The organism is Clostridium uliginosum (genome assembly GCF_900112485.1).
GTDB lineage: Bacteria > Bacillota > Clostridia > Clostridiales > Clostridiaceae > Clostridium > Clostridium uliginosum.
In genome coordinates, this window is sequence record NZ_FOMG01000008.1 from 1 (window position 1) to 57,671 (window position 57,671).

The 57,671-nt window shown below is 28.9% G+C and carries 55 protein-coding genes, 1 riboswitch and 1 other annotated feature (1 of these 57 running past the window's edge); all 55 genes read left to right on the forward strand.

Features of this window, described 5'->3' with window-relative positions; translation table 11 throughout:
* Positions 1-184 precede the first annotated feature (184 nt).
* Positions 185-1,429 carry a replication-associated recombination protein A gene (locus BM027_RS07015; RefSeq protein WP_090090085.1) on the forward strand — a complete coding sequence of 415 codons (1,245 nt, stop codon included), beginning with the start codon at positions 185-187 and terminating at the stop codon, positions 1,427-1,429.
* An 84-nt stretch (positions 1,430-1,513) separates the two neighbouring features.
* On the forward strand, positions 1,514-1,957 hold the full coding sequence (locus BM027_RS07020; protein ID WP_090090088.1) for an RrF2 family transcriptional regulator: 444 nt from the start codon (positions 1,514-1,516) through the stop codon (positions 1,955-1,957).
* A 3-nt stretch (positions 1,958-1,960) separates the two neighbouring features.
* Positions 1,961-3,142: a cysteine desulfurase NifS gene (nifS, locus tag BM027_RS07025; protein ID WP_090090091.1), complete on the forward strand. Its 1,182-nt coding sequence runs from the start codon at positions 1,961-1,963 to the stop codon at positions 3,140-3,142.
* Between the two features lies 1 nt (position 3,143).
* Positions 3,144-3,578, forward strand: coding sequence for a Fe-S cluster assembly scaffold protein NifU (nifU, locus tag BM027_RS07030; RefSeq protein WP_090090094.1), 435 nt, complete (start codon positions 3,144-3,146; stop codon positions 3,576-3,578).
* Positions 3,579-4,664: a tRNA 2-thiouridine(34) synthase MnmA gene (gene mnmA / locus BM027_RS07035; RefSeq protein WP_175559952.1), complete on the forward strand. Its 1,086-nt coding sequence runs from the start codon at positions 3,579-3,581 to the stop codon at positions 4,662-4,664.
* A 287-nt stretch (positions 4,665-4,951) separates the two neighbouring features.
* Complete coding sequence (locus tag BM027_RS07040) at positions 4,952-5,443, forward strand: PRC-barrel domain-containing protein (RefSeq protein ID WP_090090096.1); 492 nt, start codon at positions 4,952-4,954, stop codon at positions 5,441-5,443.
* Positions 5,430-6,461 (forward strand): AI-2E family transporter, encoded by a 1,032-nt coding sequence (locus tag BM027_RS07045; RefSeq protein ID WP_090090098.1) that lies wholly within the window; start codon positions 5,430-5,432, stop codon positions 6,459-6,461. The genes BM027_RS07040 and BM027_RS07045 overlap by 14 nt, the downstream gene beginning before the upstream one ends.
* Before the next feature lie 91 nt (positions 6,462-6,552).
* Positions 6,553-6,727: a binding site (T-box leader), on the forward strand.
* A gap of 87 nt (positions 6,728-6,814) precedes the next feature.
* Complete coding sequence (gene alaS / locus BM027_RS07050) at positions 6,815-9,454, forward strand: alanine--tRNA ligase (protein WP_090090101.1); 2,640 nt, start codon at positions 6,815-6,817, stop codon at positions 9,452-9,454.
* Between the two features lie 192 nt (positions 9,455-9,646).
* Positions 9,647-9,904, forward strand: a complete 258-nt coding sequence (locus BM027_RS07055; protein WP_090090104.1) for an IreB family regulatory phosphoprotein — start codon at positions 9,647-9,649, stop codon at positions 9,902-9,904.
* Positions 9,905-9,952: 48 nt separating this feature from the next.
* Positions 9,953-10,381 (forward strand): Holliday junction resolvase RuvX, encoded by a 429-nt coding sequence (gene ruvX / locus BM027_RS07060; RefSeq protein WP_090090106.1) that lies wholly within the window; start codon positions 9,953-9,955, stop codon positions 10,379-10,381.
* A 68-nt stretch (positions 10,382-10,449) separates the two neighbouring features.
* Positions 10,450-10,713, forward strand: a complete 264-nt coding sequence (locus tag BM027_RS07065) for a DUF1292 domain-containing protein (RefSeq protein WP_090090438.1) — start codon at positions 10,450-10,452, stop codon at positions 10,711-10,713.
* Between the two features lie 34 nt (positions 10,714-10,747).
* The gene (locus tag BM027_RS07070) at positions 10,748-11,212 is read left to right on the forward strand and encodes a Fur family transcriptional regulator (protein ID WP_090090109.1); all 465 of its coding nucleotides are present in this window, start codon (positions 10,748-10,750) and stop codon (positions 11,210-11,212) included.
* Between the two features lie 66 nt (positions 11,213-11,278).
* Positions 11,279-12,946, forward strand: coding sequence for a ribonuclease J (locus tag BM027_RS07075; RefSeq protein WP_090090111.1), 1,668 nt, complete (start codon positions 11,279-11,281; stop codon positions 12,944-12,946).
* A gap of 191 nt (positions 12,947-13,137) precedes the next feature.
* On the forward strand, positions 13,138-14,964 hold the full coding sequence (typA, locus tag BM027_RS07080) for a translational GTPase TypA (protein WP_090090113.1): 1,827 nt from the start codon (positions 13,138-13,140) through the stop codon (positions 14,962-14,964).
* A 95-nt stretch (positions 14,965-15,059) separates the two neighbouring features.
* On the forward strand, positions 15,060-16,088 hold the full coding sequence (gene mltG, locus BM027_RS07085; protein WP_090090115.1) for an endolytic transglycosylase MltG: 1,029 nt from the start codon (positions 15,060-15,062) through the stop codon (positions 16,086-16,088).
* 182 nt (positions 16,089-16,270) lie between these two features.
* Positions 16,271-16,915, forward strand: a complete 645-nt coding sequence (locus tag BM027_RS07090) for an O-methyltransferase (RefSeq protein WP_090090118.1) — start codon at positions 16,271-16,273, stop codon at positions 16,913-16,915.
* A 9-nt stretch (positions 16,916-16,924) separates the two neighbouring features.
* Positions 16,925-18,145, forward strand: a complete 1,221-nt coding sequence (locus BM027_RS07095) for a peptidase U32 family protein (protein WP_090090120.1) — start codon at positions 16,925-16,927, stop codon at positions 18,143-18,145.
* Positions 18,146-18,199: 54 nt separating this feature from the next.
* A complete protein-coding gene (locus BM027_RS07100) occupies positions 18,200-19,816 on the forward strand; it encodes a penicillin-binding transpeptidase domain-containing protein (RefSeq protein ID WP_175559953.1) in 1,617 nt (538 codons plus the stop codon).
* A 95-nt stretch (positions 19,817-19,911) separates the two neighbouring features.
* On the forward strand, positions 19,912-20,610 hold the full coding sequence (gene sigK / locus BM027_RS07105; protein WP_090090123.1) for an RNA polymerase sporulation sigma factor SigK: 699 nt from the start codon (positions 19,912-19,914) through the stop codon (positions 20,608-20,610).
* Positions 20,611-20,773: 163 nt separating this feature from the next.
* Positions 20,774-21,805, forward strand: a complete 1,032-nt coding sequence (locus tag BM027_RS07110) for a type IV pilus twitching motility protein PilT (protein WP_090090126.1) — start codon at positions 20,774-20,776, stop codon at positions 21,803-21,805.
* A gap of 164 nt (positions 21,806-21,969) precedes the next feature.
* A complete protein-coding gene (gene ftsA / locus BM027_RS07115) occupies positions 21,970-23,241 on the forward strand; it encodes a cell division protein FtsA (RefSeq protein WP_090090130.1) in 1,272 nt (423 codons plus the stop codon).
* Between the two features lie 13 nt (positions 23,242-23,254).
* A complete protein-coding gene (gene ftsZ / locus BM027_RS07120; RefSeq protein ID WP_090090132.1) occupies positions 23,255-24,397 on the forward strand; it encodes a cell division protein FtsZ in 1,143 nt (380 codons plus the stop codon).
* A 238-nt stretch (positions 24,398-24,635) separates the two neighbouring features.
* Positions 24,636-25,439, forward strand: a complete 804-nt coding sequence (locus BM027_RS07125; protein ID WP_090090135.1) for a sigma-E processing peptidase SpoIIGA — start codon at positions 24,636-24,638, stop codon at positions 25,437-25,439.
* Positions 25,440-25,450: 11 nt separating this feature from the next.
* Entirely contained in the window at positions 25,451-26,158 is a 708-nt protein-coding gene (gene sigE, locus BM027_RS07130; protein WP_090090444.1) for an RNA polymerase sporulation sigma factor SigE, read from the forward strand.
* Between the two features lie 81 nt (positions 26,159-26,239).
* Complete coding sequence (sigG, locus tag BM027_RS07135; RefSeq protein ID WP_090090138.1) at positions 26,240-27,013, forward strand: RNA polymerase sporulation sigma factor SigG; 774 nt, start codon at positions 26,240-26,242, stop codon at positions 27,011-27,013.
* Positions 27,014-27,217: 204 nt separating this feature from the next.
* Positions 27,218-27,487 (forward strand): YlmC/YmxH family sporulation protein, encoded by a 270-nt coding sequence (locus BM027_RS07140; RefSeq protein ID WP_090090140.1) that lies wholly within the window; start codon positions 27,218-27,220, stop codon positions 27,485-27,487.
* Between the two features lie 74 nt (positions 27,488-27,561).
* Positions 27,562-28,011 (forward strand): transcriptional regulator NrdR, encoded by a 450-nt coding sequence (nrdR, locus tag BM027_RS07145; protein WP_090090143.1) that lies wholly within the window; start codon positions 27,562-27,564, stop codon positions 28,009-28,011.
* A 637-nt stretch (positions 28,012-28,648) separates the two neighbouring features.
* Positions 28,649-29,392: a peptidoglycan editing factor PgeF gene (pgeF, locus tag BM027_RS07150; protein ID WP_090090145.1), complete on the forward strand. Its 744-nt coding sequence runs from the start codon at positions 28,649-28,651 to the stop codon at positions 29,390-29,392.
* An 11-nt stretch (positions 29,393-29,403) separates the two neighbouring features.
* On the forward strand, positions 29,404-30,108 hold the full coding sequence (locus tag BM027_RS07155; protein ID WP_090090148.1) for a response regulator transcription factor: 705 nt from the start codon (positions 29,404-29,406) through the stop codon (positions 30,106-30,108).
* The gene (locus BM027_RS07160; protein WP_090090150.1) at positions 30,105-31,775 is read left to right on the forward strand and encodes a sensor histidine kinase; all 1,671 of its coding nucleotides are present in this window, start codon (positions 30,105-30,107) and stop codon (positions 31,773-31,775) included. Before BM027_RS07155 ends, BM027_RS07160 begins: the two co-directional genes overlap by 4 nt.
* Positions 31,776-32,097: 322 nt before the next feature.
* Complete coding sequence (locus BM027_RS07165) at positions 32,098-33,006, forward strand: phosphate ABC transporter substrate-binding protein (RefSeq protein ID WP_090090153.1); 909 nt, start codon at positions 32,098-32,100, stop codon at positions 33,004-33,006.
* 24 nt (positions 33,007-33,030) lie between these two features.
* Positions 33,031-33,921 (forward strand): phosphate ABC transporter permease subunit PstC, encoded by an 891-nt coding sequence (gene pstC, locus BM027_RS07170; RefSeq protein ID WP_090090157.1) that lies wholly within the window; start codon positions 33,031-33,033, stop codon positions 33,919-33,921.
* Positions 33,921-34,805 carry a phosphate ABC transporter permease PstA gene (gene pstA, locus BM027_RS07175; protein ID WP_090090160.1) on the forward strand — a complete coding sequence of 295 codons (885 nt, stop codon included), beginning with the start codon at positions 33,921-33,923 and terminating at the stop codon, positions 34,803-34,805. The genes pstC and pstA overlap by 1 nt, the downstream gene beginning before the upstream one ends.
* Before the next feature lie 14 nt (positions 34,806-34,819).
* Positions 34,820-35,569: a phosphate ABC transporter ATP-binding protein PstB gene (gene pstB / locus BM027_RS07180; protein ID WP_090090163.1), complete on the forward strand. Its 750-nt coding sequence runs from the start codon at positions 34,820-34,822 to the stop codon at positions 35,567-35,569.
* An 18-nt stretch (positions 35,570-35,587) separates the two neighbouring features.
* On the forward strand, positions 35,588-36,244 hold the full coding sequence (gene phoU, locus BM027_RS07185; RefSeq protein WP_090090166.1) for a phosphate signaling complex protein PhoU: 657 nt from the start codon (positions 35,588-35,590) through the stop codon (positions 36,242-36,244).
* Between the two features lie 352 nt (positions 36,245-36,596).
* On the forward strand, positions 36,597-37,931 hold the full coding sequence (locus tag BM027_RS07190; RefSeq protein WP_090090169.1) for a DUF512 domain-containing protein: 1,335 nt from the start codon (positions 36,597-36,599) through the stop codon (positions 37,929-37,931).
* On the forward strand, positions 37,931-39,247 hold the full coding sequence (gene der, locus BM027_RS07195; protein WP_090090172.1) for a ribosome biogenesis GTPase Der: 1,317 nt from the start codon (positions 37,931-37,933) through the stop codon (positions 39,245-39,247). Before BM027_RS07190 ends, der begins: the two co-directional genes overlap by 1 nt.
* Before the next feature lie 2 nt (positions 39,248-39,249).
* Entirely contained in the window at positions 39,250-40,242 is a 993-nt protein-coding gene (locus BM027_RS07200) for an NAD(P)H-dependent glycerol-3-phosphate dehydrogenase (protein ID WP_090090175.1), read from the forward strand.
* Between the two features lie 320 nt (positions 40,243-40,562).
* Positions 40,563-42,041, forward strand: coding sequence for a stage IV sporulation protein A (gene spoIVA, locus BM027_RS07205; RefSeq protein ID WP_090090178.1), 1,479 nt, complete (start codon positions 40,563-40,565; stop codon positions 42,039-42,041).
* 317 nt (positions 42,042-42,358) lie between these two features.
* Positions 42,359-42,763, forward strand: a complete 405-nt coding sequence (locus BM027_RS07210) for a PBECR3 domain-containing polyvalent protein (protein ID WP_090090181.1) — start codon at positions 42,359-42,361, stop codon at positions 42,761-42,763.
* Positions 42,764-43,244: 481 nt separating this feature from the next.
* Positions 43,245-44,246: an asparaginase gene (locus BM027_RS07215; RefSeq protein WP_090090184.1), complete on the forward strand. Its 1,002-nt coding sequence runs from the start codon at positions 43,245-43,247 to the stop codon at positions 44,244-44,246.
* Positions 44,247-44,332: 86 nt separating this feature from the next.
* A riboswitch (purine riboswitch) is annotated at positions 44,333-44,433 on the forward strand.
* Positions 44,434-44,507: 74 nt separating this feature from the next.
* The gene (locus BM027_RS07220; RefSeq protein ID WP_090090186.1) at positions 44,508-45,881 is read left to right on the forward strand and encodes an NCS2 family permease; all 1,374 of its coding nucleotides are present in this window, start codon (positions 44,508-44,510) and stop codon (positions 45,879-45,881) included.
* Positions 45,882-46,154: 273 nt separating this feature from the next.
* On the forward strand, positions 46,155-47,036 hold the full coding sequence (locus BM027_RS07225) for a YicC/YloC family endoribonuclease (protein WP_090090189.1): 882 nt from the start codon (positions 46,155-46,157) through the stop codon (positions 47,034-47,036).
* 14 nt (positions 47,037-47,050) lie between these two features.
* Positions 47,051-47,320, forward strand: coding sequence for an extracellular matrix/biofilm regulator RemA (gene remA, locus BM027_RS07230; RefSeq protein WP_090090191.1), 270 nt, complete (start codon positions 47,051-47,053; stop codon positions 47,318-47,320).
* Positions 47,320-47,958: a guanylate kinase gene (gene gmk, locus BM027_RS07235; protein ID WP_090090192.1), complete on the forward strand. Its 639-nt coding sequence runs from the start codon at positions 47,320-47,322 to the stop codon at positions 47,956-47,958. Before remA ends, gmk begins: the two co-directional genes overlap by 1 nt.
* Positions 47,939-48,154 (forward strand): DNA-directed RNA polymerase subunit omega, encoded by a 216-nt coding sequence (gene rpoZ / locus BM027_RS07240; RefSeq protein ID WP_090090195.1) that lies wholly within the window; start codon positions 47,939-47,941, stop codon positions 48,152-48,154. Before gmk ends, rpoZ begins: the two co-directional genes overlap by 20 nt.
* Positions 48,155-48,159: 5 nt before the next feature.
* The gene (coaBC, locus tag BM027_RS07245; protein ID WP_090090198.1) at positions 48,160-49,341 is read left to right on the forward strand and encodes a bifunctional phosphopantothenoylcysteine decarboxylase/phosphopantothenate--cysteine ligase CoaBC; all 1,182 of its coding nucleotides are present in this window, start codon (positions 48,160-48,162) and stop codon (positions 49,339-49,341) included.
* A 218-nt stretch (positions 49,342-49,559) separates the two neighbouring features.
* Positions 49,560-51,761 carry a primosomal protein N' gene (gene priA, locus BM027_RS07250; protein WP_090090201.1) on the forward strand — a complete coding sequence of 734 codons (2,202 nt, stop codon included), beginning with the start codon at positions 49,560-49,562 and terminating at the stop codon, positions 51,759-51,761.
* A gap of 14 nt (positions 51,762-51,775) precedes the next feature.
* A complete protein-coding gene (gene def / locus BM027_RS07255) occupies positions 51,776-52,228 on the forward strand; it encodes a peptide deformylase (protein WP_090090204.1) in 453 nt (150 codons plus the stop codon).
* Between the two features lie 3 nt (positions 52,229-52,231).
* The gene (fmt, locus tag BM027_RS07260) at positions 52,232-53,161 is read left to right on the forward strand and encodes a methionyl-tRNA formyltransferase (protein WP_090090206.1); all 930 of its coding nucleotides are present in this window, start codon (positions 52,232-52,234) and stop codon (positions 53,159-53,161) included.
* A 12-nt stretch (positions 53,162-53,173) separates the two neighbouring features.
* Positions 53,174-53,848 carry a zinc metallopeptidase gene (locus tag BM027_RS07265; RefSeq protein WP_175559954.1) on the forward strand — a complete coding sequence of 225 codons (675 nt, stop codon included), beginning with the start codon at positions 53,174-53,176 and terminating at the stop codon, positions 53,846-53,848.
* 33 nt (positions 53,849-53,881) lie between these two features.
* Complete coding sequence (gene rsmB / locus BM027_RS07270; protein WP_090090212.1) at positions 53,882-55,198, forward strand: 16S rRNA (cytosine(967)-C(5))-methyltransferase RsmB; 1,317 nt, start codon at positions 53,882-53,884, stop codon at positions 55,196-55,198.
* A 14-nt stretch (positions 55,199-55,212) separates the two neighbouring features.
* A complete protein-coding gene (gene rlmN, locus BM027_RS07275; RefSeq protein WP_090090215.1) occupies positions 55,213-56,256 on the forward strand; it encodes a dual-specificity RNA methyltransferase RlmN in 1,044 nt (347 codons plus the stop codon).
* Between the two features lies 1 nt (position 56,257).
* A complete protein-coding gene (locus tag BM027_RS07280; RefSeq protein ID WP_090090217.1) occupies positions 56,258-56,977 on the forward strand; it encodes a Stp1/IreP family PP2C-type Ser/Thr phosphatase in 720 nt (239 codons plus the stop codon).
* Position 56,978: 1 nt separating this feature from the next.
* On the forward strand, positions 56,979-57,671 hold the start of the coding sequence (gene pknB, locus BM027_RS07285) for a Stk1 family PASTA domain-containing Ser/Thr kinase (RefSeq protein ID WP_090090220.1). Its footprint extends 1,224 nt past the window's final position; the window shows 693 of its 1,917 coding nt (coding positions 1-693); the start codon lies at positions 56,979-56,981; its stop codon lies beyond the right edge, outside the window.

The window sequence follows — 57,671 nt, forward strand, 5'->3', positions numbered from 1 at the left end:
TTGTGTGAGAACTCAATTATAACAAGGATTTATCATAAATGTTTTTTTATTTTATTCAATTGTAAAATTATTCAAGCATTTTTGCACTATTATAGTATATATTAAAATTATGCAGTAATTGTAATTTGTAGTACATGAATAATACAATAGTTTTGTATTACAATTTATATAAAGAGGTGAAGTAATGAGACCATTAGCCGATTTGATGAGACCTACTAAGCTAGAAGATTTTGTAGGACAACAACATATATTAAGTCAAGGAAAGCCATTATACAATCTAATAAAAAGTAAAAATATATGTAACTGTATATTTTATGGACCACCTGGAACTGGTAAGACAACATTGGCTAATATAATGGCTAATTATGTAGATAAAAAGTTTTATAAATTAAATGCTACAACAGCATCAGTAAAAGACATTCAAGAAATAACTAAAAGCTTAGATAACTTATTAAATTATGGTGGGGTTGTTTTGTATATAGATGAATTACAGCATTTTAATAAGAAGCAACAGCAAGCTTTGTTGGAATTTATAGAAGATGGAAGAATAACTTTAATCGCAAGTACTACAGAAAATCCATACTTTGTTATACATAAAGCTATAATAAGTAGATGTAATATATTTTCATTTGAACCTTTAAAAGCTTCTGATATTATAGTTGGATTGCAGAAATCTTTAAATAATTTAATTACTGAAGGAATAGAAATTAAATATTCAGAGAAAGCTTTAGAGTATATTGGAGAAATATCTCAAGGAGATTATAGAAAAGCATATAATATTTTAGAATTAGCCATAAATTCTCAAGTTAGATTAGTTAAAGAAATCTCAGTAGAATACATAGAAAGTTTAGGTCAATCGAACATGAGATCTGATAGTGATGGAGATGAGTTCTATAATTTGTTAAGCGCGCTCCAAAAAAGTATTAGGGGAAGCAATCCAGATGCAGCAATTCACTATTTAGCTAGGCTTATACAAGGTGGAAATATAGCAGGAATTATAAGAAGGATATCTGTAATAGCAGCTGAAGATATTGGGCTTGCGCATCCAAGTGCTTTAACAGTAGTAAACTCTGGAATTGAATTAGCTTTAAAAGTAGGGTTTCCAGAAGCTAGGATAATTCTATCAGAACTAGTAATATACTTAGCAACATTACCTAAATCAAATAGTGCTTATTTAGCTATAAATTTTGCAATTAATGATTTGGAAACAATGCATTATGGGGATATTCCTATACATTTAAAAGATGGGCATTATCAAGGCGCTGATAAACTTGGAGTTAAGGGGTATAAGTATCCTCATGACTATGAAAATCATTATGTTAAACAAGAATATCTGCCGTTAGAACTAGAAAATAAGAGATACTATATTGAACAAAATAACAAGTATGAAGAAAGTATAAAAAAATACTGGAGTGCTGTAAAAAAATAGTCTTAATCAATTGACAAAAACCGAGTATTTTGATAAGATATAAACGAAAATTATAATTAATAAATAATTAAGGGGGTGAAGCAAATGAAACTTTCTACAAAAGGTAGGTATGGAGTAAGAGCCATGGTTGATTTAGCATTTAATTATGGAAGTCCCCCAATATCAATAAAAACAATATCAAAAAGACAAGATCTTTCAGAATATTATTTAGAACAATTGTTTAGTCCACTTAGAAAGGCTAACATCATTAGAAGTATCAGAGGTGCTCAAGGAGGATATGTTTTATGTAGACCACCATCAGAAATAACTGTTGGGGACATTATGCGTGTTTTAGAAGGCCCTATAGAGATAGCTGATTGTATTGATGGTGTAGAGTGTTCAAATGTGGATAGTTGTGCAACAAAACTATTGTGGCAAAAAATAAAAGATAGTATAGATGATGTTATGAATTCAATTACTTTAAAAGATATAATAGATGATTATGAGAATAAGAAAAGTTCGATTAAGATTCTCGATAGGAGTGAATAGATAATGAAAAATGTATATATGGATTACTCAGCTACAACTTATGTTAAGCCTGAGGTATTAGAAGAGATGATGCCATATTTTACAGAAAAGTTTGGTAATCCATCTTCATTTTATGGAATATCAAGAATAACAAAGATGGCAATAGATGAAGCTAGAGAAAGAGTAGCAAAGGCATTAAACTGTGGAATGGATGAAGTGTATTTTACAGGAGGAGGCTCTGAAGCTGATAATTGGGCAATAAAAGGTATTGCTTCTGCTCATAAAAATAAAGGAAATCATATTATAACAACTAAAATAGAACATCATGCAGTACTTCATACTTGCATGTATTTAGAGAAAAATGGTTATGATGTTACATATTTAGATGTTAATGATGAAGGATTTATTAATTTAGAAGATTTAAAGAATGCTATAACAGATAAAACAATATTAGTTTCAATCATGTTTGCTAACAATGAAATAGGAACAATACAACCAATTAAAGAAATAGGCGAAATCTGTAAAGAAAGAAACGTATATTTTCACACAGATGCAGTTCAAGCAGTTGGTAATGTTCCAGTAGATGTTAAAGAAATGAATATAGATATGTTATCTTTAGCAGGACATAAGATATATGGTCCTAAAGGAATAGGTGTTTTATATATAAAAAAAGGAATTAAGATTGATAATTTAATTCATGGTGGAGCACAAGAAAAATCAAGAAGAGCAGGAACTGAAAATATTGCAGGAATAGTTGGTCTTGGTAAAGCGATTGAATTAGCATGTGATAATTTAGATGAACATATGAAAAATATGACTTATTTAAGAGATAAGTTAATAGATGGACTTTTAAAAGTCCCATATACGAAATTAAATGGACCAAGAGGAGATGAAAGATTACCAGGAAATTCCAATATATGTTTCAGATTTATTGAAGGAGAATCTATTCTTTTATCTTTAGATTTTGAAGGAATATGTGCATCTAGTGGAAGCGCTTGTACATCAGGATCATTAGATCCATCTCATGTATTATTAGCAATTGGTTTACCACATGAAATAGCACATGGATCATTAAGATTAACATTAGGTGCAGGTTCTACAGTAGAAGATGTAGATTATGTCCTTGATACTGTACCACCAATTATTGAAAGATTAAGAAATATGTCACCATTATGGGATGACTTTTTAAAGAAGGGAGAAAAATAATATGATATATAGTGATAAGGTAATGGAACATTTTAGAAACCCAAAAAATGTTGGAGAAATTGAGGATGCAAATGGTGTAGGTGAAGTTGGAAATGCTAAATGCGGAGATATAATGAAAATATATTTAAAGGTTGAAGATGATATAATTAAGGATGTTAAGTTTAAAACTTTTGGCTGTGGGTCAGCTATTGCATCATCATCAATGGCAACTGAACTAATTAAAGGAAAGAGCTTAGATGAAGCTTGGGATTTAACTAATAAAGCAGTAGCAGAAGCTTTAGATGGACTTCCACCAGTAAAAATGCATTGCTCAGTACTTGCAGAAGAAGCAATTCATAAAGCTATAAATGACTATAGAGTAAAATCAGGATTAGAAGCAAAAGATATGGTGGAACATGGTGAAGATTTACATGATATGGTTCATGGAGAAGAATAGGTGAGTTCTATGAAAAAAAAAGTTTTAATTGGTATGAGCGGTGGAGTAGATAGTTCTGTGGCAGCATATTTATTGAAAGAACAAGGCTATGAAGTTATTGGTGCCACAATGCAAATTTGGCAAGAAGATAATGAGTATGCAGAAAAAGAGGGCGGATGTTGCTCACTTTCAGCTGTTGACGATGCTAGAAGAGTATGTGACAAATTAGATATACCTTTTTATGTCCTGAATTTTAGGGACTATTTTAAGGAAAAGGTTATAGATTATTTTGTGCAAGAATATATTGATGGGAAAACACCTAACCCTTGTATAGAATGTAATAAGCACTTAAAGTTTGATGAACTTTTAAGAAGGGCAAGAGGAATAGGGGCAGATTATGTAGCTACAGGTCATTATGCAAAGATAGAGGAAAGAGATGGTAGGCATCTACTTATAAGATCTGATGACGATAGAAAAGATCAAACATATGCTTTGTATAACTTCACGCAAGATCAATTGGCACATACACTTATGCCTTGTGGAGAATATACAAAAGATAGGATCAGGGAGATAGCCAAAGAAATCGGATTATCTGTTCATAACAAAAAAGATAGTGAAGAAATATGCTTTATTCCAGATAATGACCATGGAAAATATATATTAAATGCAAAACCAGGTGTTATAAAACCAGGTAATTTTGTTGATAAGAATGGAACTATACTTGGAAGACATAAGGGAATTGTATATTATACTATTGGTCAAAGAAAAGGACTTGGAATTGCACTCGGAAGACCTGTATTTGTAACAAATATTAATCCGAAAACAAATGAAGTTGTACTAGGCGCAGAAGAAGATATTTTTAAAACAGAATTAATAGCTAAAGATTTAAATTTTATTTCTTTTGAAAGTTTAGGAAAAACTATTGAAATTGAAGCAAAGATTAGGTATTCTGCAAGACCAGCTAAAGCTATTATTTCTCCTTTAAGAGATGGAAGAGTTAAGGTTTGCTTTAAAGAAAAGCAAAGAGCTATAACTAAAGGACAATCAGTTGTATTTTATGATGGAGAAATTGTAGTTGGTGGAGGAATAATTGAAGTAATTCTTTAATTATTAACTTAAGGCTTATAAAAGAAAAAATAAAGCAATGAGAAAAAGTAAATTTTACTGGATCTCATTGCTTTTTTTATTATTCTACAATAAGGATCTTTAGAAAAAATAGTATTGATTTAAAAAAATGAATACAATTAATAAAGAAAGATATATAACTCATATTTGGTCTATTATTTTCTTTCATGTGCCTAATACCTAAAATTTAAGAATTTATTTTCTATCATATGGATATACTACCAATTATAAAGTGAAAAGTTTTTAGATAAGGAGTAGAAGTATAATATATGTTTAAGACTAGAGATTTCTATTTAAAGAAGGTATATGATATAACAGGTAAAAAAATAGGCGTTATACAAGATATATATATTGATTTTTATTGTGAGAAAGTAGTTGGTTTTGAGGTGTCTAATTTTTTATTATTTTCAAAAAAAAATTACCTTGCAATTGAAGATGTTATAGATATAGGAAAAGATATAGTTGCAAGCAAAACAAAACAAGGGGATGGATTAAGATTTAAACAAATCAAAGATATGGATATTATTGATACATTTAGTGTTGTAAAAGGAGTAGTAGAAGATTTATTAATAGATGTGAAAGACTACTCTATAAAGGCTATTGTAGTGACATCTGGGTTAATTGATAAGATGATAAGAGGAAAAGAAATTATTCTTTTAAATGAATGTATATTAGGAGAAAGTTATGTTTTATATACCGGAAGAAAAGATGTTTCTTTTAAGTCTATGCCACATAACATGAATAATTATGAATCTATTTAAAAAATATAAAAGCAAACTTGTAATAGTATTATCTATAATATTCTTATCAGTATTAATATTGGCTTACTTATTAAATGATTCAATAAAAGGAATTATAAACATACTAGTAATTTCATTTATGTTATCTTATAGTGTATCTCCAATTCGAGATTCAATTGAATCAAGATTTAAAATTAAGAAGAGCATAGCATCGTTGTTAATAATATTTATAATTTTAGGAGCTTGTGTTACATGTACAATTGTTATAATTCCAGCATTGATTAAAGAGGTATCAAATATTGGAATTATATTTGATAATATTGGTAGCTTTTTAGAAAAATTGTCTGTAAAATTAAAAATAAGTAGTTTTCCAGCTATTAATGTTATTTATAATGAAGTGTTAGAAAGAGGAAATACAATATTTTTAAATTTATCTAAAAGTTTAGTAAATAATTTCTTGCTAATTGCTGAAAATCTTATTTCTTGTGCAGTAATTCCTATTATTGTATATTATTTTTTATGTGATGGAGAAAAAATTTATAATAATATATTATTACTATTACCAACTGAAAAAAGAGCTTTAACTAAAAAAATTTTAAAGGATATAGATAATGTTCTTGGAAGATATATAGTAAGTCAACTTGTGCTTTCAGCAATAATAGGAGGTTTGACTTTTATTTTATTGATTGTTTTTAAGGTTAAGTTTCCAATATGGATTTCTATATTAAATGCAATATTCAATATAATACCTTATTTTGGACCTATTTTTGGCGGAATACCAGCTATTATAGTCGCTCTTTTAGATTCACCTATAAAAGCTATTTGGATAACTATTGGAATATTTTTAATTCAACAAATAGAAGGAAATATTTTATCCCCTAAAATAACAGGTGATAGTACTGATATGCATCCGATTGTAATAATTATTTTACTTCTTATTGGCGATAAGTTTGGAGGTTTTTTGGGAATGATAATAGCTGTACCCATAGGAGTAATAATAAAAGTTTTATATGATGACATAAATTATTATTTGTTTTAAGACTTTTAAAATAAAAATTTGTAAGTTGGCGTATTCCCTAGATATTGACATAGTTATGCATATGAAATATAATTTTTGTTGAATAATTAAATATTAAGTGATGAAGAGGAAAAGTAGATTTAATATAGATATTCAGAGAGGAAGTGGTTGCTGTGAACTTCTTTCTATATATTTCGAAGCTACCTTAGAGCTATATTTACTAAGTGATGTATTTTATTTGTGCATAATTAGGGTGGTACCGCGGAAGGATAGCTTTCGTCCCTTTATAGGGATGGGGCTTTTTTTATTTTTTAGAAATAATTAAGGAAGCATAATATTTTGAATTCCTTATATATTATATGGAGGTTGATTTTATGAATTTTATGAAAACAAATGACTTGAGGGAAGCTTATTTAAAGTTTTTTGAAAGCAAAGAACATTTAAGATTAGATAGTTTTTCTTTAGTTCCACAAAATGATAAAAGTTTATTATTAATAAACGCAGGGATGGCTCCACTTAAACCTTATTTTACAGGCTTACAAGAACCACCAAAAACAAGAATTACAACTTGTCAGAAATGTGTTAGAACAGGAGATATAGAAAACGTAGGGATTACAAGCAGACATGGTACATTCTTTGAAATGCTTGGAAACTTTTCTTTTGGCGATTATTTTAAAAAAGAAATAATTCCATGGGCTTGGGAGTTTATCACAGAAGTTTTAGAACTTGAAAAGGATAAATTATATGTAACTATATATTTAGATGATAATGAAGCTTATGATTACTGGACTACTCTTACAGATGTAGATCCAACTCATATATTTAGATTAGGTAAAGAAGAAAATTTCTGGGAACATGGTTCAGGTCCTTGTGGTCCTTGTACAGAAATTCATTTTAATAAAACAGATAAAAAACCAACAACAGCAGAAGAATTTTTAACAGCTTCAGATGCAGATGAAATTGTAGAATTCTGGAACCTTGTATTTACTCAATTTGATGGGGATGGAAAAGGAAACTATGAAAGACTTGCAAACCCTAATATAGATACAGGAATGGGTCTTGAAAGACTTGCAACTATCATGCAAGTAAAAAATAGTATTTTTGAAATTGATACAATTGAAAATATATTAAAAGAAATATGTAAAGTTGCAAATGTAGAATATGGAAAAAATAATAAAACAGATGTTTCTTTAAGGATTATAACTGACCATATTAGATCTATCACATTCTTAATATCTGATGAAGTTATGCCATCAAATGAAGGAAGAGGATATGTTCTTAGAAGACTTCTTAGAAGAGCAGCAAGACATGGAAAAACTTTAGGTGTTAAAGATGCTTTCTTATGTGATTTATGCGATATAGTTATTAGAGATGCAAAAGAGGCTTATCCAGAATTAGAAAATAAAAAAGATTATATTAAAAAAGTAATAAAGATAGAAGAAGATAAGTTTAGAGAAACATTAGATGGTGGAATGGATATACTTAATACATTTATTGGTGAATTAAAAGAAAAAAATAAAAAAATATTAAAGGGAACAGATGGATTTAAGTTATATGATACTTTTGGATTTCCCATGGAACTTACAAAAGAAATTTTAGAAGATTCAGGCTTTTTACTTGACAAAGAAGGCTTTAATAAAGAAATGAAAGAACAAAGAGAAAGAGCTAGAAGTGCAAGGAAAACTTCAAATTATATGGGAGCAGATGTTAAAACTTTAGATATAATATCATCAGATATTGAAACTAATTTTGACGGATATGACAATGATAAATTAAATGCAGAAGTTAAAAGCTTGATTAATGGAGAAGATTTTGTACAAAGCGTAAAAGAAGGAGATAATGCAGTAATAATAACAGATAGTACACCATTTTATGCAGAAATGGGAGGACAAATAGGAGATACAGGTATTATTTTCAATGATAAATTCGAAGGTAAAGTACTTGATACAAAGAAGAATATTGGTGGTAAAATAGTCCATTTTGTAGAAATTTTAAGTGGAGAGCTTAAAACTGGAGATAAGGTTACATTAGAAGTAGATAATTTAAGAAGAGAAAATATAAAAAGAAATCATACAGCAACTCATCTTTTAGATAATGCTTTAGTTAAGGTACTAGGATCTCATGTTCATCAAGCTGGTTCATATGTTAGCGCAGATAGGTTAAGATTTGATTTTTCTCACTTTGAAGGATTAAAAGAAGAAGAAATACTCAAGGTAGAAGAATTAGTTAATAAGGCTATTATGAGTATAACACCAGTTATTACAGAAGTAATGGGCTTACAAGACGCAAAGAAAACTGGTGCTATTGGTATATTTGATGATAAGTATGCTGATAAAGTTAGAGTTGTATGTGCAGGAGATTATTCAAAAGAATTATGTGGAGGTACTCATATAGACAATACTGGTAAGATAGGGTTGTTTAAAATCATATCTGAAAGTGGAATTGCAGCAGGTACGAGAAGAATAGAAGCTGTAACAGGAATAGAAGCTTATAAATTAGTGAATGAAAAGGCAGAGTTATTAAAGCAAGTTTCAAATAAACTTAAGTGTTCTGAAAAAGAAATAATAACTAAGCTTGATCAACAAACTAAAGAAATTAAAGAAAAAGAAAAAGAAATATCAACATTAAAATCCAAGTTTGTATCAATGGGAATTGATGATATAATTAATTCATCAAAATTGGTTAAAAATATAAATGTTATTGCTTATGGATTAAAAGATGTTGATGGTGAATCATTAAGAAATCTTTGTGAAAAAGTAAGAGACAAGGTAGAAGTATCATTAGTATTGCTTACAAGTGAAGTTGAAGGTAAAGTGCTAATTTGTGCAATGGCTACTAAAGATGCAGTTGCTAAAGGTGCACACTGTGGCAAGGTAATTAAAGAGGTATCATCTATCCTTGGCGGTGGTGGAGGTGGAAGGCCAGATATGGCTCAAGCTGGAGGAAAGTTGCCAGAAAAAATAGAAGAAGCACTTAATGAAGTTTGCAAAATAGTTGAAACTTTAGCAAAGTAGTATACTTTTTAGACAATATAGGGTATAATCTATGTATAGATTATTATAAAGTTAGGTAAAGATATATTTTAAATATAGCATTTATATGCACATAATTATGAATAAATTTTAAATATTAAGTTAATAATAAATATGGATATCGTTTCCTTAGACAATTGGTAAGGGGGGTGAGCTGCTTAAGGGTGGCGTACTATGAGTAACAATATTGAACATACAATGCAATTTGATTTAACTAAAAATAAAGAAGCTCTCACAAAAGCTATTTTAACAGAGGTTTATGATTCGCTACAACAAAAGGGTTATAATCCTATAAATCAGTTAGTTGGATATTTAATTTCAGGAGACCCTACTTACATTACTAATTATAACGGAGCAAGAGCTTTAGTAAGAAAGCTTGAAAGAGATGAGATACTTGAAGAAGTTATAAAGTCTTATTTAGAGATAAAGTAAAGAGTGCCCGTATTTAACGGGCACTCTTAATTTTTTTAAGAGGTGTTTATGTTAAGAATACTAGGTTTGGATGTAGGACAAAAAAACATTGGGGTGGCGATATCAGATCCATTAGGATTTACCGCACAAGGTATAACTACAATAAGAAGAAGTAATAAAGAAAAAGATATAGATGATATTAAAAAAATTTGTGACGAATATAAGGTTGAAATTATAGTTGTAGGGCTTCCTAAAAATATGAATGGAACAATAGGACCTTCAGGAGAAGTAACAATGCAATTAGGTAAACTTATTGAAGAAAAGTTGCAAATAAAAGTAGAATTTTGGGATGAACGATTAACAACCGTTGCAGCAAACAGAGCTATGCTAGAAGCAGATCTTTCAAGAAATAAAAGAAAGAAAATTGTAGATAAAGTGGCGTCAACTTACATACTTCAAGGGTATTTAGATAAACTTTCAAAACAAAACTTGAGATAGTAGTAAATTGAATGATTGTTAATAATGAAAATATAAAAAATCCATATATATTAAAAGGAGAAAAGTTAATGGAAAAAGATGTAGAATTTATAGAATTATTAGATGAACAAGGAGAACAAGTTAAATTTAAGGTTGTTACTTATTTTCAAATAGATGAGATAAATGGAGAATATGTAGTCGTAACACCAGTATCAGAAGATAGTGATGAAGCTTTTGTTTTAAAGATTGTTAAGGACGAAAATGGAAACGAAAATCTTATCTCTATAGAAGATGAAAAAGAATTTGATTTGGTTGAAGAAGCGTATAACCTTGTTATGGAAGAACAAAATTAGTATTGTATGAGAATTTGTAAAGTGAGGTGTTATTATGGAGCAATCAACTTCAATAGATATGGATGCCTTGAAAGAAGATTTAAAAAAGAAGGGCTATAAATTAACTGCACAAAGAAGGTCTATTGTTAATGCAATTATTGAAACTGAAGGAAGACATTTGACTGCAGAAGAGATATATGATGAAGTTAGGAAAAATTGCCCTGAAATAGGATTAGCTACTGTATATAGAACTATTATTTTGCTAGAAGAATTAGGAGTAATATGCAGATTAGAATTGAATGATGGATGCAGTAGATATGAGTTAGTACATTCTAATGAAACTCATAGACATCATCATTTAGTATGTAATGTATGTAATAAAGTTTTAGAAGTTCAAGATGATTTATTAGAGGATTTAGAGACACAAATTGAAAGCCAGTATAACTTCAAGATATCAGATCATAGCGTAAAGTTTTACGGCGTATGTGATGAATGTCAAAAGAAACTTAAAGACGAATAAAAGGACTTTTCATTTTAAAGAAGAGAATCTTTATTTATAAATATTATAAAGAAAAGGAGGGGAAACATGAAGAACGAAAGAGCTAAGGTTAAAATTATTCCTTTAGGTGGTATAAACGAAATCGGTAAAAATATTACAGCTATTGAATATAAAGATGATATTGTAGTAATAGATTGTGGTCTTAAATTTCCAGACGATGATATGTTTGGAATAGATATTGTGATACCAGATATTTCATATCTTATGAAAAATGCAGACAAAGTTAGGGGAATATTTTTAACTCACGGACATGAAGACCATATAGGCGCATTACCATATGTTTTAAAACAATTAAATGTTCCTGTTTATGGCACTAAACTTACTCTTGGTATTGTTGAAACAAAACTAAAAGAGCACGGTTTACTCAGTTCAACAGAATTAATAAGAGTGAAACCAAAAGATACAATAAAATTAAACAGTGTTTCAGTAGAATTTATAAAAACAAATCACTCAATTGCGGATTCGGTAGCTATTGCTATCCACACACCACTTGGAGCGGTGCTTCATACTGGTGATTTTAAGATTGATTATACCCCAATTGATGGAGAAATTATGGATTTTGCAAGATTTGCTGAATTGGGAAAAAAAGGCGTTTTAGTCATGATGGCAGATTCAACAAATGTTGAAAGACCAGGATATACAATGTCAGAAAAAACAGTGGGGGAAAGTTTTGTACGACTTTTTGACAGTGCAAAAGGCAGGATTATAGTTGCTACATTTGCTTCCAATGTTCATAGAATTCAGCAAATAATAACAGCAGCACAAATATATGGGAAAAAAGTAGCTGTTTCTGGAAGAAGTATGGAAAACATAGTTCAAGTTGCAATAGAATTAGGATATTTAACAATTGAAAAAGATCTTCTTATTTCTGTAGATCAAATTTCGAAATATCCAAATGAGAAGGTTGTTATTATAACAACTGGAAGCCAAGGTGAACCAATGTCAGCCTTAGCTAGAATGGCAGCGTCAGAACATAGAAAGATTAATATATTAGAGGGTGATACAGTAATTATTTCTGCAACACCAATTCCGGGAAATGAAAAACTTGTTTCAAAGGTTATTAATCAATTGTTCAAAAAAGGTGCAGAAGTAATATATGAATCTTTAGAGAAGGTTCACGTATCTGGGCATGCTTGTCAAGAAGAATTAAAATTAATGCAAAGATTAGTTAAACCAAGATTTTTTATTCCTGTACATGGCGAATATAGACATTTAAAACAACATGGAGAACTTGCAATAGGTCTTGGACTTTCTGAAAAAAATCTTTTAATACCAGATAATGGAGATGTAATAGAAGTTACAAGAAATTACATTAAAAAGAATGGTACTGTTGCATCAGGTCAAGTATTTGTTGATGGTCTTGGAGTTGGAGATGTTGGGAATATAGTATTAAGAGATAGAAGACATTTATCTCAAGATGGTATATTAACAGTTGTTGTTACATTGGAGAAACGAAGTGCTGTAGTAGCAGCAGGTCCAGATATTATTTCAAGAGGATTCGTATATGTGAGAGAATCAGAAGGACTTATGGATGAAGCTAAAGAACTTGTCAGAGCAGTCTTGAGAGAGTGCCAAGAAAAGAATATTACTGATTGGGCTACCTTAAAGTCTAAAATGAGAGATGAACTTAGAGAATTTCTTTATGAAAAAACAAAGAGAAAACCTATGATTTTACCAATAATTATGGAAACTTAAATTTATTGGTAAAAGGCATATTGTATAATAAGGTTGACTTTTGTAGAATAAAAGGTTAGAATTAAAAAATAGTTGTTTGGAGATTGGATACTTTTGTATCCAATTTTCTTTTGGGAAAAAAAAGTTATAGGTTTACATAGAGTAAAAATTAGACTTTCCATAGATTAAATATTTACTTTGGAGGAATGGAAATGGAATTAATAAAAAGAGAAGATATAAGAAATATTGCAATTATTGCTCACGTTGACCATGGTAAGACAACTTTAGTAGATGCGCTACTAAAACAAAGCCATGTTTATAGAACTAATGAAAAGATACAAGAAAGAGTTATGGATTCAAATGATCTTGAAAAAGAAAGAGGAATTACAATTCTTTCAAAAAATACTGCAGTAATGTACAAGGATATCAAAATTAATATTGTTGATACTCCAGGACATGCTGATTTTGGTGGAGAAGTAGAACGTGTATTGAAAATGGTTGATTCAGTTTTACTAGTTGTTGATTCATATGAAGGTCCAATGCCACAAACTAAGTTTGTTCTTAAAAAGGCATTAGAATTAGGATTAAAGCCAATAGTTGTAATAAATAAAATAGATAAGCCTGATGCTAGACCAGTAGATGTTATTGATGAAGTATTTGACTTGTTTTTAGAATTAGGTGCAGATGATGAACAATTAGACTTCCCAATTCTTTATGCATCAGCTAGAGAAGGTTTTGCAAGAGATAATGTAGAAGACACTAATGATGACATGATGCCGTTATTTGAAAAGATAATAGAACATGTTAAAGCACCAGAAGGATATATAGATGAACCATTACAAATGTTAGTAACAACATTAGATACTAATGAATATGTAGGTAAGATTGCTATAGGTAAGATTCATAGAGGTAAAATAAAGAAAAATCAAACAGTTGCATTAGTTAAAAATGACGGAACAACTGGTAATTATAAAATTACAAGCGTATTTACATATAATGGATTAAAAAGAGAAGAAACAGAAGAAGCATCTTTAGGAGATATAGTTGCAGTAAGTGGTGTTACTGATGCTAATATAGGAGAAACTATAGCAGATGTACAAAACCCAGAAGCACTTCCATTTGTTAGTATAGATGAACCAACTCTTAGCATGAACTTTATGGTTAATAATTCACCATTTGCAGGAAAAGAAGGAGAATTCGTAACTTCAAGACATTTAAGAGATAGATTACTTAAAGAACTTGAAACAAATGTAAGTTTAAGAGTAAATGAACTTACACCAGATTGCTTTGAAGTTTCAGGAAGAGGAGAACTTCATCTTTCAATTCTTATTGAAACAATGAGAAGAGAAGGATATGAATTCCAAGTTTCAAAGGCAAGTGTTATCATTAAAGAAGAAAATGGTAAGAAGATAGAGCCTATGGAATACCTAACAATCGATGTGCCAGAACAATTTATGGGACCTGTTATGGAAAAATTAGGACCTAGAAAAGCTGAAATGGTTAATATGACATCAGCAGTAAATGGTTATACAAGATTAGAATTTATAGTTCCAGCTAGAGGATTAATTGGATTTAGAAATGAATTTATGACTGATACAAAAGGTAATGGTATAATGAATCATGTATTCCATAGTTATGATAAATTCAAGGGCGAAATTCCAACTAGAAGTAGAGGATCAATAGTTTCTTTTGGAGACGGAGAGTCAATTGCTTATGGATTATTTAATGCTCAAGAAAGAGGTCAATTATTCATAGGAGCTGCTGTTCCAGTGTATGAAGGAATGATAGTTGGAGTATCATCTAGAGCAGAAGATATTGATATTAATGTATGTAAGGGTAAGAAACTTACAAATACAAGATCATCAGGAGCGGATGAAGCTGTAAAATTAACTCCACCACCTGAAATGAGTCTTGAACAATGTTTAGAGTTTATAAACGATGATGAATTAGTAGAAGTTACACCTAAAAATATAAGAATGAGAAAAACAATATTAGTAAGTGGTGACAGAAGAAGATTAACTAGTAGAAGTAAAAAATAATCTAATTTAAATAATATAAAAAATATTTTAAATAATATTATAATTTAAAGTAAATAGTCTTTGGCTATTTACTTTATTGTATTAGGAGGAACTTTATGAAAAAGTTTATATCCTTAAAGAAAATAATACTTGTAATAATATTTGTTTTATTAATTGGAGTATCCACAGCTTTAGTTTTTTCTTATAAAAATGCTATTAAGAAACCAATAAGTAGCAATGAAGATATAGTTATGGTAGAAGTTAGACATGGTGAAGGCTTTTATGAGGTATTAGATAGGTTACATAGAGAAAAAAAATTATCTAATAAGTACTTTATTAAGCTTGACCTAATGTTACATAAAAATAATGTGCAATTACAAGAAGGAATATATGAAGTGAAATCGGATATTACATTAGATGGACTGCTTGAAACATTAAAAATTCAAAAAGATGATAAAAATTTAAAAAAATTAACAATTCCTGAAGGATATACAATAGATCAAATAGCTGAAAAGGTTGAACAGGAAAAAATTTGTTCTAAAGATGAATTTTTACAAGAAGTTAAAAACTATGAATTACCATCTTATGTTAAAGAAGATAAAAATAAAAGATATAATTTAGAAGGTTTTTTATATCCAGATACATATTTAATAAAAAATAATGCTACTCCAGAATATATAATTAAGCAAATGCTTAATAGATTTGTAGAAGTTTTAGGAGAAGTTAAAAATGAAACAGGAATTAATGTAGAAAACAATGATATTGATAGGACAATCATAATTGCATCTATGATAGAAAAAGAGGCAAGATTTGATGAAGATAGACCTTTAATTTCATCTGTAATTTATAATAGATTAAAAGAAGATATGAAGTTACAATTAGATGCTACCATAATCTATTCTTTAGGGTATCACGTTGATAGAGTGCTTAATAAACATTTAGAAATTGACTCACCATATAATACATATAAGTATAAGGGATTACCAATAGGGGCTATTGGTAATCCCGGAAAAGCATCAATTAAGGCTGCATTACTTCCATCAAAAACAGATTATTTATTTTATATTTTACAAGAAAATGGATATCACTATTTTTCTAACAATTATGATGATTTTCTAAGTAAAAAGAAAGAATTAGGATATTAGGTACATTCAAAAAAATAATAGACCAGTATGCTTGTCTATTTTGCGTCATACTGCGTCAGAAAGTTTAGTTAATAGCTTGTGTTATTAACTAAACTTTCCTCCTTGTCCTTGCACCAAGTATACGATGCATATTTGGTCTATTATTTTGTTTTATGTGCTTTAGTCAGTACAGGAGGCGTTTGATGAGTAAAGTTACATATGATTATATGGAGGAATATATAAGAAATCTTATTCCAGATAGAAAAGGAACTTTAAAAGAAATAGAAGATTTTGCAAAGAATAATGGAGTTCCTATTGTTCAAAAAGAAACAGGAGTTTTTTTAGAATTCATGGTTAACATGAAAAAACCAAAAAGGATTTTAGAATTAGGAACAGCTATAGGATTTTCATCTATTTTAATGTATGAAGCCTCGGAAGCAGAACCCGAAATAACAACCATTGAAAGAGATGAGAATATGATTAAACTTGCTAAAATGAACTTGGAGAAGTTTAATCTAGATGAAAAAATAAAGATATATCAGGGAGACTGTTTAGAAGTTTTAGAAAAATTACAAGAACCTTTTGATCTGATTTTTATGGATGCTGGAAAAGGACACTACAATCATTTTCTTCCACATTGTTTAAGATTACTTAAAGATGACGGAATAATCATCGCTGATAATGTTTTATTTAGAGGTATGGTTGCGTGTGATGAATTAGTCAAAAGAAGAAAAATAACTATAGTAAAAAGAATGAGAACATATTTGGATTTAGTTACCCATGATGAAGATTTAATAACTACTGTAATACCTATGGGCGATGGAATTGCAGTTACTAAGAGGAGGTAATTTTAAAAGATGAGAAAACCAGAAATTTTAGCACCAGCAGGAAACTTAGATAAACTTAAAACCGCTATTGATTTTGGTGCTGATGCCGTATATTTAGGGGGAAGCAAGCTTAATTTAAGAGCGTTTGCAGATAATTTTACAAATGAAAAGCTAAAACAAGGAGTAGAATATGCACATGATAGAAACAGAAAAGTTTATGTGACTATGAATGTTTTTCCTCATAATGCAGATTTAGCTGGAGTTGAAGATTATTTAAAAGAATTATATGAAATAGGTGTGGATGCAATAATTGCATCAGATCCAGCTATAATAGCTACTGCTAGAGAAGTTGTGCCAGATTTAGAGATACATTTAAGTACTCAAGCTAATAATGTTAACTGGAGAGCAGCTAAGTTTTGGCATGATCAAGGTGTAAAGAGAATAGTTATGGCTAGAGAACTTAGCTTGGTTGAAATACAACAAATGACAGATAATTTGCCAGAAGAATGTGAAATTGAAGCTTTTGTTCATGGGTCAATGTGTATTAGTTATTCAGGAAGATGCTTACTTTCTAATTATATGACAGGTAGAGATGCTAATAGAGGAGCATGTGCTCAAGCATGTAGATATAAATATCATTTAGTTGAAGAAAAGAGACCTGGAGAATATTTTCCTATAGTTGAAGATGAGAATGGAACATATATAATGAATTCAAAGGATTTATGTATGTTAGAACATATAGATGATGTTATTAATGCTGGAGTATATTCACTTAAAATAGAAGGAAGAATGAAAAGCGCATATTATGTTGCGGCAGTAGTGAAATCATATAGGCAAGCTGTAGATGCATATATGAGCGATCCTGAAAATTATAAGTTCAATTCAAAGTGGATGGAAAATTTAAATAAAGTAAGCCATAGACAATATCATACAGGATTTTATTATGGGGAAACTAATAAACAAATATATGAAGATTCATCATATATAAGAAGTGCAGATATAGTTGGAATTGTAAGGGCATATGATGAGGATACTAAAATAGCAACTGTTGAGCAAAAAAATAAAGTGTTAAACGGGGATATAGTAGAAATATTAAGACCAGAAGGCGATAATTTTGAAGTTGTACTTAATAATATGACTGAAGAAAACGGAAAACCTATTGAATCAGCGCCTAGAGCTCAAATGATATATAAGGTAAAAGTAGATATTCCGTTAAGAGCAAAGGACTTAATAATAAAAAACAAAGAATAATTTTATTTATTGAATAAAACACCTTTTCTAAGGCTAAAATTTAGCTAAAGAGAGGTGTTTTGTATTTTTATTGATAAATATGATATTAAAAAGAGATTACTAGGGATAATAGCTTTTTTTATTACTATAATAATAGTAATAAGCATAAGATTATATATTTTACAAGTACATCCATCAGAAAAGGTACAAGGATCTTATCAAAACCATCAAGAAGAAATTGTTAGTGACATAAAGTACATGATCTTAGATACTAATGGAAAAGATTTAATGAAATATAACAAAAAGTATATTTTGGTAATAGATGTAAGACCGTTTAGCTTAAATAATTATGAAGAAACATTAGAAGATTTGATGGCATTAAACTTTATAATGAAATCTGAAAATCCGGATTTTAATTATACAGAAATTATGAAATCACAAGGAAAACTTTATTATACAATTTCAGAGGAAACTTATAATAAAATAAATAAACTTCAAAATGTTAAGGGAATCTATACATATATTAGTGATGAAGTAGATACAAAAAAAGCTTGGAGTGTTAGTAGTTTTTTATCTAAAATTTCAGATGAAAATGAGGTAGAAGGATCTCTAGAAGCTGAACTTTATCAATATTTAAAGGATAATGAGAAACCTAAGAGTAATTTTTATTTAGATGATAGAGCTGTATATGCTGAAAAAAAAATAAATGTTAGCGATAATAATAAAAATTTAAAATTAACTATTAATAAAGATATGGAATATAAAGTAAGAGAAATATTAGATAAAGATGAATATAATTATTTGAAAAATGTTGGTGTTAGTATAGTGGAGTCTAATACGGGAAAAATAAGGACACTTGTACAAAAAGATGAAAGTGCGTCTAATATAAATTTAGGAATACAAGAAATAGGATATGAGCCAGGATCAATTTATAAGATTATTACATTAGGATCAGCGTTAGAAATGGGATTAGTTAATGTAGATGATACTTTTTCTTGTACAGGACAAATATGTAAAGAAGTTCATGGTAGTTTAACTGTTAAAAATGCATTTGTTAAGTCATGTAATGATATTTTTGCTAAGATTGGGTCTTTAGTAGGATATAAAAAGATGATGGAATATTCTGAGTCACAAGGGTTATACAATCGAGTTTTAAATTTAGAAGGAAATGATAGGAATGAAACATCAGGAATAAAACCTAAGGAAGATGCCGGTATGAATAATATATCTATAGGGCAGTGTATGAATGTTTCCCCATTACAAATGTTAGGTGCTATTAATACAATAATAAATAATGGAGTTTATGAAAAACCATATATTGTAGAGGATATTTTAGATAAAAATGATACAGTGATTAAAGAATTTAAAACTGAAGAAAAAAAGATATATAGCAAGATAACTTCAAAATTAGTAAAAGATGCCATGAAAGAAGTTGTTGTAAGAGGTACAGGTATAAAAGCATATATAGCTGATTTAAGCATAGGAGGAAAAACTGGATCGGCTACAGGAAATGAAGGAAATACACATGGATGGTTTGCAGGGTATTTTAATATAGGAGATAAAAGCTATACAATGGTAGTATTTATACCAGATATAGGGGCTGAAGATCCATCAAAAACTAAAGACTTAGGTGGTGGAGATACTGCTGCACCAATTTTTAAAGATATAGTTAGTAAATTAAATTCTAAATAGAACCAGTATGGTGAAAAATAAAAATAAAAATCTATAAGCAACTTTTTTAATTTCCAAACATATTATAATATCAAGCACTGTTGTGGAGGAAAAAGGTGTTTGTATTAAATGGTTTCATAGATTTGATATGTAATTCACTATTTTTAACTGGATATATAACAAACAATAATACATTTCCACTTCCTCTTGATGAGAAAGAAGAGGAAGAATACTTAAATAAACTTAAAGAAGGAGATAAAACAGCTAAAGGTGTTTTAATTGAAAGAAACTTAAGGTTAGTAGCTCATATTGTAAAAAAATATTCTTTTCCTAATAAGGATGTAGATGAATTAATCTCTATTGGAACGGTTGGATTAATAAAAGCTATTGACTCCTTTGATTCTAGTAAAGGTACTAGGCTTGCTACGTATGCATCTAGGTGTATAGAAAATGAAATTCTAATGTTATTTAGAAATAATAAAAAACAGAAGAGTGAAGTTTATCTTCAAGATCCAATTGGAGTTGATAAAGAAGGAAATGAAATCTGCCTTATTGATATATTGAGTAGCGAAAATGATTCAGTCCTAGAGAAGGTAGAAAATAATTTGCAAATTAGAGCTTTATATAAAAAGATTGAAGAATCATTAACTCAAAGAGAAAGCAAAATATTAGTAATGAGATATGGATTGATAGATGGAAATCGTAAAACTCAAAGAGAAATAGCAGGAATATTAGGAATTTCACGTTCTTATGTATCTAGAATAGAAAAAAAAGCTTTGAAAAAGTTAAAGAAGGAGTTGTTTAGTAAATATTAAATTAATACAATTAAAAGGTAAGGTGTACTAAAATTAAAAAGTATACCTTATTTTTTTTATAAAGTAATTTAAAATTAAAAAATATTGTAGATTATTATAGTATAATAATATTTAGAGGTGTTTTGAGTTAGGGCACATTTAAAAATATTAAATGGAGGACTTTATGTTAAAGATAGATAAGCTATTAAAAAGTATAAATATACAGAATGTATCAGACATACATATTTCTTCAGGGTTACCTCCAATGATTAGAGTGGATGGAAGATTAATAGGTGCAAATGCTGAAATTATTTCGCATGAAGCAGTAGGTGAATATATTAAAGAGTTAGTTCCGGATAAGTTTGATGAATTTTTAAGCAATGGAGATGTAGATTTTAAATATAATCCAGAAGGAATGTGTAATTTTAGAGTTAATGCATTTAAGTGCAAGGGCAGTTATGCAATTTGTATGAGAGTGATAAAACAAGGTATACCCAAAATTAATGATATTACAAGTGCACAAGTACTAAAAGACTTTACTAAGTTAAATGATGGATTAATTTTAGTTACTGGACCAACAGGATCTGGTAAGAGTACAACACTTGCTGCAATGATAAATGAAATAAATAATACAAAAGAAAAACATATAATTACATTAGAAGAACCTATTGAGTATATATATAAGAATAACAAATCAATAATAAATCAAAGAGAAGTAGGTCAAGATACTAGAAGTTATGCTATGGGATTAAGAGCAGCATTAAGACAAGATCCTGATGTTATATTGATTGGGGAAATGAGGGATACAGAAACGGTAGAAGTGGCACTCAGAGCAGCACAAACTGGTCATTTAGTTTTCTCTACATTGCATACTATGGGAGCAGCTAATAGCATTTATAGAATTATAAATTCCTTTGATAATACTCATCAAAATGAAGTTAAAGTTCAATTATCATCTTTATTAAGAGGTGTTATATCCCAAGTTTTATTACCAAATGCGACAGGAGTAGGGAGGACAGCAGCTTTAGAGATTATGACATGTACTACAAGTATAAAAAATTTAATCAGGGAAGGTAACTATGAACAAATAAATAGCTTTATTCAAATGGGTTCAAAGTATGGAATGCAAACAATTGATATGGATTTAAAGAGATTAGTAAACAATAATATAATTACAAAAGAAGAGTATATGAAGTGGCAATCTAATAAAATTTAAAGTGCTACTATTTTATATTAAACACATAAAGCTGAAAAACATGTTAGCTTTTAATCATAAAAAATAATATTTTTTATGATTAATGAATTATTAAAAAGGAATTTTAATAATTGTGTTGAATATATTTATTATACTTTTTCTGCAAGGAGGGAAGAAAAGTAATAATGCAAGAAAATATAATTGCATCCGTAGATTTTGGAAGTAAGAAGCTATCAGCTTCTCTTGCAGCAAAAAATGAACAAGAGGAAATAGAAATATTAGGAGTTAAATCTTGTAAATCTAAAGGAATTGAAAAGGGACTAATTAAAGATATTAACAAATGCAGAGAAAGTTTAAAAAGTATATTAAAGGATTTAGAAGATAAAACAGGTAAAAAAATTAAAAATGTTTCCGCAGGAATATCTGCAAGAAAAGTTAGAATTACTGAAGCTACCGTTTCAGTTCCTTTACTAGAGGGAAGAGTTAGAGAAGAGGATATATTAGAAGCATTTAAAAAGAGCAAAAAAAGTATAACAATTACTAATGATGAGTTAGTAATAGATACAATAGTGAATTTTTACATTTTAGATGGAAAGGTTCTACATAGAGATATATTGAATTGGAAAGGTAACAATCTTGACTTAAATTTAACTTTGGTAATCGGTAAAAATGAAGAAATAGTTAAATACTATGAAATTTTTAAAGATACTGATTATAAATTATTTTCTTTAAAGGTAAATATTTTATCAGGTAAAGAAATATTCTTAAATGAAAATAATTCTATAGGAGAAAAGGTTTTAGTAGATATTGGAGCAGCAACTACTGATATAGCAGTATTTAGTAATGGTATTCCAAAATATATAGGGAATATACCTTTAGGTGGAAATAACATTTCTAAAGATTTGGCTATTTGTGGAGAACTTTCTTTTTCAGAAGCAGATAATATAAAGACGATTTATTCTAGCAATTATGAAACTTTATATAAAGATGATTCAATTTTGGATCAAATAGATGTTGGAACTTTAAAAATGTCAAAATCTTTATTTTATGAAGTTACAAATGCTAGAATTGAAGAAATTTTAAATTATGTTAATAGAGAACTAAAAAATACTGGTCATTATAATAGAATTTGTAGTATAATTCTATATGGTACAGGATTAAATTATTTTGAAAATATAAGTAGACTTGTCAATGATATTTTTAAAATAAAAACTAAGGTTATAACAAAAGACGATTTAGGAATAAAAAATCCTGAAAATATAACATCTTTGGCAGTAGTAAAAGAAGTTTATGATGGGATAAATTTGTATTGTTATAATCATAAAAATTTAATTGAAGTTAATGATGTTGTTATAAACAAAAACATAAATGAATCAGAAAAGTTAGATGAATATGAAGAAAAAAAATTAAAAAGTGTTTTAAAAAAAGTTAGAAACTTTTTAGAGGGAATTTTCTAAAGGAGGAATTATTTTGTTAGATTTCGATGGTGATATGCAAGAATTAACGAATATAAAAGTAATAGGCTGTGGAGGTGGAGGTAGTAACGCTGTAAACAGGATGATAGTTGAAGGATTGAAAAATGTTGAATTCATAGCTATAAACACTGATAAACAGGCACTAATGCTTTCACATGCAAATCAAAAGATTCAAATTGGAGAAAAATTAACTAAAGGATTAGGTGCTGGAGCAAACCCTGAAATAGGTAAAAAGGCTGCTGAAGAAAGTAAAGAAGAAATTTCATCAGCTATAAAGGGTGCTAACATGGTATTTATAACTGCAGGAATGGGTGGAGGAACAGGAACAGGAGCAGCTCCAGTTGTTGCTGAAGTAGCTAAGTCTATGGACATTTTAACTGTTGGTGTAGTTACAAAACCTTTCCCATTTGAAGGAAAAAGAAGAATGAGACATGCGGAAATGGGAATTGAAACTTTAAAGGAAAAAGTGGATACACTGGTAATAATTCCGAATGAAAGATTACTTAGAATGGCAGATAAAAAGACAACATTATTAGATTCATTTAAATTAGCTGATGATGTATTAAGACAAGGAGTTCAAGCAATTTCAGACTTAATTACAATTACTGGAGTAATTAATGCAGATTTTGCAGATATAAAAGCTGTAATGCTTAATAAGGGTTTAGCTCATATGGGAGTAGGCTTTGGAAGAGGAGACAACAGAACTCAAGATGCTGTTAGAGAAGCAATATCATCTCCTTTATTAGAAACATCAATAGATGGAGCTACAGATGTTATTATAAACTTTACCGGAGGAGTAGATCTTGGCGCATTAGAAGTTTATGATGCTGCTGATGTTGTACGTGAAGCTGTTGATCCAGATGCTAATATAATCGTTGGAGCAGTAATAGATGAAGCCCTTAGTGAAGAGATTAGAATTACTGTAATAGCTACTGGCTTTGAATCTGAAAAGAATGAAATTCCTTCAGAAGTAATAAATAAATCTACACAATCAGTAGCTACATCTAATAAGAGATCTAATGAGGAAGTAGCTTCTACAGTAGAGGAACCACAAAAACAAGATAGTAGTTCTAAGAATTATGAAGAAGATGATTTATTAGATATACCTGTTTTCTTAAGAAAAACTAAAAAACATTAAAATTATATTTGAGTATTATAATTTAGGAACATGAAATAAAATAAGCCTTATTTGATACAAAGTAGATGTAGTTATTTAACTACATCTATTTTTGTGCACAAAAATAAGTTCTTTTTAAAAAGTATTATGTAAATATATGTAAAAAGTTATCTTCTAAAATTAAGATTATTGGTTGCTATTATGACAAATTTTTGAAGTGGATAAGTCTATAATAAAACTCAACAGGAGGATTTACAATATGGAAGTATATGTAGACATTCTAATTTTTGAAAATTTTATAGTTAATTTATTTTTACTGATATTAACTATGAAAATACTAAAATATAAATATAGAGATGTTTTATTGATATGTGCTGGGCTTATAGGAGCATTATATACAATAGTATTGTTATTTCCACAGTTGTATATATTAACTTCCTTACCTTTTAAGATGATGGTTGTTTATATTATGATTAGAATAAGTTATGGAAAGAGAAGTGTTATTAGTATATTTAAGGCTATGGGTATATTTTTATTATTAACATTTACATTGAGTGGATTATGTTTTGCATTTTCGATTAACCAAAACAAGTATGTTTTAGGATCAAGTTTTGAAATTAATAAATATTCAATCAAATATTTGTTGCTATCAGTGATGATAATATATATGTTTTTTACTAGAGCAGTAGAATACATAAAAAATAAGCTATTTATAACTAATTATAAATTTATGATTGAATTTACAATAGAAGATACAACATATGATATACAAAGTTTTTTAGATACGGGAAATGAGTTAAGAGAACCAGTTACCAATCTTCCATGTATTTTAATAGAAGAAGAATTAATAAATACTATTAACTTTAATAGCAAAAACACATATTATGTGCCATATGCTTCAATTGGATATGGGGGTAATTTAAAAGGTATAAAAGTAGAAGAAATAAAAATAAAAGGTGAGCACTCTTATAATAATAAAGTAGAGGCAATCATATGTCCATGCAGTCAAAAATTAAGTAAAGAAAATGATTTTAATGCATTATTATCAAGAGGAGTAGTATGAAGGGGTGTATTATGGGTAGACTAAGTTTGTTTTTAAATAAGTTATTATCAAGATTTAAATTTTTAAGAAAAAAATTATACTATGTTGGAGGCAGTGATGCTCTTCCACCACCACTTTCAAAAGATGAAGAAGAAAAATTGGTAAATAACTTGATGCATGGTGATGAAAGTATTAGGAGCATTTTGATTGAAAGAAATTTAAGATTAGTTGTTTATATAGCTAGAAAATTTGAAAATACAGGTGTTAATGTAGAAGATCTTATTTCGGTAGGCACTATTGGATTAATAAAGGCTGTGAATACGTTTAATCCAGAAAAGAAAATAAAGCTTGCCACTTATGCATCTAGGTGTATAGAAAATGAAATATTAATGTATTTAAGAAGAAATAGTAAGATAAAGGCTGAAATTTCATTTTATGAGCCTTTAAATATTGATTGGGATGGAAATGAACTTTTATTATCAGATATATTAGGGACTGAAAGTGATGAGGTTTATAATCTCATAGAAGATGAGGTTGATAAACAGTTATTATTAATGGCTCTTAAGATTTTAAATGATAGAGAAAAAGAAATAGTCAAACTTAGATTTGGATTAAATGGGACTAGAGAAAAAACTCAAAAAGAAGTAGCTGATATGCTAGGAATTTCTCAATCATATATATCCAGATTAGAAAAAAAGATAATTAGAAGATTAAAGAAAGAAATAAGTAAAATGATTTAGCTTGTCATGAGTATAAAAGTATTATCTATCGGAGATACTCTTTAATGCAGTAGATTATTACTTCCGAAGGGGATGATACTTATGGTTATTAATAAAGTGGAAATATGTGGAGTTAATACTTCTAAGCTTCCTGTACTTAAAGAAAAGGAAAAGAAAAAACTTCTTTTAGCTTTAAAAGGAGGGGATATAAGTGCTAGGGAAACTTTTATAAAAGGAAATTTAAGATTAGTACTTAGTGTTATTCAACGATTTAACAATAGAGGAGAAAATGTTGATGATTTATTTCAAGTTGGCTGTATTGGATTAATGAAATCAATAGATAATTTCGATTTATCACAAAATGTTAAGTTTTCAACTTATGCAGTTCCTATGATAATAGGGGAGATTAGAAGATATTTAAGAGATAATAATTCTATTAGAGTAAGTAGGTCATTAAGAGATATTGCTTATAAAGCTTTAATTGTAAGAGATAGATTTATAAAAGATAATAATAAGGAGCCTACTATATCGCAAATTGCAAAGGAACTTGAGTTACCACGAGAAGATGTTGTATTTGCATTAGATGCGATACAAGATCCAGTATCATTATTTGAACCTATTTATCATGATGGAGGAGATGCCATTTTTGTAATGGATCAGATAAGTGATTCTAAAAATACAGATGAAAGTTGGCTTGAAAATATATCAATAAAAGAGGCAATGAAAAAACTTACAGATAGAGAAAAACTAATACTTAATTTAAGGTTTTTCAGTGGAAGAACTCAAATGGAAGTAGCAGATGAAATTGGAATATCTCAAGCTCAAGTTTCAAGATTAGAAAAGACTGCATTAAAACATATGAGGAAACATGTTTAATAAGTGCTAACATAATATAAAAAACTGATATGAATTAATATCAGTTTTTTTATATTATGTAATTAAGTAAGGTAATTAGACATATATTATTATATAGGACAAAATTTAAATTTATTTAATATAAGGCATAATTTTTTTATTAATCTAGATTAAATAGTAGAAACAAATTATAAGTAGGGTTAATTACAGGGGGAGGGAAAATTTATGGAACTTGAATTACACTCACTTAATGCTATGAGAAGTATGGAGGTAATTGATGTATCAACGGGAGGAAAACTTGGATTTATAAAAGATTTCAAAATAGATTGTGAGGAAAATAGACTAATATCATTAATCTTGCCAGGAGCAACAAAATCTTGGTTTGGAAAAGAAGATGAAAAGGAAATTATGTGGGGGGATATAGTTAGGATAGGTATAGATGTTATATTAGTAGAATCTGGAGATGTTATAAATGAGAATTCAAATAATAGCTAGTCAGATTTTAAAAAACTAGGTATAATAAACCTATAATAAAAGACATTGTTCACTAAAGTAAAGAGGTGATGAAGATGAAGTGTCCATTTTGTAACTTTGAAGAAAGTAAGGTTAGTGACTCAAGATCAACGGATGACAACACTACTATTAGAAGAAGAAGAGAATGTTTAAAGTGTGGCAAGAGGTATACTACTTATGAAAAAATAGAGGATTTTCCTATTTCAGTTATTAAAAAAGATTTAACTAGAGAAAATTTTAATAAAGAAAAAATAATTAATGGATTGATTATTGCATGTCAAAAAAGACCCGTATCAAGAAAACAAATAGAAGATATAGCTTATGATGTGGAAAAATCGATTTCTAATAGTATGCTTACTGAAATTGCATCAAAGGATATAGGCGAAATAGTTATGGATAAACTTAAGCAAGTGGATGAAATTTCATATGTTAGATTTGCATCTGTTTATAGACAATTTAAAGATATAAATACTTTTTTAGAAGAAATAAAAAATCTTATAGTTTAGGCATTATTTTTGCAAATGCCTTAGTATATATAAAAGGATATTGAAGATGCCTTATTTTCATATCCTTTTTGTATATTTATTATTTTAGTTACTTATTTGGAGATACCTAAAGTTAAAAATATAAATGAGATCTAAATTATGTTATCGTATGTTAAATTATTAGCTAATAAGGCATATTTAAAAAAATAACAAGTAAGTCAGTATGCTAGTCTATTTTGCGTCATACTGCGTCGATAATGTTAGCTAATAGCTCAGCTATGAGCTAATATTACCTCCTTGCCATTATATAAAGTGAAATTTTTCAGGCGGAGTTTTATACTCCATATGAATTTAGTTGAACTTATCTTAAGACAAAATATACGATGCATCTTTGACTTGTTATTTTCTTTCATATGCCTAAGGTTAAAATTTAGTTAATAAATAGATAAAACATATTTTAAATGTTAAAATAATTATATAGTTAAGAACATTCAAAAAAATAACAGATCAGTATGATTGTTTATTTTGCATCATACTGAGTCGGCAAGTTCTACTTATAGATAAGCTATGAGCAAAACTTGTGTCCTTGCCCTTGCACCAAATATATGGTGCATCGTTGGTCTGCTATTTTCTTTCATGTGCCTAAGGAGGAATAATTCTGAATAATATAGATTTTAAGTCTCTAGAAAACAATGAGAATTTTATCATAATAAAATTAAATAATACTGCAAAGGTTATATTTTCTAATGCTGAAAAAGGAATAAGTTTTAATAGAAATACGGAAGATGGAATTAAACAGTTAGAGTCTTTAAAAGAGAAATTTCAAGTGAAAGATGTTGTATACCTTAAGCAAGTACATAGTGATAATATATTTACATATGTATCAGATAAACCTAGTATTAAAGATAAAGAAGGAGATGCAATAATAACAAATGAAAAAAAAGTTATTGTTGGGGTATTTACTGCAGATTGTGTACCTATAATATTAGTTGATGAGGTTAATAAAGTAGTAGCTGCAATTCATAGTGGGTGGAGAGGTACATTTAATTCAATTACTTTCAAAACTATTGCAAAGATGAAGAAAGATTATAATTGCAAACCTGAAAATATCAAAGCATATATAGGACCTCATATTAGGGAATGTTGTTATGAAGTTTCAGAAGAACTTAAAGCACGTTTTTTAAATGAAAAAAGTGATATTGATAAAGAAAAATTATTTAATAAAAATAATCTTAATTTAGAATCATGTATAATCAGCGATTTAAAAAAATCAGGAATGTTAGAAAATCATATAAATGCACTAGGTCTATGTACGTATTGCAATAAAGAATTTAAATTGCATTCATACAGAAAATCAAAAGGAGACTATGGACGAATGTTTGCTTTTGTAATTTTAGAATGAGGAGAAAGAATATGGCTGAAGAAAAGGTATTAATAGTTGATGATGAAGAACATATAATTGAATTATTAAGATTTAATTTACTTAATAATGGATATAAAGTATTTTCAGCAACAAATGGGATAGATGCGATTAAAATTGCTGAAAAAGAACAACCCAATTTAGTTTTATTAGATCTAATGTTACCAGGAATAGATGGATTTGATGTATGCAAAGAAATAAAGAAAAATAAAGAAACTAAAAATACATCTATAATAATGTTAACAGCCAAAGGAGAAGAAATTGATAAAATATTAGGATTAGAACTTGGAGCTGATGATTATATAACAAAACCATTTTCGGTTAGGGAGTTACTTGCAAGAGTAAAAGCTGTACTTAGAAGGACGTATCCTACAATGCAACTAGATGGAAATATTTATGAGTCTCAAAGTCTTAAGGTTGACTTTGAGCGTCATGAAGTATTTATTAATAATCAAAAAGTTGATTTAACTTTAAAGGAATTTGAACTTTTACAAATATTGATAAAAAATAGAGGGAAAATCCTGCAAAGAGAAACTTTATTAGATAAGATATGGGGATACGAATATATAGGAGAAACAAGAACTGTAGATGTACATATTAGATATTTAAGAAAAAAGATAGAAAAAGATGATAAAAACCCAAGGTTTATAGAAACTATAAGGGGAGTTGGTTATAGATTTAATCAAGAAGAAGAATGAAAAATAAAATTTTAATATCTATAATAGTAATAGTTTTATTTGTGCTTACAATTTTAACTTCATCTTTTGTATTATTAACCAATATTCAGCATATTAATGACACAAAAGAAGAACTTAAAAACTTTAATTCGATTATTTTTCAACTCAAAAGTATTGATAAAGAAAAATTAGATAACATAAAAATAAATGGAATATCTGTACGATTAACGTTCATAAATACAAATGGAGATGTCTTATATGATACTGAAGAAAATAATCTTACTAATAATATAAATACAAAAGAAATACAAGAAGCTTTAGAAACTGGAAATGGGTACGCTATAAGATATAATGAAAGTACAAATACGAATTTAATATACTATGCTACAAAAATAGATGATACTATTATTAGAAGTTCAGTGCCTGTAAATATGATTAAAATGTTTCAAAGCGAGAATATCAAATACTATGTATGTATATTAATAGGAGTAATAATTTCTTCTATAGCTCTATCTTTAAAATTAGTTAAGATGATAATTCAGCCTGTAAAAGATTTAGAAAGTATAACAGGAAAAATGGCAGGTGGAGATTATAGAATAAGAGTAAATGTAAATACGAATGATGAATTAGGGAATTTAGGTAATAGTTTTAATAATATGGCAAACCAGCTTCAAATGAAAATAAATGAATTGGTTGAAAAACAAACTAAGATAGAATCAATTTTAAGGAGTATGGAAAGTGGAGTAATCGCTGTAGATAATAATGATGTGATTATTTCTATAAATCCTTATGCTGAAAAAATATTTGGAATAAAGAAGAATATAATTGGAGAAAATTTAATAGATTATATAACTGATTATGACATAAACAATTTTTTGAAAGAAGAAGAAATTGATAAGGAAATAAAAATACTTCATCCAATAGAACGTAACTTAAAGATTAAGAAAGCTATTATAGTAAATGGAATAGAAAAGATAGGAAAAGTTATAACAATACAAGATATTACAGATTTAAAAAAATTTGAACTTATGAGGACTCAATTTGTGGCTAATGTATCACATGAATTAAAAACACCATTAACATCTATAAAAGGTTTTGCGGAAACATTAAGAGACGTTGAACAGGATCCGACAAGAGGTAAGTTTTTAGATATAATTAATAAAGAAGCAGAAAGATTAACTAGATTAATAAATGATATACTGGTATTATCACATATCGAAAGTCATTTAGTATCACAGAGCGATGAGTTTTTACCGGGAGTAATAATTGAAGATGTAATAAATATGATAAAAAAGATAGCATACAACAAAGAAATTAAATTAGAATTTGAAGATCATAATCAAGAATTTATATTAGGAGATAAAGATAAATTCTTTCAACTTGTTTTAAATTTAATAGAGAATGGTATAAAGTATTCTGAAAGTGGAGCATGTGTTAAAGTTTTAAGTTATGACAAATGTGGATACTATTACTTGGAAGTTAGTGATAATGGAATTGGAATACCAGAAGAAGATCTTCCGAGAATATTTGAAAGATTTTATAGAGTAGATAAATCTAGAAAACAAGGTGGAACAGGACTAGGATTAGCTATTGTAAAACATATAGTGAAGACATTTAATGGAGATATTAATGTTGAAAGTGAATTAGGTGAAGGAACTACATTTAAGGTAGAAATAAAATATCTTTAAATTTTAAGTAGTTATCTAATAAAGCCATTAATTATATGTAAATGCTAAATTCTTTAATTAGAAGCTGTATATTACAAAATATAGATTTTTACAAAGGAGATATCTCAAATAAAAAATATTTTTTATTTGAGATATCTCCTTTATTTTTGTATAAACAATTAAATAAAAAGTTTTAATGTTAAATTATTTTAACAAGTAACTAATATAACTTAACCTGCCGATAATAATATATTAACTTATTGGGTATATTATAAAAATGTAAGGTAGGACGAAGAATAAATCAGAAAATTTCAAAATTTAATTATTAATGGAGGGAATTTAAATGAAAAAAAGAACCTTGAAATTTATAGTTAGTGCATTAATAGTAACAATGGTTGGAGGAGCAATGATTGGTTGTGGTTCAAAGACAACAACAGAAGAACCCAAACAAGGTACTAGCACAGAAGAAGGTATAACTGGTTCTATAACAATTAGTGGATCATCTGCATTACTACCATTAATGGAACAATCAATTGAGAAGTTTAAAGAGAAAAATCCAAATGCGGAAATAAGTGCCCAAGCAGGAGGATCAGGTGCTGGTATTACTCAAGTATTAGATGGAACAGTAGATATAGGAAATTCTGATATATTTGCAGAAGAAAATTTGAGTGCAGATAAAGCTAAAGAATTAGTGGATCATAAAGTCATAGCTCAAGGATTTGGAATTGTAGTGAATAAATCATTAGGAATAGATAGCTTAACTAAGGATCAAATCAAAGGAATATTTTCAGGCAAAATTACAAATTGGAATAAAGTTGGAGGACCAGATAAACAAATATTCTTAGTTCATAGAAAATCAGGTTCAGGTACAAGAGCAACTTTTGAAAGTACACTATTAGATGGAGATAAATCGTTAGAAAATGATGCAATAGGTGCAGTCCAAGATTCAAATGGTGCAGTACTTACAACAATGAAACAAAATGATGGTGCAATCAGTTACTTAGGTCTTGCATATATGAATACACAAGAAGCTAAAGATGTTTTACAATTAACTAAAATTAATGGAGTAACAAGTGATAAAGCAAACATAGCTGATGGTAACTATCCTTTCTGGTCATGGGGACATATGTATACTAAAGGAGAAGCTAATGGATTATCAAAATCATTTATTGAATTTATAACAAGTAGTGATAATTCAAAAAGTATAGAAGATTTAGGCTTTATTCCAGGAGCTGAAATAAAGAAAAAATAAGTAAATTAGAGGATGATTAAAAGGATGGAAAAAAGAAGTTTTAAAGAAAGACTTAAGAATGAATATTTAGGCCAAGGTTTTGCAACATTATGTGGAATAATAATAATAATAATAACAGTATTAATATTATTATTTATAGTTTCAAAAGGAATAAAGTCATTCACACAAAATGGATATAGCATTATAGATTTCTTATTTAAAAATGACTGGAAGCCACATCAAGATAAGCCTTCTTTTGGAGCTTTGGCATTCATCGTAGGATCTACCTGCGTATCAATAGGAGCGGTGATTTTAAGTGCTCCTGTTGCTATTGCATTAGCAGTTTTCACAAATGTAATTTCTAGCATATTTGGTAATAAAATAATAAAACCTGCTTTGGAAATATTAGTTGGAATACCATCAGTTGTGTATGGATGGGTTGGTATTTCAGTATTAGTACCATTTATAAAAAATAATGTGGGTGGAATGGGCTTTTCACTTTTAGCAGGAGTATTAGTATTATCATTAATGATTTTACCAACAATAGCAACACTGTCTATAGATGCTATAAAAAATATACCAAGCGATCATATAGAAGCATCATATGGACTAGGAGCTACTAGATGGCAAACAATAAGTAAAGTAATAGTTCCAGGGGCTAAAACAGGAATTATTACAGGGGTTGTTTTAGGTATAGCAAGAGCTTTTGGAGAAGCACTTGCAGTACAAATGGTAATTGGTAATACAGTAAAATTACCAGATGGGATTCTTTCTTCTATGTCCACATTGACGAGTGTTATAACAATGGATATGGCAAACACAGTTGGTGGAACAGCATGGAATGATGCATTATGGAGTTTAGCATTAATATTGCTTATAATCTCATTTATTTTTATATTGATAGTTAGAAAGATTGAAAAAAGGAGTGGAATATAATGAATGCAAAAAAGGCAGACAAAATTGCAACAGCTGTTTTTTATGCAATAAGTATTTTTATAGTAACATTACTTGGAACTTTTATTGCTTATATAATATATAAAGGCGGAGCGATGATAAAACCTTCATTTTTATTTGGAAACCCTAAATTAAGTGGAGCAGGTGGTGGTATTGGACCTCAACTATTTAACTCCTTTTATATGCTTATAATTTCATTGATAATTACAGTACCAGTCGGAATTGGAGCAGGGATATACTTAGCTGAATATGCAAAAGAGGGAAAAATACTTAATTTTATAAGAATGTCTCTTGAAACAATATCTTCATTACCATCAATAGTTATAGGAATGTTCGGGTTATTAGTTTTTGTTAATATGGCAGGATGGGGATATTCAATACTTGCCGGGGCGTTATCTGTTAGTATATTAAATATACCATCAATGACTAGAATTTCTGAAAATGCTATTAAAACAGCAAGCAAAAGAGTTAAGGAAGCATCGTTAGGGCTAGGTGCTAGTAAGTGGCAAACATTGGCTAAACTTACTGTACCTATAGCTATGAGTGAAATTTTAACTGGAATAATATTAGCTTCTGGAAGAATATTTGGAGAAGCAGCAGCATTTTTGTATACTGCAGGATTAAGTTCTGGTGGATTAAATTTTAACAATATTAGCTTACTTGGAAATAAATCAGCATTTTCACTTTTTAGACCAGCTGAAACATTGGCAGTTCATATATGGAAGTTAAATTCTGAAGGAACTGTTATTGATGCAGTACAAATTGCAAATGGAACATCAGCAGTATTAATAATTGCAGTTCTTTTGTTTAATATAATAGCAAGATTATTAGGAAATAGATTAATGAGATCTTACGGCGGGAAGTAGGAGGTTTATAAAACATGAGTATTATAGAAACTAAGGATTTAAATTTATATTATGGAGATAATCAAGCACTTAAAAATATAAATATAAATATAAATAAAAATGAGGTAACAGCATTAATTGGACCTTCAGGATGTGGAAAGTCAACTTTTTTAAGAACTTTAAATAGAATGAATGACTTGATTGAAATAGTTAAGATAACTGGAGAAGTAATTTTTGAAGGCAAGGATATATACAAAGATTATGATGAGATATATTTAAGAAAAAGAGTAGGCATGGTATTTCAAAGACCAAATCCATTTCCAATGTCTATTTATGATAATATAGCTTATGGACCTAGAATTCATGGAATGAAAGATAAAAAAGTTTTGGATAAACTTGTTGAAGAAAGTTTAAAAGGAGCTGCTCTTTGGGATGAAACTAAAGATAGGTTAAAACAAAGCGCACTTCGACTTTCAGGGGGACAACAACAAAGGCTATGTATTGCAAGAACTTTAGCGGTGTCACCAGAAGTTATATTAATGGATGAACCGACATCGGCACTAGATCCTATATCAACAAATAAAACTGAAGAATTAATTGACGATCTAAAAAAAGATTATACAGTAATAATAGTAACTCATAATATGCAACAAGCAGGAAGAATAGCAGATAAAACAGCTTTTTTCTTAAATGGTGAAGTAATAGAGTATGGAAAAACAGAAAATATTTTCTATAAGCCAAGAGATAAAAGAACAGAAGATTATATAACTGGTAGATTTGGTTAAAATAAGGGAGGAGAATTAATGACAAGAGGATCTCAAGATACAAGGGTAAAAGAAATAAATAGAGAGTTATTAAAGATGACAAGTTTAGTGGAAAAACAAATATATGAAAGTATGATTGCATTAAAGAGCCATGATTTAGAAATGGCAGATAGAGTTATTAAGGGCGATGACAAAGTAGATAATCTTCAAAAAATAATTGAAGAGGACTGTATTAAGTTTATTGCAACAGAACAACCGGTAGCAACAGATTTGAGAAAAGTATTTACTGCATCTAAAATTGTAACAGATTTAGAGAGAATGGCAGATCATGCAGTTGATATATGTAAGATTACTAAAAGATTAGATGAAACTGCATTTAAAGAAAATTTAGGTGAGCTATGGGAGATGGAAAAAAAGGTTAGAAGTATGATAAGCTTATCTATAGATGCTTATATTAAAGATGATGAAGAATTTGCATATAAAGTTTGCAAAATGGATGATTCAGTAGATGCATCATATGAATCGTTATTTGGAATATTACTAGATCAAATTAAACAAAATGAAGATTTAATTCATCAAGGAACTCAATTATTATTTGCAATAAAGTATTTAGAAAGAATTGCAGATCATGTAACGAATATTTGTGAATGGACCATATTTTCGAAAAATGGGAAATATGTGGATCTAAATGAATAGCAAGTTTAACGTGATATCTGAAAATAAAGATTGCACATAAAGAAATAGAGGTATGATTGACTACAGATACGAAGATTAGCTTCGTGAAGAGTTTTTATCATTTTTTAAGTAGAATTCTAGGTAAACTCGCCTGAAGGCTTAAACAGTGCCAAATTCTATCTGAAAAATAATGAAATTCCATTCACTTACTAATATGCATCTTCTGCAATCATAGCTCTATTTTTAGTATTAGCTATATAAAAAACAACTGTATATGTTATTTACAGTAACTTAATATAACTAGCTTTATTGACTAAAACACGATGTTAGGTTAATATAACAAGGATAGTATGTTATAATTAGGAGTGAAATGATGAAAAATATTATAACAAAGGTAATTGAGGGTAGCATTGCGGATGAAGTTGGTATAGAGGAAAACGATAGTTTAATATCTATTAACAATAATCCAATAGATGATATTATAGATTATAAATTTTTAGCTGCAGATGAAGAAATACTTCTAGAAATTGAAAAAGTTAGCGGTGAACTTTGGGAAATAGAAGTTGAAAAGGAATATGGAGAAGATATAGGAATTGAATTTGGCGGAGGCATAATGGATAAAGCCAAAAGCTGCAGTAATAAATGTATATTTTGTTTTATCGATCAATTACCAAAAGGAATGAGAGATACCTTATATTTTAAAGATGATGATTCTAGATTATCTTTTTTACAAGGTAATTTTGTTACATTAACCAATATGAAAGAAGCGGACATTGATAGAATAATAAGATATCAAATAAGTCCAATAAATGTTTCAGTACATACAACTAATCCAGAACTTAGAGTTCAAATGTTAAATAACAGATTTGCTGGTAATATCTTTACTAGACTTGAGAAACTAGTGAAAGCCGGAATTACAATAAATACTCAAATAGTATGTATACCAGGAATAAATAATGGAGAAGAATTAGTTAGAACTATAGAAGATTTATATACTTTATATCCTCAAGTTGCAACAGTTGCAGTTGTACCAATAGGAATAACTAAATTTAGAGAAAATCTTAAACATGTAAACACATTTACGAAGGAACAGGCAGGTAAAGAAATTGAGCTAATAAAAAAACTTCAAGACAGATATATTAAAGAAGTTAATGAACCTTTCGTTAGATTGTCTGATGAATTTTACATAGTCTCAGAAAAGGAAATTCCAAGTGAAGAATTTTATAATGGTTACGAACAATTAGAAGACGGAGTAGGTATTGTAAGATACTTTAAAGATGTAATAGATGATACATTAGAAGATTTAGATGAAAATATGAAAGGCAGTTTTTCAATTGCAACAGGTGCTTTAGCATATAATCAAATTTTAGAAGCTAGAAATAAAATTTTAAAAAAGAATCCAAATATTAAATTAGATGTTTATAACATAAAAAATAATTATTTTGGAGAGACAATAACAATAACTGGACTTTTAACTGGAACTGATATAATAGATCAATTAAAGGGCAAAATAAATAGTAAATATTTATTGATGGCTGACAATATGTTTAGAAAAGGATATGAATTAGCAGATTCTAATGAAAGAATTATGCTAGATGATACTAAAATTAGAGACATTGAAGATGCTTTAGATGTGAGAGTTATAGTTACAGATTATACAGGAGAAGATTTAATTAAGATACTCAATGAGTATAAGGAGGAGATTTAATGGGAAAGCCGATAGTTGCCATAGTTGGAAGACCTAATGTTGGAAAGTCAACATTATTTAATAAATTAGCAGGTAAAAGAATTTCAATAGTACAAGATACACCAGGTGTAACAAGAGATAGAGTTTATGCGGAAGCAGAATGGTTAAATTATAATTTTACGATAATTGATACAGGTGGAATTGAGCCTGAAAGAGATGATATTATAGTAAAGCAAATGAGAAGGCAAGCAAATATTGCTATTGAAACAGCGGATGTTATAGTATTTATAGTTGATGGTAAAGAAGGATTAACTGCAGCAGATGAAGAAGTAGCAAATATGTTGAGAAAAAGTAAAAAACCAGTAGTACTAGTTGTAAATAAAATTGATTCTTTAAAATATGAAGAAAATATTTGGGAATTTTATAATTTAGGAATTGGTGATCCTATAACAATATCAGCAACTCAAGGTTTAGCACTTGGAGATATGTTAGATAGAGTAGTTGAACATTTTGATAGAGTTGCTGCTGATAATGAAGATGATGAATATATAAGAATAGCTATGGTAGGAAAGCCTAACGTAGGAAAATCATCTTTAATTAATAAGCTATTAGGAGAAGAAAGAGTAATTGTTTCTGAAGTGGCAGGAACAACAAGAGATTCTATAGATAGCTACTTAGAAACAGATCAAGGAAAATTTATTTTAGTAGATACAGCAGGCCTTAGAAGAAAAAGTAAAGTAAAAGAAGAGATAGAAAGATATAGTGTTATAAGAACTTATACTGCAATTGAAAGAGCGGATGTTTGTATACTTATGGTAGATGCTCAAGAAGGAGTTACAGAACAAGATGAAAAGATAATCGGATATGCTCATGAATTAAACAAAGCTATAATGGTTATTGTTAACAAATGGGATCTTGTTGAGAAAGATGATAAGACTTTAGATAAATTCAAAAAAGAATTACAAGGTAATTTAAAATTCTTAGGCTATGCTCAATACCTATTTATTTCAGCATTAACTGGTCAAAGAACTCATAAGGTATTAGAAATAGCAAAAGGATGTTATGACAATTATAACAAGAGAGTTTCAACAGGTATACTAAATGATGTAATAAGTAGAGCTATACTTATGAAAGAGCCACCTACAGTTGGACTTAAGAGAATGAAGATATATTATGCAACACAAGTTGCAACAAAGCCACCTAAGTTTGTATTTTTCGTAAATGATTCTAATGCAAGTCATTTTTCATATGAAAGATATTTAGAAAATCAATTAAGGGATAGCTTTGATTTTAAAGGAACAGGTATACAAATAGAATATAGACAAAGGAAGGAATAAAGATGAGTAAAGTGACTTTTTTAGGCGGAGGTAGCTTTGGAACTGCCTTAGCTATATTACTTGCAAAGAAAAATAATATTGTAAGTATATATGATAGAAGTATAAATGTTGTTAATGATATAAATATAAATAGAAAAAATGATAAATTTATTAAAAATTTAACAATTTTAGAAGAAGTCACGGCATTTAATGATATTGAAGAAGCTGTTAAAGATGCTGATTATGTAGTTTTAGCAGTACCTTCTCATGTGATAAGAAGTGTTTCAAAGCAATTAAAAGGAAAAATACCGGATAATATCCCGATAATTTCTATTGCTAAAGGAATTGAGGAGCATACTGATAAAAGATTGTCAGTTGTAATAAAAGAAGAATTAGATAATCCGGTAGTAATATTATCTGGACCAAGTCATGCTGAAGAAGTAGCGTTAGAACTCCCTACTGCATTAGTAGCATCTTCTGAAAAGATGGAATATGCAAGTGAAGTTCAAAATTTATTTATGACATCATCTTTTAGAGTGTATACTAATGACGATATAATAGGTGTTGAAATCGGAGGAGCTATAAAAAATATAATTGCACTAGCTGCAGGAGTATTAGATGGAATAGGGTATGGAGATAATACAAAAGCTGCTTTAATGACACGTGGGATGAAAGAGATTTCAAGAGTTGGTATCCATCTTGGAGGTAAGGCTGAAACCTTTTATGGACTAACTGGTATGGGAGATTTAATAGTAACATGCACCTCTATGCATTCTAGAAATAGAAGAGCTGGACTATTGATAGGGCAAGGATTGTCTGTTGATAAAGTTCTTGATGAAGTCGGCATGGTAGTAGAGGGTGTGAAGGCATGTAAAGCCTTTTATGAATTGAAGGAAAAGATAAATATATCAATGCCTATAACAGATATGTTATATAAGGTTTTATTTGAAGATAAAAATCCAAAACAAGGTGTTGAAGAGCTTATGCTCAGAGATAAAAAAAGTGAAATATTTTAATATTAGGCACATGAAAGAAAATATAGGCCAAAGATGCGCTGGATATTTTGTGTCATACAAGGGAGGCAAGTTCAGTTAATAGCAAGCTATTAGCTGAATTTGCTGACAAAGTATGACACAAAATAGACAAGCATACTGGTCTATTATTTTTTTGAATGTGCCTTAGTCCTAAAAAGAATTATTACACCATATACATGTGTAAGGAGTTCTTTTTAGGACTTTTATTATTTTTAAATTTATTATTATTTATTATAAGTTGTATATTTTTTACTGTGATCGAATATATATATATTGGTAAAAAGAATATAGGAGGGGATCACGTGGACAGCTTTAACATATACAAAGATATAGCTGAAAGAACTCAAGGGGACATATATGTAGGAGTAGTTGGGCCTGTAAGAACAGGAAAATCTACTTTTATTAAAAAATTTATGGACCTTATGGTAATACCAAAGATTGATAATACTTATAAGAAAGAAAGGGCAAAAGATGAGCTCCCACAAAGTGGATCAGGAAAAAGTATCCATACAACAGAACCTAAATTTGTACCTAATGAAGCAGTTGAAATTAATTTGGGGGATGAGATTAAGTTTAAGGTTAGAATGGTTGATTGTGTAGGATATATTGTAAAAAGTGCATTAGGATATTTAGAAGGAGAAGAAAGTAAGATGGTACATACACCATGGTATGAGTATGAAATTCCTTTTGAAGATGCAGCTGAAATAGGTACTAGAAAGGTTATAAAAGATCATTCAACCATAGGACTTGTAATTACAACAGATGGCAGCATTACAGGAATAGACCGAGAAGATTATTTAGAAGCAGAAGAGAGAGTTATTTCTGAACTTAAATCATTAAACAAACCATTTGTTGTTTTACTTAATACAAACAGGCCTAATTCTCAAGAAACTAAAGCTTTAAAGAAGGAGTTAGAAGAAAAATATAATGTTGCAGTCAAGGTTATGGATGTATATAACATGAATGAGGAGGATATTGAAGATCTATTTAAATATGTACTTAAAGAGTTCCCAATAAAAGAGATTAATATAGATATGCCAGAATGGTTAGAAAAATTAGATGGGAATCACTGGTTAAAGAAAGACTTTTTCGACATAATTATGGATATGAGCAATGACGTTTCAAAGGTAAGAGATGTTAAATTTGTATTAGATAGTTTTGAAGGAAAGGAATTTATGGGAGTAGCTTCAATAAGAGAAGTAAATTTAGGAAATGGTATTGCCAATGTACTTATGAAACCTAAAGATGGAATATTCTATAAAGTACTTAGTGAAATCTGTGATTTAGAAGTTAACTCAGAAAGTGATCTTTTAGGAATAATTAAAGATTTAACTCATGCTAAGACAGAATATGATAAGGTTAAGGATGCATTAGATGATGTAAAAGAAACTGGGTACGGACTAGTTGCCCCTCAATTAGCTGAAATGAAGTTTGAGGAGCCTGAGATAGTTAAGCAAGGCAGTAAATATGGAGTAAAACTTAAAGCAAGTGCACCAAGCTTACATTTTATAAAATGTGATATAAAAACAGAAATAAGTCCTATAATGGGTTCTGAAAAAGAATCAGAAGAACTTGTTAAAGGCTTACTTGAACAGTTTGAAACAGATCCAGCACTACTTTGGCAAAGTAATATGTTTGGAAAATCATTGGAAGTTCTTGTGAAAGAAGGTCTTCAAAATAAATTATATAAAATGCCTGAAGATGTACAAGTTAAAATTCAAAAAACACTTCAAAAGATTATAAATGAAGGTAATGGAGGATTGATTTGTATAATACTTTAACTAATCATAGATAATACTTAAGGCGTTTAAAAGGGAAACTTTTAAGGCACATGAAAGAAAATAATAGGCCAAAGATGCGTCGTATATTTGGTGTCAGACAAGGAGGTAAGTTTAGTTAGTAGTGAGCTATTAGTTGAATTTACCGACGTAGTTGACGCAAAATAGACAAACATACTGGTCTATTATTTTTTTGAATGTGCGTAAATTTCATTTTTATCTCGTACATATTTAGTATAAGAAGTATTTTGTTATGCAATACATAGCAAATTATATTTTTATGTTATATAATAAAAGAAAGGATATAAATGAGGGATATCATGAGAAGAGCGTATAAGAACTACAAGAAAGTAGGGAATTTAAAGTTCTTAATAACTGAACTAATAGAATTTGAATTTTCATCAACTGTTTATGCCTCTCCGGGAGTTATAAATCATATAATAAAAAAACATGGGAAACAACTCACAAAAAAAGTTAAACACAATATAATAGAAACTATGGAACAAATAATTAAAAATCCTGATTATATAGGAATAGATAAACTAAGAGGAGAATGCGGATCTTTTGAGCTAATAAAAAAAATTGACAATAGCATCCTTTTAGGATTAGAAGTTGATAGAGAAGGGCAATATGTATATGTAGCAACCATGTATCCTATTACGGAATCTAAAATAAATGCTAGATTAAATAGTGGAAGATTGATAAGCTGTAATGATAAAAAATGAAATGTAGTATATCATGAATAGATTTTAAATTAGTTTTTTTGAGGTGAGAAAAGGCTCCTCATACGCTATAAGGCATATTCAAAAAAATAATAAGTCGGTATGCTAGTCTATTTTGCGTCATACTGAGTCGGTAATGTTATCTAATAGTCTCAGCTAGGAGCTAACATTATCTCCTTGTCTGACATAAAGTGAAATTTTTCAGGTGGAGTTTTATACTCCAGATGAATTTAGTTGAACTTATCTTAAGACAAAATATACATCACATCTTTGACTTGTTATTTTATTTCATATGCATAATTAGTAAACAGAGATGCAGGATACGCCGACCTGCCAAAAAAATAATTTATTATACTCTTGGATTACCAAGAGTATTTTTATGTGATAAATATATAAGTATAAAGAAGATAACGAGAAGAATATACTAATGAAAATAATTTATTATTTTTAAGAGTGATTAATATATAAAAACGGGGGAATAATAATGAAAAAGGTAGCAGTTATATTTAATGGTGGAACTATTTCTATGAAAGTAGATGAAAAAATTAAAGCGGCAGTTCCAAGCTTAAGCGGAGAAGATATAATGGCTATGGTTACGGGGATTCAAGGCCATGCAGAAATTGAGAATCATACTTTTTCTAATTTACCATCACCACATATGACACCTAAATTAATGCTTGAACTATCAAATTTAGTTCAAGAATTATTAAATAGAGAGGATATATCAGGAGTAGTCATAACTCATGGAACTGATACATTAGAAGAAACAGCATATTTTTTAGATTTAACTTTAAAAACTGATAAGCCTGTAGTTGTAACTGGAGCTATGAGAAGTAGTGATGAATTAGGTTATGATGGACCATTTAATTTAGCTACATCAATATGTACAGCAATTTCTAGTAGTGCAAAAAACAGAGGAGTTTTAGTATGTTTTAATGGAGAGTTACATAGTGCAAGAGAAGTAACAAAAGAAAATTCTATGGCCTTAAATGCGTTTAGTACACCTAATTTTGGACCGATAGGTATTGTAGATAATAATAAAGTCATTTTTTATAGAAATAGTCCAGAATCAATACATATGAAAATTGAAGATGTAAAAAAAGATGTAGCATTAATTAAATGTGCAGCTGGAATGGACTCATCTTTCATAGATTTTGCTATAGATAAAGGATATGATGGAATAGTGATTGAGGCTTTAGGAAGAGGAAATGTACCGCCATCAATGGTTTCTGGCATTAAATGTGCAATAGAAAGGAATATCCCCGTAATTATTGTATCAAGATGCTTTGAAGGAAGAGTATTTGAATCTTATGGTTATGAAGGTGGAGGAAAAAATATAAGGAATTTTGGAGCTATATTTGGAGATATGTTAGCAGGACAAAAAGCTAGAATCAAATTAATAATAGCAATAAATTATACTGATAATATTACTGATATTAGAGAAATGTTTGAAAATGGAATATATGATGACAATATATGTGAATAAAAATCGTATATTTCATTGTAACATTCGTATAACACATGAAGATTAATGCTGTTATTGTTGACAACGTTCGACTTTGAATATATAATAATAGTTGTAAACAGATAGCTCATATAATCGTGATAATAGGGTTCACGAGTTTCTACCAGATGCCGTAAATAATCTGACTATGAGTACGACTATATTAATTTTTAAGTCACTATGAGTTATCTATATGAATACTTAGTGGCTTTTTTTAAGTTGAATGATTTAGGAGGAAAGAAAATGCAACAAGAAAAAAAGTCAGGGAGAATATTAGAAATATTTTCCAATAAAAATGTTGATTTTAAAAAAGAAATCATAGCAGGTATTACAACTTTTTTAACAATGTCATACATAATAGCTGTAAATCCTAATATATTAGGACAAACTGGTATGGATAAAGGTGCACTTGTAACAGCAACATGCTTATCAGCAGCTTTCGCTACAATACTTGTAGGAATAATTGCCAACTTACCTTTTGCATTAGCTTCAGGTATGGGACTTAATGCATATTTTGCTTATTCAGTAGTTTTAGGTAAAGGGATTTCATGGGAAATTGCCTTGACAGCAGTATTCGTAGAGGGTATTTTGTTTATTCTAATGTCATTATGTAAAATTCGTGAATGGGTTGTAAATGCCATTCCAATGAATATGAAATATGCAGTTACAGCAGGAATTGGATTGTTTATTGCATTCATAGGTTTTACAGGCAGTAAATTGGTAGTAAAAAGTGATGCCACTTTTTTAACTTTAGGACATTTTGCCCTTCCAACAGTTTTGATTACTTGCATTGGTATATTAATAATTGCAGTTTTTGATAAAAAAGGAATAAAGGGTTCTATGCTAATTGGTATTTTAGTTAGTACTTTATTGGCGTGGGGATATGCATTAATAAACCCAACTGTTGCAGCAGAACTTGGAATTTTTATTCCAAACGGAATATTTAAATTTGAGAGTATTGCACCAGTTGCAGGGAAAATAGATTTTGGGTATTTACTTAATCCGGATAATATAATGGCTTTTATTACTGTGGTATTTACATTTTTATTTGTAGATTTTTTTGACAGCGTTGGAACATTAGTTGGAGTTAGTTCAAGAGCAGGAATGCTAGATAAAGATGGAAATGTACCTAATGCAGGCAGAGCATTACTTGCTGATGCAGTTGGTACTACAGTAGGAGCTTGCCTTGGAGTTTCAGCGATAACAGTTTATGTTGAGAGTTCAACAGGTGTTGAAGAAGGCGGTAGAACAGGCTGGACTGCAATTGTAGTAGGAGTATTATTTTTAATTGCTATGTTTTTCTCTCCAATATTTATAGCTATTCCATCATGTGCAACTGCACCAGCATTAATATATGTTGGATATTTAATGCTTGGATCAGTTAGAAATATAGATTTTAATGAAATAACAGAAGGTCTTCCAGCATTTTTAACGATTGCATTAATGCCACTTACATATAGCATTGGTGATGGATTAATTATGGGAGTATTATCATATGTATTTATTAACGTAATATATAATATAATTTTTGCAAAGAATAAGAAAGATAAGAAAAAAGTATCATGGGTTATGATAATTTTAGCAGTAATATTTTTATTTAAATTATTTTTCTTATAAAAACAAGTAATTTTAAAAGTATAGAAATTAACATTGAGTTGATTTTTATACTTTTTTTGTACAAATAAAAGTATTTTAATTTATGGCTATGTTTTAAAATAGTGTTGATATTTTATATAGCAATATCCATTTAGAACATAATCTATTGTATACTATCATAATAAAAATCAAAAAATGTTAACAAAGTATGAACAGATAATTGACTTAAAATGTTTAATTATTATATAGTTATGTTATTGAAGAAGGCAAACTTCTAAAGAGGAGGTGTAATCAATGATAAGAAGCATGACAAGTTTTGGTAGAGCTCAAAGCCAAGAAGGTAAAGAAATATGTTTTTCAATAGAAATGAAAAGTGTAAACCATAGATACTTAGATGTGAATATTAGAATGCCTAAAGCTATGTTATCTTTAGAAGAAAAAATAAGAAGAGTAATTAATAATACACTTAGCAGAGGAAAAGTTGATGTTTTTATTAATTATAAAAGTTATTCTAAAGGAAATGCTGAGCCGGTTTTAAATAGTGAACTAGCAAAACAATATTATAATTGTCTAAAAGAGATACAAGAACAATTAAATTTAGTTGATGATATAACAACAACTAAGATATCAAAATTACCAGAAGTGATTACTTTAGTAGAAAAAGAAGAAAATTTAGATGAAATTTTAAATGAAGTATTACCTTTAATACAAACTTCTCTTAACTCAATGGATGATATGAGAATAAAGGAAGGGGAAAAATTAAAGAGTGATATTTTAATAAAATTAAATGGAATAGAAACATATGTTAAACAAATAGAAGAAATAGCCAATGATATTCCTGAAAATTACAGACAAAAACTTCGAGAAAGATTAAAAGAACTATTAACAGGTGTAGAACTTGATGAAACTAGAATAGCACAAGAAGTAGCGATTTTATGCGATAAAGCAGCTGTTGATGAGGAAGTTGTAAGACTTAGAAGTCATTTAAGTCAAGTAAGGCATACTTTAGAATTAGAAGAACCAGTTGGAAGAAAATTGGACTTTATAATTCAAGAAATGAATAGAGAAGCTAATACAATAGGATCAAAGTCAACAAATATAGAAATGACCAATAAAGTAATAAATATAAAAGATATAATTGAAAAGATAAGAGAACAAGTTCAAAATATTGAGTAATTAGGAGGAGAAGCATGGGAATAAAATTGATAAACATAGGTTTCGGTAATATAGTTTCTGCAAATAGATTGGTTGCTATTGTAAGTCCAGAATCAGCACCAATTAAAAGAATAATTCAAGAAGCTAGAGATAGAGGTATGTTAATAGATGCTACTTATGGAAGAAGAACAAGAGCAGTTATAATAACAGATAGCGATCATGTTATTTTATCAGCAGTTCAACCTGAAACTGTAGCACATAGATTAGCTACAAAAGATGATGTCGTTGATGAGGTTGATGAATAATGAACAACAAAAAAAGAGGTTTATTAATTGTTATATCAGGTCCTTCAGGTGCTGGGAAAGGTACCATATGTAAGGAATTACTTAAAAATAATAAAGATTTATCTTTATCAGTTTCTGCAACAACAAGATGTCCAAGAAACGGAGAAATAGACGGAGTTAATTATTATTTTTTAACAAGAGAAGAATTTGAAAAAAGAATAGATGAAAATGATTTTTTAGAAAATGCAGAAGTGTATGGCAACTATTATGGAACGCCTAAGTCTAATGTTGAAGAAACATTAGAAAATGGTAATGATGTCATTTTAGAAATAGATATACAAGGTGCTTTAAAAGTAAAAGAAAACACAGAAGAAGGAGTATTTATATTTATTCTTCCACCATCAATGGAAGAATTAAAACAAAGAATTATAAAAAGAGGGAGTGAAACTCCTGAATCACTTATGAAAAGATTTAAATCTGCATATAAAGAAATAAATTTTGTTTCTAAATATAATTACGCAGTAGTAAATGATAAAGTTGATGTTGCAGTAGAAAAGTTAGAAGCTATAATATCAGCTGAAAAATGTAGGGTAGATAGACTAAAACATAGTATATTAGATTCAAAGGAGGACTTAATACATGAACAACTCTATGATTAATCCATCAATAGTAGACTTATTAACAAAGGTTGAGGACAGATATTCCTTAGTAATTTTAACTTCAAAAAGAGCTAGAGAAATAATTGAAGGTGCAGAACCTTTAATTGATATAGATTCAAATAAGCCTTTAACAATAGCTATAAATGAAGTAGATAAAGATGCAGTTAAATATGAAAATGAAGACGAAAGAATGTAATAATAATGAAAAGATGTGTTGTATTAGGAGTAAGCGGGGGTATTGCTGTTTATAAAGCACTAGAGATAATAAGCTTACTTAGAAAAAAAGATATTGAAGTTAGGGTTATTATGACAAAGTCAGCTACTGAATTTGTCACACCTCTTTCATTTCAAGCTCTTAGTCAGAATATGGTAACATGTGACATGTTTTCTGAACCTAAAGCTTGGGAAATTCAACATATAAGTTTAGCAGAAAAAGCAGACGTATTTTTAGTAGCGCCAGCGACTGCTAATATAATAGGTAAAGTTGCAAATGGGATAGCTGATGATATGCTTTCAACAACAATTATGGCAACAAATGCAAAGGTAATTTTTGCTCCTGCCATGAATACAAATATGTATAATAATCCTATAGTTCAAAAAAATATAGAGAAACTTAAAAGTTTCGGATATGAATTTATAGAACCAGCAGCAGGAAGACTTGCTTGTGGTTCTATTGGAAAAGGTAAACTTGAAAGGCCTGAAGTAATAGTAGATAGGATTTTATCAGAATTTATTCCAAAGGATTTGATTAATAAGAATGTTTTAGTTACAGCAGGACCTACTATTTCACCAATTGATCCTGTTAGATTTATTACTAATAGATCAAGTGGCAAGATGGGGTATGCTATAGCTAAAGAAGCTAGAAATAGAGGCGCTAAAGTAACATTAATATCTGGTCCTACTTCATTAGAAATACCAAGTAATGTTGAGTTTATTAGAATTTCAACTAATGAGGAAATGAAAGAGGAAGTAATTAAACATTTCAACGAAGCTGATATTGTGATAAAGTCAGCAGCTGTTGCTGATTATAAGATCAGAGAATATAGTGCTCATAAAATAAAAAAAAGTGATGGAGATTTAGAATTAGCTTTTTCAAGAGATAGTGATATTCTTATGGAATTAGGTAGTAAAAAAGAAAAGCAAATTTTGGTTGGATTTGCTGCAGAAAGTCAAGATTTAAAAGAGAATGCACAAAGAAAACTTAAAAAGAAAAATTTGGACTATATTGTAGCAAATGACATAACAAGCAATGATACTGGATTTGCATCAGAAGATAATAAAGTAATTATTTTATCTAAAGAAGGTAAGCAAATTAAATTAGATAAAATGAGCAAGAGTGATATTGCAAGTAATTTATTTGATATTATTGTTGGAAAGCGCTAAATTTGCGCTTTCTTCTTAGGCATCTAAAAAAATAACAGTCCAATATGCGATGTATATTTTGTGCAAGATGAGGAGAGGAAGGTTACTGATAGTTGGTACTATCAGTAAATTTCACCTTACAAAGTAAGGCGCAAAATAAACTAGTATACAAACTAGTTATTTTTTGAAGATGCCTTATAAACAACAAAAAAATGCGTCTTAAAAAAGGGTGAATTTATATGAGCATTTATGCTGAAATAATTATAAACAGTGATGCAAATGAGGTAGATAGACCTTTTACTTATAGGATTCCAGATGAACTTGTTGACAAAATTAATGTTGGATTTAGGGTTAAAGTACCATTTGGAAAATCCAATAGAGGTGTTGAAGGTTTTGTATTTTCAATTTTAACAGAAGAAATAGATTTTAAATATAAAATTAAAAGTATTATTACTATATGTGATGATTATCCTATATTAACTAATGATGATATTAAACTTATTAAATTTTTAAAATCTAAATACCTTTGTAAATTTATCGATGCTATAAGACTTTTGATTCCAGTTGGAATTATGAAAGGCCTGAAAAATAAAAAGAAAAGTGTGATATTTACAGCACAACAGTTAGATGAAGAAAAGTTAAAAAAAGAAAATTACATAAATCTTTATAAGTTTGTATCTTTGAATGAAGGCGTATTTACGAAAAGTCAGTTAATTAAGGAAAAAGGATTTTCACTTTATTCTTTAAATAAGTTGATAGAAAAAGGATTTTTAAAGTCAGAAGAAAAAGTAGTATTTCGATATAATATTCGTCACTATAATGATGATATACCTAAAGTATTAACACAAGAGCAAAGTAATGCATTGGATATAATTTTAAAGGGTAAAGAGTTAAAATATTTAATAAAAGGGGTTACTGGTTCAGGGAAAACAGAAGTATATATGAACTTAGTTCAAGAAACTTTAAAGTCTGGTAAGAGTTGTATAGTTTTAGTCCCGGAAATATCATTAACTCCTCAAATGATTGAAAGATTTAAAGGAAGATTTGGGGATGATATAGCACTTTTTCATAGTAGACTTTCAGAAGGTGAAAGATTTGATGAGTGGTATAGGATTAAACAAGGGAAAGCAAAATTAGTTATAGGAGCTAGAAGTGCTATTTTTCTACCTATGCAAGATTTGGGATTAATTATAATTGATGAAGAGCATGAAACAACTTATAAATCTGAACAAAATCCTAAGTATCATACAATTGAGGTAGGTGAATTTATAAGTGATATAAAAGCATGTAAGTTAATATTAGGTTCTGCAACTCCTAGCGTTGAAAGCTACTACAAATCTTTAAAAGGAAAATATAAGTTGATAGAAATGACTAAAAGAGTAAACAAGAGGAATATGCCTAAATTTGATATAATAGATATGAGAGAAGAATTAAAGGCAAACAATCTTTCTTTATTCAGTAGAAAACTTTATTCTTCAATTGAACAGAATTTAAAAGATAAGAACCAGATAATTTTGTTTTTAAATAGAAGAGGATTTTCCACATTTATATCATGTAGAAGTTGTGGATATGTATTTAAATGTCCAGAATGTGATGTTTCAATGACATATCATAAAAATGGATATTTAATATGCCATTATTGTGGGAGAGCAGAAAAAGTAAGTAAAACATGTCCCAAATGTAAAAGCAAATATGTTAAATTTTTTGGAGCAGGTACTGAAAGAGTTGAACTAGAAGTTAAAAGGTATTTTCCAAAAGCTAATGTGCTAAGGATGGATGTAGATACAACAAGACATAAAAATTCTCATGAATCTATTTATAATGCTTTTAAAAATGGAGAAGGAGATATTTTAATTGGAACTCAAATGATTGCTAAAGGATTAGATTTTCCAAATGTAACACTAGTTGGAGTATTAGCTGCTGATATATCAATGAACATTCCTGATTATAGATCTGGAGAGAGAACTTTTCAAATAATTACTCAAGTTGCAGGAAGAGCGGGTAGAGGCGAAAAAGAAGGAAATGTAATTGTGCAAACGTACAATCCAAATCATTATAGTCTTGAATATGCAAGAAAAGAAGATTATGACTCTTTATTTAAAGAAGAGATTACACTTAGAAATATTATGAATAATCCACCATTTGCTAAGATACTATTAATTAATGTTTCCTCAAAATTTGAAGAAAAACTAAAAAAATTCATGTATAATTTGGAAGAAAAGTTGGAAGAATTAATCACAGGAATGAATTTAACATTATTAGGACCAGTACCTTGTATAATTACCAAATTAAAGGATAATTATAGGTGGCAGATAATTATAAAAGGGAATATAAGTGATGATTTTAGCAAAAAAGTAAAAGATAGGGTTTATCTATTAAATAAGAGTGTATATAATGAAATAAGGGTTAGTATTGATATAAACCCAAATAATATGACGTAGGGGGAATGAGTAACATGGCATTAAGAAATGTAAGAAAATTTGGAGATCCAATATTAAGAAAGAAATGTAGAGAAGTTGATAATATAGATGGAAGATTATTAACTTTAATTAATGATATGAAAGAAACAATGTATGATTTAGATGGAGTTGGTCTTGCAGCACCACAAGTTGGGATATTAAAAAGATTATTTATTATAGATATTGGAGAAGGTCCACTAGTATTTATAAATGCTGAAATACTAGAAACTGAAGGAACACAAATAGACGAAGAAGGATGCTTAAGCTTACCAGGTGAAACTGCAGAAGTAAAAAGACCAAATTATGTTAAAGCTAGAGCTTTGAATGAAAAAGGCGAAGAATTTGAAATAGAAGCTGAAGAACTTTTAGCAAGAGCTATATGTCATGAATATGATCACTTAAATGGAACTTTATTTACAGATAGAGCTAAGAAAAACGGGAGGAGCTAATAAATGAATTTAGTATTTATGGGTACTCCGGATTTTGCAGTTCCATCTTTAAAAAAATTGATAGAGGAACATGAAGTTAAAGCTATACTCACTCAACCAGATAAACCTAAAGGTAGAGGAAAAAAGATGGCATATTCTTCTGTTAAGGAAGAAGCTTTAAAGCATAATATTCCAGTATATCAACCTATAAAGCTTAAAGATGATAGGGGTTTAATTGATAAACTAAAAGAAATAAATCCAGACTTTATTATTGTAGTAGCGTTTGGCCAAATTTTGACTAAAGAAGTATTAGATATACCAAAGTTTGGATGTATAAATCTTCATGCATCACTGCTTCCTATGTATAGAGGTGCAGCACCATTAAATTGGGCAATAATAAAAGGTGAAAAAGTTTCAGGTAATACGACTATGCTTATGGACGTAGGATTAGATACTGGGGATATGCTACTTAAGGATGAAATTAAAATAACTAAAGATATGACATCTGGAGAATTACATGATATTTTAATGATAAGAGGAGCAGATCTTTTAATTAAAACAATAGAAGGATTGTATAAGGGTGAAATAAATCCAATAAAACAAGAAGAAGATACTTTTTATGCAAAGATGCTTAATAAAGAATTAGCACATATAAATTGGACAGAAAATGCATATGATGTTAATAATCTTGTTAGAGGTTTAAATCCTTGGCCAATTGCTTATACTGAATATAAAGGCGAAAGAATGAAGATATATAAAACTACGGTTTTAGAGGAACAAAGTTCTATGAAGCCTGGTACTATAATTGACGTAAGTAAAGAAGGTATAAGTGTTGCTTGTAAAGAAAATATACTTGTTATAGAAAAAGTTCAGTTTCCTAACGGAAAACCACTTACTATAGAACAATATATAAATGGTCATAGCATAGATAAGAATATAATTTTAGGAGAATAGGAGTAATATATTATGTTTTTTGATTCTACGATGATAATATTAATTCCTGCAATGATAATTGCTTTTTGGGCACAAACTAAAGTTAATTCTGCTTATACTAAGTATAGTAAAGTAAGAACAATGAATGGTTATAGCGGACAGCAGATAGCTAGAATGATATTAGATGAAGCAGGTCTTTGGGATGTACCAATAGAATTGGTAAACACTAAATTGGGTGATCACTATGATCCATCAAGCAGAATTCTTAGATTATCACCAGAAGTATATTCAGGTCAAACTATAGCAGCCGCTGGTATTGCAGCACATGAAGTAGGGCATGCGATACAACATAAAGAAACGTATAAACCTTTAGTAATAAGAAATTCAATTGTACCTGTTGTTAATTTTAGTTCAAGTTTTTCATGGATTTTGTTTCTGGCAGGAATATTAATGGGACTTAAGGGATTGGTTACTTTAGGAATAGTATTATTTTCGGGCGCTGTAATTTTTCAATTAATCACATTGCCGGTTGAATTTAATGCTTCAACTAGAGCTCTAAACGTATTGAAATCTAGAAATATTTTATATGCAGATGAAGTAAAGGGAGCAGCTAAAGTTTTAGATGCAGCAGCTATGACTTATGTAGCAGCAGCATTAATGGCAATATCACAATTAATTAGACTTATTGCAATTAGTAATAGAGATTAAAGCAAAAAAAGATTAAAGTAAAAGAGGTAGTATATGAATTGTAGAAATTTAGCAGTAAAAGTATTAAGAAGAGTTATAAATGAAGGAGCATATTCTAATATAGTTCTTTCAAAAGAATTAAATGATGCAGATTTAGCAGATAAGGATAAATCATTGTTAACAGAAATTGTATATGGTGTTTTAAGAAGAAAGAAAACATTAGATATTATAATTTCAAATTTTGTAAGAGACATTAAATTTATGGATGATGAAGTTTTAAATATTCTAAGAGTAGCTATATATCAAATGGCTTTTTTAGATAAGATACCAAGCTATGCAGCTTGTAATGAAGCAGTAGATGATGCAAAGAAAATATCTGAAGATGCATCTAAACTTGTAAATGGCATACTAAGAAATTATACTAAAAATCCAGATGATATTAAAGTTCCTGGTAATAAGATTGATGAATATGCATATAAATTTTCATTTGAACCTTGGATGATAAGACTTTTAATTAAGCAATATGGAGAAGATATAGCAAAAAAAATTATGTCTGGATTAAATCAAACTCCAAAGGTTAGTGTAAGAGTAAATAATGTTAAATGTCATTATGATGAAGTTTTTGATGAATTAGTTGAAATGGGATATTCAGTTGAAGATGGATTTGTTTGTCCAGAAGCTATTTCAATTAAAGGTGGTAGTTCAATACAAGATAATCCTTTATTTAAGGAAGGTAAGGTTACTGTGCAAGATGAAAGTGCTATGTTAGTTGCGCCTTTACTTGAACTAGAACCTAATATGAAAGTATTAGATTTATGCAGTGCACCAGGAGGAAAGACAACTCATATAGCTGAAATATTAGAAAATACTGGTGAAGTATCAGCTTTTGATATACATGAGTCTAAACTAGGATTAATAAAAGAAAATTGTGAGAGATTAGGTCTTACAAATGTAAAACTTGAATTAGGTGATGCAACCAAATTAAATGCTAACCTAGTTGCATATGCAGATAGAGTGTTAATAGATGTCCCATGTTCAGGTGTTGGAATAATAAGAAAAAAACCTGAGATAAAATGGAATAAAAAAAGAACGGATTTAAGAGAGATTATTCCAATTCAAAGGGATATTATGAAAAATGCATGGGAATATTTAAAAACTGGTGGAATTATGATATATTCAACATGCACACTTAATAAAGAAGAAAATGAAGAAAATATAGAATGGTTTTTAAATACACATAAAGACTGTAAAATAAAGAAGATTTTCATTGGTAAGGAAGATAATCTAGTATACAATAAAGAGGGATATTTGACTATTATGCCTAATGAAAATATGGATGGATTTTTTGTTGCAAAACTAGAAAAGCAATAATAGTAGGTGAATAAATGAAAAATTTGTTAGATTATACGTTAGAAGAACTTATGTTATGGATGAAAGAAAATGGTGAAAGTTCATTTAGGGCAAAACAAGTAATCTCATGGATATATAAAGGAGTTAAAGATTTTAATGGTATGAAAAATATACCTAAATCTTTAACCCAAAAGCTTGAGGAGAATTTTAAAATTGAATTACCTAAAATTGAAGAAATATATAAGTCTGAAATTGATGGTACTGAAAAGTTTCTTCTGGAATTTTCAGATGGTAATTTAATAGAAAGTGTATTAATGAGATATAAGCATGGAAACTCTATATGTATATCAACACAAGTTGGTTGTAGAATGGGATGTAAATTTTGTGCATCAACAATTGAAGGTAGAGTTAGAAACTTGACAAGTGGTGAAATATTATCAGAAATAATTGTTGTTCAAGATTATATTGGAGAAAGAATTTCAAATGTTGTTTTAATGGGTAGTGGAGAACCTTTAGATAACTATGATAATGTTATAAAATTTTTAGAAGTAGTTTCTGCAGAATATGGATTAAACATTGGTCAAAGACATATAACGTTATCTACATGTGGGATTGTACCTAAAATATATGAACTTGCAGATAAAGATTTTAGTGTTACACTTGCTATATCACTTCATGCATTTAGTGATGAAAAAAGAAAAGAAATTATGCCTATAGCTAATAAGTATAATATTGAAGAAGTTTTGACTTCGTGTCGTTATTTTATTGAAAAAACTAATAGAAGAGTTACTTTTGAATATGCACTTGTAAAAGGTATTAATGATACAAAAGAAGACGCTAAAGCATTGAGCAAGTTATTAAAAGGAATGCTATGTCATGTTAATTTAATACCAATAAATGAAATAAAGGAAAGCTCATATAAGAGATCATCTAAGGAATCAATAAAAGATTTTTCTGATATATTAAAAAGTCTAGGTATAGAAGTAACTGTTAGAAGGGAAATGGGAAGTGACATTAATGCAGCATGTGGACAACTTAGACGAAGTTATATAGATACCCAAAAGATAGGGGGAGAATAATATGGTTGGCTTAGTTAGTGATGTAGGATTAAAAAGAACTTTAAATGAGGATTTTGCTATTTATTTAGAAAAAGATGAATTTAAGATATACGTAGTAACAGATGGTATGGGTGGACATAATGCTGGTGAAATTGCCAGCAAAATGGCAGCGGAACAAATTATAAAATGCGTAGGTGAGGAATTTTTTTCTACAACAAAAGAAGAATTGATTGAAGTAGCTATTCAAAAATCAAATGAAATAGTATTTGAATACTCAAAAACAAATGAAACTTTGAATGGAATGGGTACTACAGTCACTGCTTGTTTAATAACTAAGGATTTTATTCAAGTTGCAAATGTTGGAGATAGTTCTTGTTTAGCAATAAAAAATGGAGAGATTAAAAAAATTACGAAAGATCATTCTTTGGTACAAGAATTGGTTGATTCTGGGAGTATAACAGAAAAAGATGCAGTAAATCATCCTAAAAAGAATATTATAACTAGGGCTCTTGGAACTAGTAGAAGTGTTAATGTGGATATTTTTGAGTTGAAAAATAATGATTATGATATATATATACTATGCTCAGATGGATTGACAAACGAACTAACAAATGAAGAAATATTATCCATAATTAAAGAAGAAAATAACTATATTAATGCAGCTAAAAGGTTAGTAAGTTTGGCAAAAGAAAAAGGTGGCAGAGATAACATAACAGTATTGCTGTTTGGAGGAGAGATGTAGTATGAATGGTATTATACTTGGTAATAGATATGAATTGCTTGAAAAAATAGGAGAAGGTGGAATGTCTGAAGTTTTTAAAGCAAGATGTAATAAATTAAATAGGCTTGTTGCAGTTAAAATTCTTAAAAAAGAATTTTGTAATAATTCTGAAATTGTTCAAAAGTTTAAAGGCGAAGCAACTGCAATTGCAACTTTATCTGATAATAATATAGTAAACATATTAGATGTAGGTACACAAGAAGATATAAACTATATTGTTATGGAATTAGTACAAGGAAAGACATTAAAAGATGTGATTAATAGCTCAGGTAAAATGAATTATGAAATTGCTATATCTACAGCTATTCAAATAGCTAAAGCTTTAGATTGTGCTCATAGAAATAAAATAATTCATAGAGATGTTAAACCACAAAATATTTTAGTGTCTGAAAATGGTGCAATAAAAGTAACTGATTTTGGAATAGCCAAATCAACCTCCTCAGCTACCATTACTAATACTAGTACAATAATGGGTTCAGCTCATTATCTTTCTCCAGAACAAGCCAAGGGAAGCTTTATAGACTGCAGAACTGATTTATATTCATTAGGAGTTGTATTATATGAAATGGTTACAGGAGCATTACCGTTTGAAGCTGATACTGCAGTAACTATAGCTTTAAAACATTTACAAGAAGAAGCGGTGTCACCCAAAAGT

Excerpts from the sequence above, each read along its gene's own strand:
- BM027_RS07015 (WP_090090085.1), top strand. The coding sequence starts at position 185 with ATGAGACCATTAGCCGATTTGATGAGACCTACTAAGCTAGAAGATTTT.
- BM027_RS07020 (WP_090090088.1), top strand. The coding sequence starts at position 1,514 with ATGAAACTTTCTACAAAAGGTAGGTATGGAGTAAGAGCCATGGTTGAT.
- nifS (WP_090090091.1), top strand. The coding sequence starts at position 1,961 with ATGAAAAATGTATATATGGATTACTCAGCTACAACTTATGTTAAGCCT.
- nifU (WP_090090094.1), top strand. The coding sequence starts at position 3,144 with ATGATATATAGTGATAAGGTAATGGAACATTTTAGAAACCCAAAAAAT.
- BM027_RS07040 (WP_090090096.1), top strand. The coding sequence starts at position 4,952 with ATGTTTAAGACTAGAGATTTCTATTTAAAGAAGGTATATGATATAACA.
- BM027_RS07045 (WP_090090098.1), top strand. The coding sequence starts at position 5,430 with ATGAATCTATTTAAAAAATATAAAAGCAAACTTGTAATAGTATTATCT.
- alaS (WP_090090101.1), top strand. The coding sequence starts at position 6,815 with ATGAATTTTATGAAAACAAATGACTTGAGGGAAGCTTATTTAAAGTTT.
- BM027_RS07055 (WP_090090104.1), top strand. The coding sequence starts at position 9,647 with ATGAGTAACAATATTGAACATACAATGCAATTTGATTTAACTAAAAAT.
- ruvX (WP_090090106.1), top strand. The coding sequence starts at position 9,953 with ATGTTAAGAATACTAGGTTTGGATGTAGGACAAAAAAACATTGGGGTG.
- BM027_RS07065 (WP_090090438.1), top strand. The coding sequence starts at position 10,450 with ATGGAAAAAGATGTAGAATTTATAGAATTATTAGATGAACAAGGAGAA.
- BM027_RS07070 (WP_090090109.1), top strand. The coding sequence starts at position 10,748 with ATGGAGCAATCAACTTCAATAGATATGGATGCCTTGAAAGAAGATTTA.
- BM027_RS07075 (WP_090090111.1), top strand. The coding sequence starts at position 11,279 with ATGAAGAACGAAAGAGCTAAGGTTAAAATTATTCCTTTAGGTGGTATA.
- typA (WP_090090113.1), top strand. The coding sequence starts at position 13,138 with ATGGAATTAATAAAAAGAGAAGATATAAGAAATATTGCAATTATTGCT.
- mltG (WP_090090115.1), top strand. The coding sequence starts at position 15,060 with ATGAAAAAGTTTATATCCTTAAAGAAAATAATACTTGTAATAATATTT.
- BM027_RS07090 (WP_090090118.1), top strand. The coding sequence starts at position 16,271 with ATGAGTAAAGTTACATATGATTATATGGAGGAATATATAAGAAATCTT.
- BM027_RS07095 (WP_090090120.1), top strand. The coding sequence starts at position 16,925 with ATGAGAAAACCAGAAATTTTAGCACCAGCAGGAAACTTAGATAAACTT.
- BM027_RS07110 (WP_090090126.1), top strand. The coding sequence starts at position 20,774 with ATGTTAAAGATAGATAAGCTATTAAAAAGTATAAATATACAGAATGTA.
- ftsA (WP_090090130.1), top strand. The coding sequence starts at position 21,970 with ATGCAAGAAAATATAATTGCATCCGTAGATTTTGGAAGTAAGAAGCTA.
- BM027_RS07125 (WP_090090135.1), top strand. The coding sequence starts at position 24,636 with ATGGAAGTATATGTAGACATTCTAATTTTTGAAAATTTTATAGTTAAT.
- sigE (WP_090090444.1), top strand. The coding sequence starts at position 25,451 with ATGGGTAGACTAAGTTTGTTTTTAAATAAGTTATTATCAAGATTTAAA.
- sigG (WP_090090138.1), top strand. The coding sequence starts at position 26,240 with ATGGTTATTAATAAAGTGGAAATATGTGGAGTTAATACTTCTAAGCTT.
- BM027_RS07140 (WP_090090140.1), top strand. The coding sequence starts at position 27,218 with ATGGAACTTGAATTACACTCACTTAATGCTATGAGAAGTATGGAGGTA.
- nrdR (WP_090090143.1), top strand. The coding sequence starts at position 27,562 with ATGAAGTGTCCATTTTGTAACTTTGAAGAAAGTAAGGTTAGTGACTCA.
- BM027_RS07155 (WP_090090148.1), top strand. The coding sequence starts at position 29,404 with ATGGCTGAAGAAAAGGTATTAATAGTTGATGATGAAGAACATATAATT.
- BM027_RS07160 (WP_090090150.1), top strand. The coding sequence starts at position 30,105 with ATGAAAAATAAAATTTTAATATCTATAATAGTAATAGTTTTATTTGTG.
- BM027_RS07165 (WP_090090153.1), top strand. The coding sequence starts at position 32,098 with ATGAAAAAAAGAACCTTGAAATTTATAGTTAGTGCATTAATAGTAACA.
- pstC (WP_090090157.1), top strand. The coding sequence starts at position 33,031 with ATGGAAAAAAGAAGTTTTAAAGAAAGACTTAAGAATGAATATTTAGGC.
- pstA (WP_090090160.1), top strand. The coding sequence starts at position 33,921 with ATGAATGCAAAAAAGGCAGACAAAATTGCAACAGCTGTTTTTTATGCA.
- pstB (WP_090090163.1), top strand. The coding sequence starts at position 34,820 with ATGAGTATTATAGAAACTAAGGATTTAAATTTATATTATGGAGATAAT.
- phoU (WP_090090166.1), top strand. The coding sequence starts at position 35,588 with ATGACAAGAGGATCTCAAGATACAAGGGTAAAAGAAATAAATAGAGAG.
- BM027_RS07190 (WP_090090169.1), top strand. The coding sequence starts at position 36,597 with ATGAAAAATATTATAACAAAGGTAATTGAGGGTAGCATTGCGGATGAA.
- der (WP_090090172.1), top strand. The coding sequence starts at position 37,931 with ATGGGAAAGCCGATAGTTGCCATAGTTGGAAGACCTAATGTTGGAAAG.
- BM027_RS07200 (WP_090090175.1), top strand. The coding sequence starts at position 39,250 with ATGAGTAAAGTGACTTTTTTAGGCGGAGGTAGCTTTGGAACTGCCTTA.
- BM027_RS07210 (WP_090090181.1), top strand. The coding sequence starts at position 42,359 with ATGAGAAGAGCGTATAAGAACTACAAGAAAGTAGGGAATTTAAAGTTC.
- BM027_RS07215 (WP_090090184.1), top strand. The coding sequence starts at position 43,245 with ATGAAAAAGGTAGCAGTTATATTTAATGGTGGAACTATTTCTATGAAA.
- BM027_RS07220 (WP_090090186.1), top strand. The coding sequence starts at position 44,508 with ATGCAACAAGAAAAAAAGTCAGGGAGAATATTAGAAATATTTTCCAAT.
- BM027_RS07225 (WP_090090189.1), top strand. The coding sequence starts at position 46,155 with ATGATAAGAAGCATGACAAGTTTTGGTAGAGCTCAAAGCCAAGAAGGT.
- remA (WP_090090191.1), top strand. The coding sequence starts at position 47,051 with ATGGGAATAAAATTGATAAACATAGGTTTCGGTAATATAGTTTCTGCA.
- gmk (WP_090090192.1), top strand. The coding sequence starts at position 47,320 with ATGAACAACAAAAAAAGAGGTTTATTAATTGTTATATCAGGTCCTTCA.
- rpoZ (WP_090090195.1), top strand. The coding sequence starts at position 47,939 with ATGAACAACTCTATGATTAATCCATCAATAGTAGACTTATTAACAAAG.
- coaBC (WP_090090198.1), top strand. The coding sequence starts at position 48,160 with ATGAAAAGATGTGTTGTATTAGGAGTAAGCGGGGGTATTGCTGTTTAT.
- priA (WP_090090201.1), top strand. The coding sequence starts at position 49,560 with ATGAGCATTTATGCTGAAATAATTATAAACAGTGATGCAAATGAGGTA.
- def (WP_090090204.1), top strand. The coding sequence starts at position 51,776 with ATGGCATTAAGAAATGTAAGAAAATTTGGAGATCCAATATTAAGAAAG.
- fmt (WP_090090206.1), top strand. The coding sequence starts at position 52,232 with ATGAATTTAGTATTTATGGGTACTCCGGATTTTGCAGTTCCATCTTTA.
- BM027_RS07265 (WP_175559954.1), top strand. The coding sequence starts at position 53,174 with ATGTTTTTTGATTCTACGATGATAATATTAATTCCTGCAATGATAATT.
- rsmB (WP_090090212.1), top strand. The coding sequence starts at position 53,882 with ATGAATTGTAGAAATTTAGCAGTAAAAGTATTAAGAAGAGTTATAAAT.
- rlmN (WP_090090215.1), top strand. The coding sequence starts at position 55,213 with ATGAAAAATTTGTTAGATTATACGTTAGAAGAACTTATGTTATGGATG.
- BM027_RS07280 (WP_090090217.1), top strand. The coding sequence starts at position 56,258 with ATGGTTGGCTTAGTTAGTGATGTAGGATTAAAAAGAACTTTAAATGAG.